At 73.8% G+C, this 51,352-nt stretch carries 51 protein-coding genes; 30 read left to right on the forward strand and 21 right to left on the reverse strand.

The genetic code is table 11. The annotated features are described in order from the left end of the window. Positions 1–138: 138 nt before the first annotated feature. Together ACI79A_RS16260 and ACI79A_RS16265 are read right to left on the reverse strand one after the other, a co-directional pair. Positions 139–1,380: a sugar ABC transporter substrate-binding protein gene (locus tag ACI79A_RS16260; protein WP_457084792.1), complete on the reverse strand. Its 1,242-nt coding sequence runs from the start codon at positions 1,378–1,380 to the stop codon at positions 139–141. Between the two features lie 157 nt (positions 1,381–1,537). Next, positions 1,538–2,560 carry a LacI family DNA-binding transcriptional regulator gene (locus ACI79A_RS16265; RefSeq protein WP_457084793.1) on the reverse strand — a complete coding sequence of 341 codons (1,023 nt, stop codon included), beginning with the start codon at positions 2,558–2,560 and terminating at the stop codon, positions 1,538–1,540. Positions 2,561–2,783: 223 nt separating this feature from the next. Here ACI79A_RS16265 and yicI point away from each other — a divergent pair, with 223 nt between their 5' ends. Continuing rightward, the gene (gene yicI, locus ACI79A_RS16270; protein ID WP_457084794.1) at positions 2,784–5,060 is read left to right on the forward strand and encodes an alpha-xylosidase; all 2,277 of its coding nucleotides are present in this window, start codon (positions 2,784–2,786) and stop codon (positions 5,058–5,060) included. A 192-nt stretch (positions 5,061–5,252) separates the two neighbouring features. Beyond that, positions 5,253–5,906, forward strand: a complete 654-nt coding sequence (msrA, locus tag ACI79A_RS16275) for a peptide-methionine (S)-S-oxide reductase MsrA (RefSeq protein ID WP_457084795.1) — start codon at positions 5,253–5,255, stop codon at positions 5,904–5,906. A gap of 96 nt (positions 5,907–6,002) precedes the next feature. Here msrA and ACI79A_RS16280 read toward each other — a convergent pair whose 3' ends face one another. After that, complete coding sequence (locus tag ACI79A_RS16280) at positions 6,003–7,595, reverse strand: methyl-accepting chemotaxis protein (RefSeq protein WP_457084796.1); 1,593 nt, start codon at positions 7,593–7,595, stop codon at positions 6,003–6,005. Between the two features lie 150 nt (positions 7,596–7,745). Between ACI79A_RS16280 and ACI79A_RS16285 the strand changes: the two genes are divergently transcribed. Next, complete coding sequence (locus ACI79A_RS16285; RefSeq protein WP_457084797.1) at positions 7,746–8,867, forward strand: class I SAM-dependent methyltransferase; 1,122 nt, start codon at positions 7,746–7,748, stop codon at positions 8,865–8,867. On the opposite strand, the gene ACI79A_RS16290 is transcribed toward ACI79A_RS16285, so the two are convergent. Continuing rightward, positions 8,864–9,409 (reverse strand): phosphoribosyltransferase, encoded by a 546-nt coding sequence (locus ACI79A_RS16290; RefSeq protein ID WP_457084798.1) that lies wholly within the window; start codon positions 9,407–9,409, stop codon positions 8,864–8,866. The genes ACI79A_RS16285 and ACI79A_RS16290 overlap by 4 nt on opposite strands. 243 nt (positions 9,410–9,652) lie before the next feature. On the opposite strand from ACI79A_RS16290, the gene ACI79A_RS16295 reads away from it, so the two are divergent. From ACI79A_RS16295 to ACI79A_RS16310, 4 genes are all read left to right on the forward strand, one after another. Further along, entirely contained in the window at positions 9,653–11,236 is a 1,584-nt protein-coding gene (locus ACI79A_RS16295; RefSeq protein WP_457084799.1) for a cache domain-containing protein, read from the forward strand. Positions 11,237–11,547: 311 nt separating this feature from the next. Continuing rightward, complete coding sequence (locus ACI79A_RS16300; protein ID WP_457084800.1) at positions 11,548–12,468, forward strand: anti-sigma factor RsbA family regulatory protein; 921 nt, start codon at positions 11,548–11,550, stop codon at positions 12,466–12,468. Positions 12,469–12,538: 70 nt separating this feature from the next. Next, a complete protein-coding gene (locus tag ACI79A_RS16305; protein WP_457084801.1) occupies positions 12,539–13,402 on the forward strand; it encodes an SDR family oxidoreductase in 864 nt (287 codons plus the stop codon). After that, complete coding sequence (locus ACI79A_RS16310) at positions 13,399–13,965, forward strand: MarR family winged helix-turn-helix transcriptional regulator (protein ID WP_457084802.1); 567 nt, start codon at positions 13,399–13,401, stop codon at positions 13,963–13,965. Before ACI79A_RS16305 ends, ACI79A_RS16310 begins: the two co-directional genes overlap by 4 nt. 62 nt (positions 13,966–14,027) lie before the next feature. On the opposite strand, the gene ACI79A_RS16315 is transcribed toward ACI79A_RS16310, so the two are convergent. Then, complete coding sequence (locus tag ACI79A_RS16315) at positions 14,028–14,510, reverse strand: STAS domain-containing protein (protein WP_457084803.1); 483 nt, start codon at positions 14,508–14,510, stop codon at positions 14,028–14,030. 52 nt (positions 14,511–14,562) lie between these two features. On the opposite strand from ACI79A_RS16315, the gene ACI79A_RS16320 reads away from it, so the two are divergent. After that, positions 14,563–15,063, forward strand: coding sequence for a DnaJ family domain-containing protein (locus ACI79A_RS16320; protein ID WP_457084804.1), 501 nt, complete (start codon positions 14,563–14,565; stop codon positions 15,061–15,063). Between the two features lie 26 nt (positions 15,064–15,089). Further along, positions 15,090–15,296, forward strand: coding sequence for a hypothetical protein (locus tag ACI79A_RS16325; protein ID WP_457084805.1), 207 nt, complete (start codon positions 15,090–15,092; stop codon positions 15,294–15,296). 66 nt (positions 15,297–15,362) lie between these two features. Here ACI79A_RS16325 and ACI79A_RS16330 read toward each other — a convergent pair whose 3' ends face one another. Together ACI79A_RS16330 and ACI79A_RS16335 are read right to left on the reverse strand one after the other, a co-directional pair. Further along, the gene (locus ACI79A_RS16330; protein WP_457084806.1) at positions 15,363–17,249 is read right to left on the reverse strand and encodes a hydantoinase B/oxoprolinase family protein; all 1,887 of its coding nucleotides are present in this window, start codon (positions 17,247–17,249) and stop codon (positions 15,363–15,365) included. Continuing rightward, a complete protein-coding gene (locus ACI79A_RS16335; protein ID WP_457084807.1) occupies positions 17,246–19,309 on the reverse strand; it encodes a hydantoinase/oxoprolinase family protein in 2,064 nt (687 codons plus the stop codon). The genes ACI79A_RS16330 and ACI79A_RS16335 overlap by 4 nt, the downstream gene beginning before the upstream one ends. Positions 19,310–19,427: 118 nt before the next feature. On the opposite strand from ACI79A_RS16335, the gene ACI79A_RS16340 reads away from it, so the two are divergent. Next, positions 19,428–19,802 carry a VOC family protein gene (locus ACI79A_RS16340; protein WP_457084808.1) on the forward strand — a complete coding sequence of 125 codons (375 nt, stop codon included), beginning with the start codon at positions 19,428–19,430 and terminating at the stop codon, positions 19,800–19,802. Between the two features lies 1 nt (position 19,803). On the opposite strand, the gene ACI79A_RS16345 is transcribed toward ACI79A_RS16340, so the two are convergent. Both ACI79A_RS16345 and ACI79A_RS16350 read right to left on the reverse strand, forming a co-directional pair. Next, positions 19,804–20,679: a dienelactone hydrolase family protein gene (locus ACI79A_RS16345; RefSeq protein ID WP_457084809.1), complete on the reverse strand. Its 876-nt coding sequence runs from the start codon at positions 20,677–20,679 to the stop codon at positions 19,804–19,806. A gap of 63 nt (positions 20,680–20,742) precedes the next feature. After that, positions 20,743–21,159, reverse strand: coding sequence for a MarR family winged helix-turn-helix transcriptional regulator (locus tag ACI79A_RS16350; RefSeq protein WP_457084810.1), 417 nt, complete (start codon positions 21,157–21,159; stop codon positions 20,743–20,745). A gap of 70 nt (positions 21,160–21,229) precedes the next feature. Here ACI79A_RS16350 and ACI79A_RS16355 point away from each other — a divergent pair, with 70 nt between their 5' ends. The 5 genes from ACI79A_RS16355 to ACI79A_RS16375 all read left to right on the forward strand — a co-directional run bounded on the left by ACI79A_RS16355 (position 21,230) and on the right by ACI79A_RS16375 (position 27,603). Continuing rightward, positions 21,230–23,071: an ABC transporter ATP-binding protein gene (locus ACI79A_RS16355; protein WP_457084811.1), complete on the forward strand. Its 1,842-nt coding sequence runs from the start codon at positions 21,230–21,232 to the stop codon at positions 23,069–23,071. A gap of 38 nt (positions 23,072–23,109) precedes the next feature. Beyond that, positions 23,110–23,907, forward strand: a complete 798-nt coding sequence (locus ACI79A_RS16360) for a hypothetical protein (RefSeq protein WP_457084812.1) — start codon at positions 23,110–23,112, stop codon at positions 23,905–23,907. 71 nt (positions 23,908–23,978) lie between these two features. Further along, entirely contained in the window at positions 23,979–25,061 is a 1,083-nt protein-coding gene (locus ACI79A_RS16365) for an alkene reductase (protein WP_457084813.1), read from the forward strand. A gap of 67 nt (positions 25,062–25,128) precedes the next feature. After that, positions 25,129–26,619 (forward strand): MFS transporter, encoded by a 1,491-nt coding sequence (locus tag ACI79A_RS16370; RefSeq protein ID WP_457084814.1) that lies wholly within the window; start codon positions 25,129–25,131, stop codon positions 26,617–26,619. A gap of 72 nt (positions 26,620–26,691) precedes the next feature. Next, a complete protein-coding gene (locus ACI79A_RS16375) occupies positions 26,692–27,603 on the forward strand; it encodes an N-acetyltransferase family protein (protein WP_457084815.1) in 912 nt (303 codons plus the stop codon). Here the strand turns inward: ACI79A_RS16375 and ACI79A_RS16380 are convergent. Genes ACI79A_RS16380 through ACI79A_RS16390 form a run of 3 tightly spaced genes read right to left on the reverse strand, consistent with a single transcriptional unit; the run spans position 27,545 to position 29,338 of the window. Then, positions 27,545–28,183 carry a hypothetical protein gene (locus ACI79A_RS16380; RefSeq protein ID WP_457084816.1) on the reverse strand — a complete coding sequence of 213 codons (639 nt, stop codon included), beginning with the start codon at positions 28,181–28,183 and terminating at the stop codon, positions 27,545–27,547. The two genes, ACI79A_RS16375 and ACI79A_RS16380, sit on opposite strands and share 59 nt — an antisense overlap. Further along, a complete protein-coding gene (locus ACI79A_RS16385) occupies positions 28,180–28,626 on the reverse strand; it encodes a MarR family winged helix-turn-helix transcriptional regulator (RefSeq protein ID WP_457084817.1) in 447 nt (148 codons plus the stop codon). The genes ACI79A_RS16380 and ACI79A_RS16385 overlap by 4 nt, the downstream gene beginning before the upstream one ends. A gap of 43 nt (positions 28,627–28,669) precedes the next feature. Continuing rightward, positions 28,670–29,338 carry a DUF2306 domain-containing protein gene (locus ACI79A_RS16390; RefSeq protein WP_457084818.1) on the reverse strand — a complete coding sequence of 223 codons (669 nt, stop codon included), beginning with the start codon at positions 29,336–29,338 and terminating at the stop codon, positions 28,670–28,672. Positions 29,339–29,434: 96 nt separating this feature from the next. Here ACI79A_RS16390 and ACI79A_RS16395 point away from each other — a divergent pair, with 96 nt between their 5' ends. From ACI79A_RS16395 to ACI79A_RS16405, 3 genes are all read left to right on the forward strand, one after another. Next, a complete protein-coding gene (locus ACI79A_RS16395; RefSeq protein ID WP_457084819.1) occupies positions 29,435–30,139 on the forward strand; it encodes a TetR/AcrR family transcriptional regulator in 705 nt (234 codons plus the stop codon). A gap of 56 nt (positions 30,140–30,195) precedes the next feature. Then, on the forward strand, positions 30,196–30,894 hold the full coding sequence (locus tag ACI79A_RS16400) for a hypothetical protein (protein WP_457084820.1): 699 nt from the start codon (positions 30,196–30,198) through the stop codon (positions 30,892–30,894). 291 nt (positions 30,895–31,185) lie between these two features. Continuing rightward, positions 31,186–31,611 (forward strand): VOC family protein, encoded by a 426-nt coding sequence (locus tag ACI79A_RS16405; protein ID WP_457084821.1) that lies wholly within the window; start codon positions 31,186–31,188, stop codon positions 31,609–31,611. A 36-nt stretch (positions 31,612–31,647) separates the two neighbouring features. On the opposite strand, the gene ACI79A_RS16410 is transcribed toward ACI79A_RS16405, so the two are convergent. Next, entirely contained in the window at positions 31,648–31,956 is a 309-nt protein-coding gene (locus ACI79A_RS16410; RefSeq protein ID WP_457084822.1) for a hypothetical protein, read from the reverse strand. Between ACI79A_RS16410 and ACI79A_RS16415 the strand changes: the two genes are divergently transcribed. Next, positions 31,921–32,679 carry an alpha/beta fold hydrolase gene (locus ACI79A_RS16415; RefSeq protein WP_457084823.1) on the forward strand — a complete coding sequence of 253 codons (759 nt, stop codon included), beginning with the start codon at positions 31,921–31,923 and terminating at the stop codon, positions 32,677–32,679. The two genes, ACI79A_RS16410 and ACI79A_RS16415, sit on opposite strands and share 36 nt — an antisense overlap. A 76-nt stretch (positions 32,680–32,755) precedes the next feature. Then, a complete protein-coding gene (locus ACI79A_RS16420; protein WP_457084824.1) occupies positions 32,756–33,211 on the forward strand; it encodes a hypothetical protein in 456 nt (151 codons plus the stop codon). Positions 33,212–33,219: 8 nt separating this feature from the next. Here ACI79A_RS16420 and ACI79A_RS16425 read toward each other — a convergent pair whose 3' ends face one another. From ACI79A_RS16425 to ACI79A_RS16440, 4 genes are all read right to left on the reverse strand, one after another. Next, positions 33,220–33,873 carry an SRPBCC family protein gene (locus ACI79A_RS16425; RefSeq protein WP_457084825.1) on the reverse strand — a complete coding sequence of 218 codons (654 nt, stop codon included), beginning with the start codon at positions 33,871–33,873 and terminating at the stop codon, positions 33,220–33,222. Beyond that, a complete protein-coding gene (cutA, locus tag ACI79A_RS16430) occupies positions 33,870–36,278 on the reverse strand; it encodes an aerobic carbon-monoxide dehydrogenase large subunit (protein ID WP_457084826.1) in 2,409 nt (802 codons plus the stop codon). The genes ACI79A_RS16425 and cutA overlap by 4 nt, the downstream gene beginning before the upstream one ends. 82 nt (positions 36,279–36,360) lie before the next feature. Continuing rightward, on the reverse strand, positions 36,361–36,873 hold the full coding sequence (locus ACI79A_RS16435) for a (2Fe-2S)-binding protein (protein ID WP_457084827.1): 513 nt from the start codon (positions 36,871–36,873) through the stop codon (positions 36,361–36,363). Beyond that, positions 36,873–37,745: an FAD binding domain-containing protein gene (locus tag ACI79A_RS16440; RefSeq protein WP_457084828.1), complete on the reverse strand. Its 873-nt coding sequence runs from the start codon at positions 37,743–37,745 to the stop codon at positions 36,873–36,875. Before ACI79A_RS16440 ends, ACI79A_RS16435 begins: the two co-directional genes overlap by 1 nt. Positions 37,746–37,932: 187 nt before the next feature. Between ACI79A_RS16440 and ACI79A_RS16445 the strand changes: the two genes are divergently transcribed. From ACI79A_RS16445 to ACI79A_RS16480, 8 genes are all read left to right on the forward strand, one after another. Continuing rightward, positions 37,933–39,414: an FdrA family protein gene (locus ACI79A_RS16445; protein ID WP_457084829.1), complete on the forward strand. Its 1,482-nt coding sequence runs from the start codon at positions 37,933–37,935 to the stop codon at positions 39,412–39,414. After that, complete coding sequence (locus ACI79A_RS16450) at positions 39,411–40,811, forward strand: DUF1116 domain-containing protein (protein ID WP_457084830.1); 1,401 nt, start codon at positions 39,411–39,413, stop codon at positions 40,809–40,811. The genes ACI79A_RS16445 and ACI79A_RS16450 overlap by 4 nt, the downstream gene beginning before the upstream one ends. A 133-nt stretch (positions 40,812–40,944) precedes the next feature. Next, entirely contained in the window at positions 40,945–41,211 is a 267-nt protein-coding gene (locus ACI79A_RS16455; protein WP_457084831.1) for a hypothetical protein, read from the forward strand. 2 nt (positions 41,212–41,213) lie between these two features. Continuing rightward, entirely contained in the window at positions 41,214–41,897 is a 684-nt protein-coding gene (locus ACI79A_RS16460; protein ID WP_457084832.1) for a lysophospholipid acyltransferase family protein, read from the forward strand. Next, entirely contained in the window at positions 41,881–42,468 is a 588-nt protein-coding gene (locus ACI79A_RS16465; protein ID WP_457084833.1) for an RNA 2'-phosphotransferase, read from the forward strand. The genes ACI79A_RS16460 and ACI79A_RS16465 overlap by 17 nt, the downstream gene beginning before the upstream one ends. A 14-nt stretch (positions 42,469–42,482) precedes the next feature. Then, positions 42,483–42,905, forward strand: coding sequence for an organic hydroperoxide resistance protein (locus tag ACI79A_RS16470; protein WP_457084834.1), 423 nt, complete (start codon positions 42,483–42,485; stop codon positions 42,903–42,905). A 37-nt stretch (positions 42,906–42,942) separates the two neighbouring features. Beyond that, positions 42,943–43,722: an SDR family NAD(P)-dependent oxidoreductase gene (locus tag ACI79A_RS16475; protein WP_457084835.1), complete on the forward strand. Its 780-nt coding sequence runs from the start codon at positions 42,943–42,945 to the stop codon at positions 43,720–43,722. After that, positions 43,719–44,489: an SDR family NAD(P)-dependent oxidoreductase gene (locus ACI79A_RS16480; protein ID WP_457084836.1), complete on the forward strand. Its 771-nt coding sequence runs from the start codon at positions 43,719–43,721 to the stop codon at positions 44,487–44,489. Before ACI79A_RS16475 ends, ACI79A_RS16480 begins: the two co-directional genes overlap by 4 nt. A 55-nt stretch (positions 44,490–44,544) precedes the next feature. On the opposite strand, the gene bar is transcribed toward ACI79A_RS16480, so the two are convergent. Genes bar through ACI79A_RS16500 form a run of 4 tightly spaced genes read right to left on the reverse strand, consistent with a single transcriptional unit; the run spans position 44,545 to position 48,024 of the window. Beyond that, positions 44,545–45,648: a barbiturase gene (gene bar, locus ACI79A_RS16485; protein WP_457084837.1), complete on the reverse strand. Its 1,104-nt coding sequence runs from the start codon at positions 45,646–45,648 to the stop codon at positions 44,545–44,547. Between the two features lie 19 nt (positions 45,649–45,667). Further along, a complete protein-coding gene (locus tag ACI79A_RS16490; RefSeq protein ID WP_457084838.1) occupies positions 45,668–46,618 on the reverse strand; it encodes a carbamate kinase in 951 nt (316 codons plus the stop codon). Positions 46,619–46,664: 46 nt separating this feature from the next. Beyond that, positions 46,665–47,144, reverse strand: a complete 480-nt coding sequence (locus ACI79A_RS16495; RefSeq protein WP_457084839.1) for a hypothetical protein — start codon at positions 47,142–47,144, stop codon at positions 46,665–46,667. A 52-nt stretch (positions 47,145–47,196) separates the two neighbouring features. After that, positions 47,197–48,024, reverse strand: coding sequence for a PHP domain-containing protein (locus tag ACI79A_RS16500; RefSeq protein WP_457084840.1), 828 nt, complete (start codon positions 48,022–48,024; stop codon positions 47,197–47,199). Positions 48,025–48,112: 88 nt separating this feature from the next. On the opposite strand from ACI79A_RS16500, the gene ACI79A_RS16505 reads away from it, so the two are divergent. Next, on the forward strand, positions 48,113–50,350 hold the full coding sequence (locus tag ACI79A_RS16505) for a RecQ family ATP-dependent DNA helicase (RefSeq protein WP_457084841.1): 2,238 nt from the start codon (positions 48,113–48,115) through the stop codon (positions 50,348–50,350). 53 nt (positions 50,351–50,403) lie between these two features. Continuing rightward, a complete protein-coding gene (locus ACI79A_RS16510) occupies positions 50,404–51,033 on the forward strand; it encodes an alpha-ketoglutarate-dependent dioxygenase AlkB (protein WP_457084842.1) in 630 nt (209 codons plus the stop codon). The last annotated feature ends 319 nt before the right edge of the window (positions 51,034–51,352 follow it).

Consider the following 51,352-nt stretch of genomic DNA (forward strand, 5'->3'; position numbering starts at 1 on the left):
GTCGGGGTCAACAAAAAAACAACACGCACCCCCCGCCCCCCGGGCGGGGGGGGCGCGGGGGGGGGGGGGGCCCGCGGGGCGGGGGGCGCCGCGGGGGGGGGGGGGGGGGGGGCCCCCCCCCCCCCCCGCTGCTGGGTGTCAGCCATTCTGTGCCTGCTCCAGCGCCTCCTCCGGCGAGGCGCCGCCGGTGAGCGCGGTCTGGACCGCGGTGTAGATCGCGGTGGCGGCCGTCGGCCACTCGTCCCCGAGCTTCGCGGTGCGCGAGCGCAGGTCCGGGACGACGTCGACGAAGGCCTGCATGCGCGGGTCCTCGGCCACGACCTGCTCGCCCAGCTCGGCCTTCGTCGGCACCGAGCTGTTGGTCAGGGCGTTGTCGACCATGTTCTCGTCGGAGTTGACGCACTCGATCACCGCGGCGGCCTTGGCCTTGCGGGCGTCGTCGCCGGTCTCGGGGACCGTCCACGTGGCGCCGCCCAGCGGGGCGACGACGGTGCCGCCGGCCTCGGGGGCCGGCAGCGGCGCGACCTGGTAGTTCAGGTCGGGGTTCTCCGCGAGCACCGGGAACTGCCACGGGCCGTTGATCATCATGGCGGCGTTGCCGGCGATGAACTGGTCGTTGACGTCCTCCTGGCCCCAGTTCAGCACCGACTCGGACGCCGACCCGCTGGAGACCAGGTCGACCCAGAGATGCAGGGCCTCGGCCGTCTCGGGGGTGGCGATGTCGGTCTCGTCGCCGCCGTTGGACCACATGAACGGCAGGAACTGCCAGGTGCCCTCGTAGGTCGGCGGGGCGGAGAAGGCGACGCCGTACCGGCTGCCCTCCGTCAGGGCCGCGGCCGCCGTCTCCAGCTCCGCCCACGTGGTCGGCGGCTCGATGCCGGCCTCGTCGAGGACGTCCTCGTTGTAGAACAGCGCCAGGCTCTGCGTGGTGGGCTGCAGGCCGTAGAGCTCGCCGTCGAAGGTGTTCGCGTCGACGACGCCCTGGCTGATGCCCTCGGCGGTGACCCCCAGCTCGCCCAGCGGCGCCAGCGCCCCGGCCGCGGCGAGCTGCCCGACGTCGGGGTTGTCGATGCTCAGGACGTCCGGCAGCGTCTGGGACGATGCCTGCTGCAGGGTCCGGGCGATGATGTCGCCACCGGGCACCGAGTTGCGCTCGATGGTCACGCCGTTCTCCTGCCCGCAGGCGTCCAGGAGCTCGCCGTAGTAGCTCGCACCCGGTTCGGTGACGAAGGTGTCCTGCACGGTCAGGCTGGTCACCTCACCGCCCGAGCTGCCGGCGTCCCCGGAGCCGCCCCCTCCGCAGGCCGCGAGGGCCAGCGGTGCCGTCAGTGCCACTACCGCCGCGCCGACGGTGCGGTTCTTCGCTCCACGTTGAGCCATTGCCGGTCCTTCCGGGAGTGCCGGCAGCGTCGCCGGTCACGCGGGCTGTGGCGACGGCGTCGTCACAGGTGGTGCGGAACGGCATCGATGCGTATCGACGCCGGTCGTGCTCAGGCCCGGACGGGCCTGTGTCGGGCAGCCGGGGAGCCACCGGAGGTCAGGGTGCGGCGAGCGTGGTCTCCCGCCGGGTCAGCCGCGGGGTCACGAGCTCGACCCCGCTGGTGGGACCCTCCCGGTCGCGTGCCAGCGACCGGAACAGCGTCTTCATGGCGCGGGCGGAGACGGTGCGCGGCTCGGTGGACACGTTGGTCACCGGGGGCATGGTGGCCTCGGCGACCGCGTCGGTGCACAGACCGACGACGGTGACGTCCCGACCCGGCACGACACCGCGCTCGGCCAGGGCCTGGAGCACCCACGGCACCGACGAGGACGCCGGCACCAGCAGTGCCGGGCGCGGCCCGCCGATGCGTAGCGCCTCGGCCACGGCGGCCCGGGCGCCCTCGCGGGAGACCTCCACCGGGCTCACCGCGAGGTGCTCGATCCCGGCGGCGGCTGCCGCCTCGACCGCTGCCCGCTCGAAGCGCCCGACGTAGTTGGCGCCCCGGGCGACCTCGTCGGCGGACCAGCCCAGGACGACGACCCGGTCGTGACCGGCCGCCACGACCTCGGCCACCGACAGCCGGGCGGCCTCCGGGTAGTCCAGGTCGACGCAGGGCAGGCCCTGGGGGTCGTCGGGGATGCCGATGAGGATGACCGGGACCCGGGTGGCCGCGGCCACGGGCACCCGGTCGTCGGCGGCGGCGATGTTCATCAGCACGATGGCGTCGCACAGCGACCGCCCGGCCAGCCGGGTCAGCGCCGAGGTGCCCTCGTCGGCGGTGACCAGCAGGACGTCGTGGTCGTTCTCCCGCGCGCAGCTGGCGATGGTCTCGATGAAGGGGAGCAGCGCGGTCGTGTCGCCGGCCGGCCCGAACGGGATTACCAGGCCGACGACCTGGGTGCGCTGGCTGGCCAGGGCGCGGGCGCCGGCGTTGGGCTGGTAAGTCAGCTGGTCGATCGCCGCCTGGACCCGCTTGCGCGTGTCGGCCGAGATGGGCCGGCGACCGCTCATGACGTAGGAGACGGTGCTCTGCGAGACGCCCGCGAGACGGGCGACGTCCCGGCTGGTGAACGCTGCCACCTCACCACCTCCGATCGTCATCGATACGGATCGACTGCTGGTGCCGGACGTTAGCAACGTCACGCTCGCCGGCGCAAGGGTGGCCGACGAGCCCACCCGGCGGACCGGGGAAGTCGAGCCCGGGGGCGGGTTGCCGCCGTATCGGGCGGTGCCCTAGCGTCCCTCCGCAGCAGCCGTCGAAGCGTATCGACGGCACCACTCGACGACGAGGCGGCGTGCGCGCATGAAGTTCACCGACGGCTACTGGCAGGACCGTGCGGGCTTCTCCGTGCTCCGTCCCCGTGACGTCCGCTCGATCACCGCCGCGGACGGCCGGATGACCGTGCTCGCCCCGACGGCGGTGATCCGCGAGCGAGGCAACACGCTCAACCAGCCCACCGTCACGGTCACCTACAGCTCCCCGGCGCCCGACGTCATCCGGGTGCGGATCGAGCACTGGGCCGGTGGCGTCCCGCGGCTTCCGGAGTTCGCGGTGGCCGAGGACCCGTCCCGGCACGTGACGGTCGAGGTCGACGACGAGGCGGGGGTGCTGACGTCCGGCGGCCTGTCGGTGCGGGTGCCGCGGGGGCCGGGTTGGCTGGCGGAGTTCGTCGCCGACGGCCGGGTGCTCACCTCCAGCGGGTCCAAGTCCATCGGAATCGTGACCACCGGATCGGGCGAGCACCACGTGCACGAGCAGCTCACGCTGGCGGTCGATGAGCACGTGTACGGGTTGGGGGAGCGGTTCACCCCGTTCGTGCGCAACGGCCAGGTGGTCGACGTCTGGAACGCCGACGGCGGCACGTCCAGCGAGCAGGCCTACAAGAACGTGCCCTTCTACCTCTCCGACCGTGGCTACGGGGTCTTCGTCGCCCACCCCGAGCACGTCTCGTTCGAGGTCGCCTCCGAGGTGGTCTCCCGCACGCAGTTCAGCGTGCCGGGGCAGGTGCTCGAGTACCACGTCGTCAACGGCCCGACGCCCAAGGACGTGCTCCGGCGGTACACCGCGCTCACCGGCCGCCCGCCGCAGGTGCCGGCCTGGTCGTTCGGGCTGTGGCTGTCCACGTCCTTCACCACCGACTACGACGAGGCCACCGTGACCTCGTTCATCGAGGGCATGGCGGAGCGGGACGTCCCGCTGAGCGTCTTCCACTTCGACTGCTTCTGGATGCGCGAGTTCCGCTGGTGCGACTTCGAGTGGGACCCGGAGGTCTTCCCCGAGCCCGAGGCGATGCTGGCCCGGCTCAAGGCGCGCGGCCTGCGGGTCTGCCTGTGGATCAACCCCTACATCGCCCAGGCCTCCCCGCTGTTCGCCGAGGCGGCCGAGCAGGGCTTCCTGGTGCGGCGTGCCGACGGCAGCGTGTGGCAGTGGGACATGTGGCAGGCCGGCATGGGGCTGGTCGACTTCACCAACCCCGGCGCCGTCGCCTGGTACCAGGGCAAGCTCCGTGCTCTGCTGGACATGGGCGTGGACGCCTTCAAGACCGACTTCGGCGAGCGCGTCCCCACCGACGTCGTCTGGCACGACGGCTCGGACCCGCAGCGGATGCACAACTACTACGCGCAGGCCTACAACGCCGCCGTCTTCGAGCTGCTGCGCGAGGAGCGGGGCGAGGGTGAGGCGGTCGTCTTCGCGCGCGCGGCGACCGCCGGCGGGCAGCAGTTCCCGGTGCACTGGGGCGGCGACTGCTTCTCGACTTTCGAGGCCATGGCCGAGACCCTGCGCGGTGGGCTGAGCCTCGGGCTCTCCGGCTTCGGGTACTGGAGCCATGACATCGGCGGCTTCGAGGGCACTCCCGACCCCGAGGTCTTCAAGCGCTGGGTCGCCTTCGGCCTGCTGTCCTCGCACAGCCGCCTGCACGGGTCGAGCTCCTACCGGGTTCCGTGGGCCTTCGACGAGGAGGCGGTCGACGTGCTGCGTTCCTTCACCCGGCTGAAGATGTCGCTGATGCCCTACCTGGGCGCGACGGCCCGGCAGGCGAGCGAGGACGGGTTGCCGATGGCCCGCGCCATGCTCCTGGAGCACCCCGAAGACCCGACGGCGGCCTTCCTCGACCGGCAGTACCACCTGGGCGAGTCGCTGCTGGTGGCGCCGGTGTTCGCCGCCGACGGCCGGGTCCGGTTCTACGTGCCGGAGGGGGAGTGGACGTCGCTGCTGTCCGGGGCAGTGCTCACCGGCCCCCGCTGGGTCACCGAGCAGCACGACGCGCTGAGCCTGCCGCTGCTGGTGCGCCCGGACACCGTGCTCCCGGTCGGCGCCCGCAGCGACCGGCCGGACTACGACTGGGCCGACGGGGTCGTGCTGCGCCTGTACCGCCTGCGCGACGGGCACCGCTCGCAGGTCGTCGTCCCCGGGGACGGCGTCGGCGGCGCGGACGCCGTCTTCACGGTCGAGCGCACCGGCGACGTCGTGACCGTCACCGCGGCGCACGCGCCGGGGGCGTGGGGCGTGCAGGTCGCCGGGGACGAGTCCACGGCCGTGCTGGCCACGGGGGCGACGTCGGTGCGGCTGCACCTCTGACGGCGCCGGGCGCCAGCCGGAGCCTGCACCGCGGGGTCGAGCCGTCCACCACCGCCGGAAGCCGGCGAGCCGGAAGAGGCCGGCCCACGCGGTCGACCCCGGCGTGCTCAGATCGGCATGTCCCGAGGGTGCGCCTGTGCGCTTGGTCGCACGAGGCGGGTCCGGGGTGCAGGACGGACCTACCATAGGATCATGTTCTTCTCCCGCGCCAAGACCCAGCCGGTCACCGCGGAGGACGCCCTGACCGGCCGTTCCGAGCCGCTCCCCGGCATCCCCGAGGTGCACGCGGTCAACGGCAACCGCATCCAGCCGCCCTTCCCCGAGGGCATGCAGACCGCCGTCTTCGGTGCGGGCTGCTTCTGGGGTGTCGAGAAGGTGTTCTGGGAGACCCCCGGCGTCTACTCCACCGCCGCGGGCTACGCCGGCGGGTACACCCCGAACCCGACCTACGACGAGGTCTGCTCCGCGCGCACCGGGCACACCGAGGTCGTCCTGGTCGTCTTCGACCCGGCGGTCATCTCCTACGACCGCCTGCTGAAGGAGTTCTGGGAGGAGCACGACCCCACCCAGGGCATGCGGCAGGGCAACGACATCGGCACCCAGTACCGCTCGGCGATCTACACCCAGGGCCCGGAGCAGGAGGCGGCCGCCAAGGTCAGCCGCGACGTCTTCCAGGAGCGGCTCACCGCCGCCGGCTACGGCGAGATCACCACCGAGATCGCGCCGCTGGGCGAGTTCTTCTACGCCGAGGCCTACCACCAGCAGTACCTGTACAAGGTGCCGAACGGCTACTGCCCGGTGAACTCCACCGGCGTGAGCTGCCCGGTGGGCCTGCCCGGCGTCTGAGGGAGGCCCCCCGTCCCCCTCACGCCTCGCACGCTCGGGGCGAGCCTCTGGACGGGGCCGAGAGGGCGGGCTCCCGCCCGCGGGAGCCCGCCCTCTTCAGTAGGTGAACCGGCCGACCGTCCCGCGCAGGCCGGTCGCCATCCGGGACAGCTCGGCCACCGCCGTCGTCGTCTGGGTCAGCGCCTGCGTGGTCGAGTCCGCCGCCTGGGAGACGCCGACGATGTTCGCGGCGATCTCCCCGGCCCCGCCGGCTGCCTCGGTGACCGACCGGGCCATCTCGTTGGTGGTGGCGGTCTGCTCCTCCACCGCGCTGGCGATCACCGTCTGGTGGTCGCTGATCTGACCCACCACGCTGCCGATCTCGCCGATGGCGTCGACAGCGCCGGATGCGTCGGTCTGGATCGCCTCGATCCGCCGGGCGACCTCCTCGGTCGCCGTCGCGGTCTGCTGGGCGAGCTCCTTCACCTCGTTGGCCACCACGGCGAAGCCCTTGCCGGACTCCCCGGCGCGGGCGGCCTCGATGGTGGCGTTCAGCGCCAGCAGGTTCGTCTGCTCCGCGATGGCGGTGATGATCTTCACGACGTTCCCGACCTCCCGGCTGGACTCGCCCAGCGCGAGCACCGCCGCGTTGGCGGCCTCGGCCCGGCGGACGGCGTCGGTGGCCACCCGCGCCGCGTCGGTCGCGCTGGTGGCGATCTCGCGGATGGAGGTGCCCATCTCCTCGGCCCCCGCGGCGACGGTGCTGACGTGCCGGGAGACCGAGTCGGCGGTGGTGGTCACCACCTGCGACTGGGTGCTCGCCTCCTCCGCGGCGGCGGCGATCTGCGTGGTCGACGCCGACAGCTCCTCCGCGGCGGCGGCCACCGCGTCGGCGGAGCCGACCACCTCGCCCATGGCCGCACGCATCGACCCGGTCGCCTGGTCGAGCGCAGCGCTCATCCGGCCCAGCTCGTCCTTGCTGGTCAGGCCGGTGGTGCGGGTCAGGTCGCCCTGGGCCAGCCCCTCGGCCACGTACTGCACCGACCGGATGCCGCGGGTGATCACCGAGGCCACCAGCAGGCCGATGGCCACGGCCACCGCCAGCCCGACCCCCAGCACGACCAGGGCGATGGTGCGGTGGTGCTCGTAGGACGCCCGGGCGTTGGCCGCCGCGGACGCCGCCTCCCGGGTGTCGATGGCGCGCAGCTCGGCCAGGTCCTCGATCACCTCGGTCAGCAGCGGCTCGACCTGCTCGGCGCCCGGGGGCACCGCGGTGGTCACGCCCGCCGCGGCGGCGGGCATCAGGACGGTGCTGGTCAGGGTGTCGATCTGCGCGAGGTCGTCGGTCGCCTCGACCACCAGGTCGTGCTTCAGCCCGGTCCGGTGGTTCGCGGCGTAGGCGCTCACCTGCCGCTGGTAGTCGGCGACCAGCGTGTGGACCTCCGACAGCGGCGGGGCGTGCGTGTCCACGGCGGTCGCGGCGCCGATCGCCAGCCGGATCTGCTCGACGTCGTCGATCATCAGGCCGATCTCCTCGATGCTGAGGACGTTGTCGACGTAGATCGCCTCGCTCGTCGCCGCTGAGTCGGCGAGCGCGGTCAGGCCGAGGCCGCCGATCACGGCGGCCACGACGCCGGCGGCGGCCGTGGAGGCGAGGACCTTGATCCGCACGGGGCGGTCGGCGAACCACTGGGCACCGAGCAGGGGCATGAGGATCTCCGGGGGTGCGGTCGCCGCCCGTGGGTCCACGCGCGGCAGAACGCACATCGGCACCTCCGGCCCCTTTCCGGAACGAGATCACCCGATCGGACGTACGGGGCGGTGCCGGCGGCACCGGGCGGGCCCGGCAGAGTGGGCGGCATGGACCCGGCCGAACTCTTCGCCCAGCTGCGCCGGGACCCCGACGTGGACGCCCCCGACCTGGTCGCCGTCGACGCCACCGACCGGCTGCTGCTCGACGAGGCCGCGGCCGATCTCCGCCGGCAGCCCGAGGGCGTCGCGATCATCGACGACGCGTACGGCGCGCTGACCCTCGGCGCCGTCGCCCTCCACGAGGTGCGCGGCCCGCGGGTGCACCAGGACGCGCTGATCGGCGAGCTCGCCCTGGCGCGCAACGCCGAGCGGGTCGGGCTGACCGGCTCCTACGCGGCGCTGCCGTTCGGCCCCGAGCTGGTGCGCGGCGCGCGGGTGGTGCTGGCCCGCGCGCCGAAGAGCCTGCACGCGCTGCGGGAGCTCGCCGAGGTGGTCGCGGCGGACGCCGACCCGGGCGTCACGCTCTACGTCGGCGCCCGGGTCAAGCACATGACGCACGCGATGAACGACGTCCTGGGCCTGGCCTTCACCGAGGTGTCCGCGACGCTGGCCCGGCAGAAGTCCCGGGTGCTGGTGGCCCGCGGGCCGAAGCCGGTCGAGCAGACCTTCCCGCGGTGCCGGGAGGACGACGAGCTGGCCCTCACCGTCTGCGCGCACGGCGCCGCCTTCGCCGGCGCCAAGGTCGACCGCGGCACCCGCGCCCTCGTGCGGGTGCTGCCCGACGCCGTCCCGGAGGCGCGGTCGGCGCTGGACCTGGGCTGCGGCACCGGCGTGCTGGCCGCGCAGCTGGCCCGGTCCCGGCCGGGGCTGACGGTGCTCGCGTCGGACCAGTCGGCCGCCGCCTGCGCGTCGGCCACGGCCACGGCGGCCGCCAACGAGCTCGCCGACCGCATCGACGTGCGCCGGGACGACGCCGCGGGGAGCCTGCCCGACGCGAGCGTGGACCTGGTGGTGTGCAACCCGCCGTTCCACCTGGGCACGACGGTCGCCGAGACCGCCGCCGAGCGGCTGTTCGCCGGCGCCGCCCGGGTGCTGCGACCCGGCGGGGAGCTGTGGTGCGTGTTCAACTCGCACCTGCCGTACCGCCCGGCCCTGCAGCGGCTCGTCGGCCCCACCCGTCAGGTCACCCGCGACCCGACGTTCACCGTCACGGCCAGCACCCGCCGCTAGTGCCCGGCCCCGCTCGGGCCTCGCTGCAGGGGCCCGCCGCGAGTCTGCGAGCGGTGGGGGGCAGCGGGGTCCTTCTGCACCGGCGGCAGGGTCGACCAGGGGAAGTCGATCCAGGCGTCGGTGCGCTTCCAGACGTAGTCGCAGGCCACCAGCGACCGGGGCTTCTCGTACACGACCGCCGTCCGGACGGCGGAGACGTGCCCGGCGCAGAACTCCTGGACCAGCTCGAGGGTCTTGCCGGTGTCGGCGACGTCGTCGGCGATCAGCACCCGGGCGCCGGTCAGGTCGACGACGTCGAGGGTCGGCGGGAGCACCACCGGGAGCTCGAGCCGCTGGTCGACGCCGGTGTAGAACTCCACGTTCATCACGAAGAGGTTCTTCACGTCCAGCGCGTAGCCCAGCGCGCCGCCGAGGAAGAGGCCGCCGCGGGCGATCGACAGGATGATGTCGGGCTCGAAGCCGTCGTCGGCGATCTGCTGGGCGAGCTCGCGCGCCGCCCGGCCGAAGTCCTCGTAGGTCAGCGTCTCGCGCTGGTCGCTCACCCGGCCATGCTCCCAGCCGGGTCGGGGTGCACCGCAAGCCGAGCCCGGGTCCGCTGTCGTGCCGGAACTGCGGCGAGTCGCTGACCCGCGGTCCTGCAGCACACGACCGGGTCGCGTGCCGTAGAGACGAAGATCACAGCTCGGCTTGATTTCCGGCCCGCGCCGGTCGAGACCGTCGGTGAGGCGGGTCCACCGGGCCGGCCGCAGCGAGCGCACGGGTGCGCCGGAGGACGGGAGCAGGACATGGGTGCACGCCTGCGTGCGGTGCGGGTCAGCACACGGCTGTGGGCGCTGGTCGTGGTGACGGTGGTCGGCATGGCCACCATCGCGGTGATCGGTGCGCTGCAGGTGCGGACGACGATCGAGGACGAGCAGCGCAACAAGGCGCAGGCCGCCGTGGAGTCGGTGCTCGGCGTGCTCGCCCACTTCGGGGAGCAGGAGGCCTCGGGTGCGATGACCACCGCCGCCGCCCAGCAGGCGGCCGTCGACACGGTCCGCGGGCTCCGCTACTCCGGCGAGGAGTACTTCTGGGTCCAGGACGGCACGCCGGCGATGGTCATGCACCCGATCAAGCCGGAGCTGGACGGCACCGACCTCTCCGCCTCCGAGGACCCCACCGGCAAGAAGCTCTTCGTCGAGATGGCCGACGTCGTCGAGCGGGACGGCAGCGGGTTCGTCGAGTACCTGTGGCCCAAGCCGGGCGAGGAGAACCCGCAGCCGAAGATCTCCTACGTGGCCGGCTACGAGCGCTGGGGCTGGATCGTCGGGTCGGGCATCTACGTCGCCGACCTCAACGGCGCCTTCCGCGGCGAGCTGCTGCACATGGCCATGTGGGCCGCTCCGGTCCTGCTGGCCATCGCGCTGCTGTCCCTGCTGATCTCGCGCAGCATCACCAGCCCGCTGCGCCGGATGACCGACGTGCTGGCCACCGGCGACCTGGCGCGGCGGCTCGACTGCGGTGACGGGCGCAACGAGCTCGACCAGCTCTCCGAGGCGCTCAACACCACCCTGGGCCGGGTCGCCGCGGTCGTCACCGAGGTGGGCAACGCCTCGACGCGCCTGGAGGAGTCCGCCCGCACGCTGTCGGAGACCGGCGAGGGCATCGCCGGCGCCGCCACCCGGTCGACCGGCCAGGCCGAGAGCGTCACCGTCGCCGCCAGGGAGGTCAGCACGGCGATCGACGCCGTCGCCGCCGGAGCCGAGGAGATGGGCGCCTCGATCCGCGAGATCGCGCACAACGCCGCCGAGGCCGCCCGGGTGGCCGGCGAGGCGGTGCAGGCGGCGGAGAGCGCCAACGGCACGGTGACCAAGCTCGGCGACAGCTCCAAGGAGATCGGCGACGTCGTCAAGGTCATCACCTCGATCGCGGAGCAGACGAACCTGCTGGCGCTCAACGCCACGATCGAGGCGGCCCGGGCCGGGGATGCGGGCAAGGGGTTCGCCGTGGTGGCGAACGAGGTGAAGGAGCTGGCGCAGGAGACGGCGCGGGCGACCGAGGACATCGCGCGGCGGGTGGAGGCCATCCAGGGCGACACCTCCGGCGCGGTGGACGCGATCGGCCGCATCGGCGAGGTCATCGCCGCGATCAACGACTACCAGACGACCATCGCCAGCGCGGTGGAGGAGCAGACCGCGACGACGAACGAGATGACCCGGGCGATCGGGGACGCCGCCCAGGGCGGCCGGTCCATCGCGGCCACCGTCGGCGACGTCGCGCGGGGCGCTCAGGAGACCTCGGCCGGCGTCGGCGGGATGCAGCTGGCCACGGAGGACCTGGTCCGGATGTCTCGGGAGCTGATGCGGTCGATCGACGGCTTCCGGAGCTGAGCCCCCGGCGGGACGGCCCCGGGCGACACGCCGGGTGGTGGCCGCACCGGCCGTGACCGGTTTCGCTCCAGCGCAGGTGAGGGCCGGGTCACCCGATCGTGGGGCTCCGGTCGCCGGGGGCGGTTGCCGAGAACTGGGGTGGGTGTTTGAGAATGCCACCAGTTCTGTGCCCGCAGTCCCTGCTCGTCCGGAGAGGTGTGATGACCACGATCGGCGGCCACCCCGTGCGCGCCCCGCAGCGTGCGCAGGTGGACCGCGGCGGTCCGGGCAGCGGTGCACCCAGGAGGGGCCGCTCCGGGCGGGTGGGGCACATGGCTGTGGTGCTGCGGCCGGAGGACGACCTGCTCGCCACTGCCCTGCCGTGGCTGGAGGCCGGGCTCGTCGCCGGTGACCTGGTCGTGCTGACCTGCCCGGACGAGACCGCCCAGCTGCTCGTCGACGAGCTGGGCGGCGCCGGTGCGGCCGTGGTCCGCGAGCCGCGGGTCTCCCTGCGCGGCGCGCGTGGGCCCGATGCGATCACCACCACCCGACGCCTGCTCGACCGCGCCGCGGGCGCCGGCTCCGGCCGGCTGCGCGTGTTCGGTCACCCCGAGTTCGGCTCCGCCCCGCGCGACTGGCGGGAGGCCCAGCGCTACGAGTCGGCGATCAACGAGCTGCTGGCCGGTACCCCGATGTCGGCGCTGTGCCCCTACGACGAGCGGGTGCTTCCGGCCGCGGCGGTCGACAGCGCCCGGGCCACCCACCCCTTCCTGCTGGTCGACGGCGTCCCGACCGCCAACCCCGACTACCGGCCGCCGGCCAGCTACCTGGCCGAGCTCCCGCTGCCCCGCGAGCCGATGGAGGCCGGGCCCCCGGTCTTCGCCGTCGACGGCGCCCCGACGCTGGCCGGGCTGCGGCACCAGCTGGCCGAGGTGCTGGCCCGGTACGTCCCCGACCGGAACCGCTGCGAGGACATGCACCTGGCGGTCAGCGAGATCGCCGCGAACGCCTTCCGGCACGGCACGCCGCCGGTGTCCGCCCGGGTGTGGGCCAATCCCGGCTGGGTGGTCTGCACCATCGCCGACCGCGGTACGGGCTACGCCGACCCGCTGGCCGGGTTCGTGCCCGCCCACGGCGACGACCTCTCCCAGGGCGGCATGGGGTTGTGGCTGGCCCGCAAGCTGTGGGAGCACGTCGACCTGATCGGCGGACCGCACGGGTTCACGGTGCGGCTGAGCGCGCCCACCCGCTGAACCCACCCTCCGTGGGGTGCGCGCCCGTGGTGAACCGGACGGGACGGTCTCTCAGACCTAAGGTGTCGGTGTGATCGTGGTGACCGCCGCCGGCGGACGGACCGGGACCGCGGTGGTCCGTGCTCTCCGCGAGCGGGGCGAGGCGGTGCGCGCCGTGGTGTCCCGCCCGGGGCCCCGCCCGGAGCTGACCGACCTGGGCGCCGAGGTGGTGAGGGCCGAGCTGACCCAGCCGCTGCCCTGGTCGAAGGTGTTCGCCGGCGCCGACGCCATGTACCTGATCTGGCCGAACTTCGATCCGGACGAGGCCGAGGGGGCGCCCGCGCTGTTCCGCGAGGCGCGCCGCGCGGGCCTGCCCCGGCTCGTCTACCACTCGGTTCTCCGCCCCCAGCTGCGAGTGATGCCCCACCACGCCGCCAAGGACCTCGCCGAGGAGGCACTGGACGCCAGCGGACTCGCCTCCTGGCGGGTGCTGCAGCCCTGCGCCTACGCCGACAACCTCGACGACGAGCTGCCGGAGGCGGTCGCCCGCGGCGAGCTGCGCAGCCTGTGGGGCGTGCGGACGGCGCAGTCGCTGGTCGACGTGCGCGACGTCGCCGAGGCCGCCGCCGTGCTGCTCACCGAGGACGGCCTCGACGGCGGCACCTTCGAGGCGGCGGGGCCCGAGCCGCTCACCGCCCCCCGGATCGCCGAACTGGTCAGCGCCCGGGTGGGCCGGGAGATCGTCGCCGAGGACGTCGTCCCCGGCGGGGAGGTGCCCACCGCCTACGCCGCCCGCTGCCGGCGCACCATGTTCGACCACTACCGGGCGCACGGGTTCACCGGCAGCCCGCGGGTGCTCACCGACCTGCTGGGTCGCCCGCCGCGCAGCTACGCCGAGCACCTCGCCGACCTCGACCTGCCGGTCGAGGTCCTCCCGGACGACGAGCCGGCGTGACCGCGCCGGAGCGAACCACGCCGGACGTCCGCGTGCCCGACGTGCCCGACGGCGACGCGATGGACGTGATCCTCGCCCAGTGGGCCCGCGAGCGGCCCGACCTGGACTGCTCGCCGATGGGCGTCATCGGCCGGGTGACCCAGCTGCAGCGGGAGGTGTTCCTCGCCCAGCGGGCCACGTTCGCCCGGCACGGCCTGGACGCGCCGTCCTTCGACGTGCTGGCCGCTCTGCGCCGGGCCGGGGCGCCCTACCAGCTCACCCCGACCGCGCTCATGCGCACCGCGCTGGTCACCTCCGGGGCGATCACCCAGCGGCTCGACCGGCTGGAGGAGAAGGGCCTGATCACCCGCGGGCGCAGCGAGGCCGACGGGCGGGCCGTCGTCGTCACGCTCACCGAGGCCGGCCGGACGGCGCTGGACGGCGCCCTGCCCGACCACCTGGAGACCGAGCGGGGCATGCTGGCCGGGCTGACGGCCGAGGAGATCGACCAGCTGGCCGGGCTGCTGCGCCGCTGGCTGGTCTCGCTGGGACGCGTACCGGGAGCGACGCCCGACGCCAGTTGACGAAGGCCCCCGTCCCCCTCACGCCTCGCACGCTCGGCGCGAGCCTCTGGACGGGCCGCTGGCTAGCGGTGGTCGGTGCCGGGCGGCATGCCCTCGTGGACCGTCGGCGGGGAACCCTCGCGGCGGTCGATGATCGTGAACCGGCGCCAGAGGCCGGACACCTGCAGCGGCCGGGCCACGGTGCCCGAGTCGACCACCAGGGGCATCTCGATGCCGCGGGGCTCGGCCAGCCGCTCCAGCTGGACCAGGATCGACATGCCGGCGGAGTTCATGAAGGTGACGTCGCAGAGCTCCAGCTCGACGCGGTTCAGCGACGGCGAGTTGAGCATCAGGTCGGTCATCGCGCGCACCAGCGGGCGGCGGCTCTCCTCGGTGAGCTCGCCGGCGACCCGGATCTGCGCCGTCGACTCGTCCGGCTGGGCGGTGGTCACCCGTACCCCCTCGCCGGTCAGCTCGGCGACGCGGGGGCTGTCAGGGCTCGGGGCGGCGGTGCCAGGAGCGGTCTCGTCCATGTCCCGGCTGTGCCCGGCCACCCGCCGCTTCATGCCCGTGACGCCTCGTATCGTCGAGGTGGAGCGGGAGCGGAGGGGGGGCGGAGTGACCGAGCGGAAGCCCGAGGGGATGTCCTTCGACACCTGGGTGGAGCGGCAGATCGACCGCGCGCGGGCCGACGGCGCCTTCGACGACCTCGGCCCGGCCGGCAAGCCGCTGCCCCGCCGCGACCGCGAGGAGACCGCCTACGACTGGGCGCTGGCCTGGGCCCGCCGGGAGGACGGCGACGCCGGGACGCTGGTCGCCGGGATGCTGCCGACCGGGTTCACGCTGCGCAAGGAGCGGGAGCAGCTGCCCGCCCTGGTGGCCCGCCAGACCTCGGAGGCGGCGGCCCGCGCCGTCGTGGAGGCGCACAACGCCCGGGTCGACCAGTACTACCGCCGCCCGGTCGAGGGCGTGTGGGTGCCGGTCGGGATGGCCGACGTCGAGGTCGAGCTGGCCCGCTGGCGCGCGACGCGACCGGAGCAGCCGGCCGTTCCCGAGCCCGAGCCGGTCACGACGGTCCGCCGGCGCTGGTGGCGGGTTCGGCGCAGCGCCGCCGGGTAGGGGCGGGGCCCCGACAGGAGGTCATGATGAGCCAGACACCGGACGACGTCCCGGGCACCGACCGGGACCAGGCGCGCGAGAACGTCCTCCACGAGACCCCGCTCGTGCCCGAGTCGGTGGCGGACACCGGCGACGACCCGCGCAGCACGGACGCCCCGGTCAACCGCGGCGACGCCGGCCAGGACGGCGAGAGCGCCAAGCCCCCGGTCGGGGACACGGACCCGGGCGCCTGAGCGACGGCGGACCTGACCGTCGTGCTCCGTCCACCGCGGGTGGGCAGAGCACGACGGTGCCCCGGCCTACAGCAGGTCGAACTCGTTGAAGGCCGCACCGCCGGAGAGCAGCGCGTAGCCGGGTCCACGGTCGAAGAACGGCTCGGTCTCCGGGCGGTCCGCCCGCATCGCGGCGCGCAGCTGCCCGGTGGCGGTCTCGTCGGCGGTGCCGTCCTCCCGGACGACCACCCCGTAATCGCGGTGGGCGCCCTCGATGCTGACCTTCCGCCACGCGATGTCGCGCAGCACCTCCTCGACCGGGCGGTCCAGCGGGTCGCCCCAGCCGCCACCGCCCGTCGTCCGCACCCGGACGACGGTGCCGGCCTTCAGCGGCTCGGCGTCGGCGAGCGCGTCGACCTCGTGCTCGTCGGGACCGCCCGGGTCGACGGTGATGGAGAACGGCCGCCCGGCCTTGCCGCCGTTGACGCCCCAGCAGGACAGGATCGAGCGGTCGGCGATGGACATGAAGTGCGCGTCGCGCAGCACCCGGATGTCCTTCTCGTAGCCGCAGCCACCGCGGTAGCGACCCGGGCCACCGGAGTCCTTCGCCAGGGCCAGCCGCTCGATCCGCAGCGGGAAGCGCGACTCGGTGAACTCGGTGGGCAGGTTCCGGGAGTCCGGGACGACGTGGATGGTGTCCTCGCCGTCGGCGTAGTACCGCCCGCCCGAGCCGCCGCCGAGCACCTCGCGCATCAGGTACGGCTCGCCGTTGGCGTCGGTGCCGTACACGCCGGTGTACCGGATCGTCTCCTGGTCGGCGGGCATCCGGCCGCCGGTGGCCTTGGCCAGCACCCCGGCGAGCACGCCGAGCAGCCGCAGGATGACGAACGTCCGGGCGTTGGTGGGCGCCGGGAAGATCGGGGTGAGCAGCGTGCCCTTCTCCGGGAAGCGCATCTCGATCAGCGGCACGACGCCCTCGTTGACGTCGAGCTCGGCCATCCGCTCCGGGCTCTCGGCGAGATTGCGCAGGATCGGGGCGAGCCACTTCTTCAGGAAGTTGCCGTCGGCGTAGTCGCCGCAGTGGTTGATCGGACCCTTGGCCTGCGGCCCGGTGCCGGTGAAGTCGATGACCAGCGGGACGTCCTTGCTGGAGTCCATGGTCAGCGTGATCCGCTGCCGGTGCAGCTGCGGCTCCTCGACGCCGTCGTGCTCGGCGTAGTCCTCCCAGACGTAGGAGCCGTCGGGGATCTGGGACAGGATCTCGCGGCGGTAGACCTCGGTGGAGCTGGACAGGATCGCCTCGAAGCAGGCCTCGACCGCGGCGACGCCGTACCGGTCGAAGAGCTCGCCCAGCCGGCGGGCGCCGACCAGGCAGGCGGAGCACTCGGCGTCGAGGTCGGCGGCGAGCGAGTCGGGCATCCGCGAGTTGCGTGTCATGATCGTCAGCGCCGCGTCGTTGCGGACGCCGCGGTCCCACAGCTTGATCGGGGGGACCATCAGGCCCTCCTCGAACACGCTGGTCGCCGCCGACGGCATCGAGCCCGGCACCGCGCCGCCGATGTCGTCGTGGTGGCCGAACGCCTGGATGAACGCGACCACCTCGGGGGTGCCGTCGGCCGCCGCCGCGAACACCGGCACCGTGACGCACAGGTCGGGCAGGTGGCCGATCCCGCCCTCGGAGAGGTAGACGTCGTTGTGGAAGAAGACGTCGCCGGGGTTCATCGTGTCGATCGGGTGGTCGCGGACCACCGGGTGCACCAGCGCCGAGTACGACCGGCCGGTGAGCTTGCGCAGCTGGCGGTCGTGGATGCCGGCCCGGAAGTCGTGTGCGTCGCGGATCATGGGCGAGCGGGAGGTGCGCCCGATGGAGGTCTCGACCTCCTTCTCGATCGCCGCCAGCGTGCCGGCGACGATCTCGACCAGCACCGGGTCGGCGGCGTCAGTGCCGCCAAAATGGCCATTTTGGCGGTTCATCGGGTGGTCTCCTTCGTGAGCAGCAGGTTCCCGAAGCGGTCGACGGTGGCGAGGAACCCGGGGTGCACCGGGACGGTGGAGCCGAACTCCTCGATCACCGCGGGCCCGGCCACGACGTCGCCGGGGGAGAGGTCCGGCCGCCAGTGCAGCGGCGCGTCGACCCACTCGTCGAAGAACACCCGCCGGGTGCCCCGGCGCGAGTCCCGGCCGGTCGGCGCCGGCTCGACGATCTCCGGACGGCGGATCGGGCCGACGCCACTGACCCGCAGGTTCACCCACTCCACGGCCTGGCGCGGGTCGTCGGCGAAGTCGTAGCCGTACAGCTGGCGGTGGGCGGCGTGGAAGGCGGTGGCCACCGCCTCGATCGCCGCCGCGTCGATCTCACCCTCACCGACCGGCACCCGCACCTCGAACGCCTGGCCGACGTAGCGCAGGTCGGCGGTGCGCTGCATGCGCTGCTCGCTGCGCGGGAAGCCCTCGCCGTCCAGGGCGACCCCGGCCTGGCCCTCGAGGTCGGCGAAGGCGGTGGCCAGCGTGGCGGGGGCGACGTCGGCGTGCCGGGCGACCATCGTCTGCACGTAGTCGTTGCGGACGTCGACGGTCAGCAGCCCGAAGGCGCTGACGTTGCCCGGGTTCGGCGGCACCAGGGTGCGCGGCAGGCCGAGGACGTCCATCAGCCGGCAGGCCAGCAGCGAGCCGGAGCCGCCGAAGGTGGTGAGGGTGAAGTCGCGGACGTCGAGGCCGCGGGCGACGGTGACCTGGCGCAGCGCGTTGGCCTGGTTCCACGCCGAGATCTCCAGGATCCCGGTGGCGGCGCGCTCGACCGACAGGCCCAGCTCCCTGCCGAGTCGCTCCAGCCCCGCGCGGGCGGCGTCGACCGACAGCGGGATCTCACCACCCAGCAGGTGCGGGGGGATGCGGCCGAGGACGACGTGGGCGTCGGTGACCGTCGGTTGCTCGCCGCCGTTGTCGTAGCAGATCGGCCCCGGGTCGGCGCCGGCCGACTTCGGCCCCACCTTGAGCGTGCCCTCCGGCGACAGCCAGGCGATCGAGCCGCCGCCGGCGCCGACGGTCACGACGTCGATCATCGGGATCTTGGACGGGTAGTCGCCCACCGAGCCCTCGGTGGTCAGCGTGGGCTCCCCGTCGATCACCACGGTGACGTCGGTGGAGGTGCCGCCGCCGTCGCAGGTGAGCACCCGGTCGAAGCCGGCGGTGCCGGCGATCAGCGCGGCACCCAGGGCACCGGCGGCGGGGCCGGAGAGCATCGTCGTGATCGGCTGGTGCACCACCTCGGACGCGCTGAGCACGCCGCCGTTGCTCTTCATCACGTAGAAGGGCACACCGGGGGCGATCTCGTCGAGCCGGCGGCGGATGTTGGTGACGTAGGCGCCGACCCGGGGCTTCACGGCGGCGTCGACCAGCGTGGTGACCGACCGCTCGTACTCGCGGTACTCCCGCAGCACCTGCGAGCTGATCGAGACGACGGCGTCGGGATGTTCCACGTGGAGCACCTCGAGCATCGCCTGCTCGTGCGCGTCGTTCGCGTAGGAGTGCAGGAAGCAGACGCCGATGGTGGTGATGCCGGCGTCCCGGAAGAAGCGCGCGGCGGCGACGGCGTCGTCCCGGTCGAAGGGCCGCACCTCGGCACCGGTGACGTCGAGCCGGCCGCGCACCGTGCGGACCAGGTCGGCCGGGACGATCCGCGGCGGCTTGACCCAGAAGTAGCTGTTGCCGTAGCCGTCGGGCACCGACTGCCGGGCGATCTCCAGCACCGACTCGTAGCCCTCGGTGGTGATGAACCCGATCCGGTCGAGCTTGCCCTCGAGCAGCTGGTTGGTGGCGACCGTCGTCCCGTGGCTCACCGCGGTGACCGCCGTGCCGTCCAGGCCCAGCTGGCCGAGCACCTTCTGCACGCCGGCGAGGAACCCCTCGGCCGGGTCGGCCGGGGTGGACGGCGTCTTGGTGGTGGCGACCTCACCGGTCGCCTCGTCGACGGCGACGACGTCGGTGAACGTGCCCCCGGTGTCGATCCCGATGCGTACCCGGCGCCCGCTCATGTCGAGAAACCTTAGCGGTGAGATACCGCCGCCGGAAGGCCCTCCCCGTGGACGTCGCGGCAGGCGCTGGACGGGCGTCGGCTGTCGTTCCGTCGGTGGGGCTGGCTAGCGTCGGTACATGGCTGACCGCCCGCGGATGACGTTGACCGCCACGGTGCTCGACACCCCGGACCCGCGCGGGCTGGCCCGGTTCTACGCCACCCTGCTCGACTGGCCGATCGACACCGACGACCCGGAGTGGGTGACGCTGCGCCCGGGTGGCCCGGCGCTCTCCTTCCAGCTGGAGCCCGACCACGTGCCGCCGGTCTGGCCCGCCGGTCCCGGCGACCCGCGGATGCAGGTGCACCTGGACATCGCCGTCGACGACCTGGACGCGGCCAGCGCGTTCGCCCGGTCGCTGGGCGCCACACCGGCCGCGTTCCAGCCGCAGGAGCACGTCCGGGTGCACCTCGACCCGGCCGGCCACCCGTTCTGCCTCTACCTGCCCGAGTAGGTCAGGCGTCCGCCCGCGGCTGCCCTGGTGGGTCCAGCAGCGCGTTCCGCAGGCCGCCACCGGCGTGCACGGGGGTGCCGGCGCCGGTGAGCCGGTCGCGGAGGAACGCGACCACCTCGGCCCGGACGTCGTTGGTGGGGTGGCCGGGTCCCTCGACCTCGGGGTGGGTCAGCACCCGGTGCGCAGCTCTGCTGATGCCGGCGGGGTTGCCGGCGCGGGAGCTGATCACGATCGGCAGCCAGCCGTCGCCGAAGGCGGCGCGCAGGGTGCGGAAGCGGTCGGGCGGGCAGATCTTGTCCTCGCTGAACCGGAGGCCCAGCAGGCGCAGCCCCTCGCCGTGCACCCGCTCGATGACGGCGTCCCGCTCCTCGTCGGACATCCCCAGGTCGCCCCGCCGTCCGGGCGAGACGCCGAAGGGCAGCGACGGGTGGCTCGCCACCGGTGCGAGCACCACCGGCTCGGTGGCGGCCGCGAGCGCGAACCCGCCGCTGATGCCGGCGCCGACCACGCCGACGCCCGGTCCGCCGAGGCGGTCGTGCAGCCGGCGGGCGACGGCTCGGACGTAGCGGGCCACCGGCCGGTCGGTGCGCGTGCCGAACATGCGGAACTCACGCGTGAGGCAGGCCCGCGCCGTCGACCCCAGCGCGTACGCGGGGGAGAGCGGGCGGCCGGGCTCACCCAGCAGCGAGACGACGGTGACGGTGAAGCCGGCCTCGACCAGGTGGTCGGCCAGTCCCAGCACCTGAGGCGTCACGCCGGGGACCTCCGGCAGCAGCACGACCCCGGGTCCGGAGCCGCGCGAGAACAGGGTGTGGGTGATGCCGGCGTCGGTGAAGTCCTCGGACGTCCAGACTGCCAGTGCTGACGACTCTGTCATCGCCTGATCGTGGCGCACGGGGCACCGATCGGTCGAGACCTCGGCGCAGCAGGGGGCGACGGGTCAGTCGGTGAGCTGGCGCAGGATCCGCTCCAGCGTCGCCCGGTCCTCGGCCGACAGCCGGCCGAACAGCTCGGTGGAGTCGGCGGCCCGCGCCTCGTCGACCTCGCGCTGCACCGTGCGGCCGGCGTCGGTGGCCACCAGCACCACGGCGCGCCGGTCGCGCGGGTCGGCGGTGCGCTCGACCAGCCCGCGCTCGGCCAGGCCGTCGGCGACCTCCGTCGCCGAGCGGGGGGCGATGCGCAGCGCCTCGGCGAGCTCGGAGAGCCGGACGCCGTCCCGCGAGCAGACGACGCGCAGCGCGCGGGCCTGGTGCGGCGACAGGTCCCAGGGCGCCAGCGTGGCGGTGAACCGGCGGCGCAGCGTGCGCGCGACCCGCATCAGCAGGTCGCCCAGGGTCGCCGTCCCGCCGTCGCGCATGCCCGGAACAGTACCGACGGATGCGCGGTTACCACACCGTGAGGTAACCTCAGCAAGCTTCGAGAGAGGGGTGGTCGCCATCGACGACACCTTCCAGCCCGGCCGGGGAGGCGGGCGCCCCGCCGGGCGGCCCGACCCGGCCGACCGCGCGCAGCTGGAGCGCTCGCCCGTCCGGTGGTCCCGGGTGGCCGGGCTGTTCCGCCCCTACCGCGCGCAGCTCGCCACAGTGGTCGTGCTCATCGTGGCCAGCTCCGCCATCGCGCTGGCCACGCCGTTCCTCATCCGGCTGGTCATCGACGAGGCCATCCCCGCGCAGGACGTCCCGCTGCTGGTCTGGGCGGTCGTCGGCATGATCGGCGTCGCGGCGGTGACCGCCGTCCTCGGCGTGCTGCAGACCTGGCTGTCCACCACGGTCGGCCAGCACGTCATGCACGGCCTGCGGACGTCGGTCTTCACCCACCTGCAGCGCCAGTCGCTGGGCTTCTTCACCCGCACCAAGGGCGGCGAGGTCCAGTCGCGGCTGACCAACGACATCGGTGGCATGCAGTCGGTGGTCACCTCCACCGCCACGTCCTTCGCCGCCAACGCCACCACGGTGATCGGCACGGTGATCGCGATGGTCGCGCTGAGCTGGCGGCTGTCGCTGCTGTCGCTGATCGTGCTGCCGCCGGCGATCTGGCTCACCCGCAGGGTCGCCCGGATGCGCCGCACCATCACCGCGCAGCGGCAGCGCTCCCTCGCCGACCTGCACTCCCAGGTCGAGGAGGGGCTCAGCGTCAGCGGCGTGCTGCTGGGCAAGACCCTCGGCGCCGGGCCCGCGCAGTCGGCCCGGTTCGCCACCACCTCCGACCACCTGGTCGCCCTGGAGGTCCGCTCCCAGCTGGCCGGCCGCTGGCGGATGGCCACGATGAGCATCGTCTTCGCCGGCATCCCGGCGCTGATCTACCTGGCCGCGGGCCTGCCCGCGACGTCCGGCGGGATGACGATCGGCACGCTGGTCGCCTTCACCACGCTGCAGGGCGCGCTGTTCCGCCCGCTGATGGGCCTGCTCGACATCGGGGTCTCGCTGACCGCCTCGATGGCGCTGTTCAGCCGGGTGTTCGAGTACCTGGACCTGCCGGTCGACATCGACGACCCGGCGCAGCCGGTCCCGCTGGGCGACGTCCGCGGCGAGGTGCGGTTCGAGCACGTCGGCTTCCGCTACGCCGACGGGCACCGCGACGCGCTGACCGACGTCGACCTGACCGTGCCGGCCGGCGCGACGCTGGCGCTGGTGGGGGAGACCGGGTCGGGCAAGAGCACGCTGGCCTCCCTGGTGGCGCGGCTCAACGACCCGACCAGCGGCCGGGTGACCATCGACGGCGTCGACGTGCGGGACGTGACGCTGGCCGACCTGGCCCGCGCCGTCGGCGTCGTCGCCCAGGAGACCTACCTGCTGCACGGCACGATCGCCGAGAACCTCCGGCACGCCAAGCCCGACGCCACCGACGCCGAGCTGGTCGACGCCGCCCGGCGGGCCCAGGTGCACGAGGTCATCGCCGCGCTGCCGGCCGGCTACGACACCGTGGTCGGCGCCCGCGGGCACCGGTTCTCCGGCGGGGAGAAGCAGCGCCTGGCGATCGCCCGCACGCTGCTGCGCGACCCGCGGGTGCTGGTGCTCGACGAGGCGACCAGCGCGCTGGACAACGCCACCGAGCGCGCGGTACAGACGGCGCTGGACGAGGTCAGCCACGGCCGCACGACCATCACCATCGCGCACCGGCTCTCCACCGTGCGGGACGCCGACCTGATCGCGGTGCTCGCGCAGGGCCGGGTGGTCGAGCAGGGCACCCACGAGGAGCTGCTCGCCCGCGGCGGTCGCTACGCCGCCCTCGCCGGCGCCGCGGAGCGGGAGGCCGTGCTGACCGGCTGACCGGCTGACCTCAGAGACTGAAGCACCCAATAGCGGCAGTGTCAGCCGTCGTGTGTGACCCGGAAGCCGACATCAAGAAAGCCGATGTTCGTGCCGATCGCACACATGTGGAGAAGTCACTGACGACGAGCGGCGACCTGTTTCGCACCGGCCAACATGAGACCGAGCGTCAGGCGTGGACCCGAAGAATCACAGGTTTGGCCTCCGCCCTGCCTGCAGGGGTGGCGTACTACCTGACCATTCAGGGCGGGAAGGCGGACATCGCCGCTACCGACGTCGTAGCGGCCTGTGCGGGTGTTGTCTTGGCCCTTGTCACAGGACTCGTGCTCGAGAGTCGAGGTCGCGGATGGGTGGCAGTGGTTGTAGCGATCGCACTGGGAGGCCTGCTGGCGCTCGGGCTCTCCATCCCGAATGCTGGACCGACTGAAACGGGTGTTGTCGTCGCGATTGCCTACCTTGTGGGCGCGGCGATCGTTGCCGTGCACGACTTCAGTAAGTACAGGCGCCCCTCTCGCTCGACTCGGGCGGCCACGTGGACCGTTGGTGCCGGGGAGGTCGTGACCCTTGTCGAGTGCAATTCGTGCGGCAAGGCTGTTTGCGCTCAGCCGACCTCGGCGGACAAGACCGTTTCCACCGAAACCCGCGCCACGGCACCGGTTCTCTCGTCCCCAGCCGGTGATCCGGTGACCCCGGCACCGTCGGGTACGGCCGCTGTCGCCTCGACTCGCCCGTCATCGGTGCAGGCTGGCGGAAAGCGGACGCGGACGCTCGGGCTGGTCGTTGTGGGCGGAACTCTCCTGCTCGTGGGCGCCGGTGTCCAACTGCGCCGACGCTGACGGGGAGTGAGCCTCGCCGCAGTCGGGTCGGTGCCGGAACAGTTCGCCCGCGCAACGACCTTGCTGACGGCATGGACCTGTTCTCCCCCGTGACGCTCGGCGACCTCGAGCTCGCCAACCGCGTCGTGATGGCCCCGCTGACCCGCATGCGCGCCGGTGCCTCCGGCATCCCGAACGACCTGCTGGTCGAGCACTACGCCCAGCGCGCCTCGATCGGCCTGATCATCACCGAGGGCACCTACCCGCGGTTCGAGTCGCAGGCCTTCGTCGGCCAGCCCGGCATCGTCACCGACGAGCAGGCCGCCGGCTGGGCGCGCGTCGCCGAGGCGGTGCACGCCCGCGGCGGGCGGATCGTCCTGCAGCTGATGCACGGCGGCCGGGTCACCCACCCGGACGTCAACGGCGGACGCCGGGTCGAGGCGCCCAGCGCGATCGCCATCGACGGTGCGGGTCACACGGAGAAGGGCAAGCAGCCGTACCCGGTGCCGCACGCCCTCACCACCGAGGAGGCCGCGCAGGTCCGCGACGACTTCGCCGCCGCCGCCCGGCGCGCGGTCGACGCCGGTCTGGACGGTGTGGAGGTGCACGGTGCCAACGGCTACCTGCTGCACGAGTTCCTCTCGCCGGCGTCCAACCAGCGCGACGACGTCTACGGCGGCACACCGGAGAACCGCGCCCGCTTCGTCGTCGAGGTGGTCACCGCGGTCGCCGAGGCCGTCGGTGCCGGCAAGGTCGGGCTGCGCATCTCGCCCGAGCACAACATCCAGGACGCGCTGGAGACCGACCGGGACGACGTCCTGGCCACCTACGGCACCCTGGTCGACCAGCTGGCGCCGCTGGGCCTGGCCTACCTGTCGATCCTGCACGCCGAGCCGGCCGGTGACCTGGTCCAGGAGCTGCGCCGCCGCTTCGGCGGCCCGCTGGTCGCCAACAGCGGGTTCGGCACCGTGACCACCCGCGCGGAGGCGGTCGCCCTGATCGAGGCGGCGCACGCCGAGGCCGTCGCCGTCGGCCGGGCCGCGATCGCCAACCCCGACCTGGTCGAGCGCTGGCAGGGTGAGCACCCGGAGAACCAGCCGAACGCGAGGCTGTTCTACGCCGCCGGCGCGGAGGGATACACCGACTACCCGACCCTGCAGCTCAGCCAGAGCTGACCGGGGGCCCACCCTCCAGGCGGAAACGGGGGCGCGCCTCCGGGGCCGCCCGCGGTTCGCTGGGAGGGTGGGCACCCCCAGGCACGCAGCACCCGCGCGCCGGGCCCACCCCACCGCGACCTTCGCCGTCCTGGCCACCGGTGTGGTCGCCTTCGCGCTGCTGCAGTCGCTGGTCACCCCGGTGCTGCCCGCGCTGCAGCGGGAGCTGGACACCACCCAGGCCGACGTCACCTGGGTGATGACCGCCTACCTGCTCTCGGCGTCGGTCTGCACGCCGATCATGGGCCGGCTGGGCGACATGGCCGGCAAGAAGCGGATGCTCGTCGTCACCTTGGTGGCGCTGGCCGTCGGCTGCCTGCTCGCCGCGCTGGCCGAGGACCTGACGGTGATGATCGTGGCGCGGGTGGTCCAGGGGATCGGCGGCGGCATGCTGCCGCTGTCCTTCGGCATCATCCGCGACGAGCTGCCCGCCCCACGGGTGCCGGGCGCGATCGGGACGATCTCCGCGATGCTCGCCGTCGGCGCGGGCGCCGGTCTCGTGCTGGCCGGCCCGATCGTCGACGCCCTGGACCACACCTGGCTGTTCTGGCTGCCGATGATCGCGCTGGTCTGCGCCGCGCTCGCCGCGCAGATGGTCGTCCCGGAGTCGCGGGAGCGCACGCGCGGATCGATCAACTGGGGCGCCGCGCTGCTGCTCTCCGGCTGGCTGGTCGCCTTGCTGCTGCCGGTCAGCCGGGCGCCGGCGTGGGGCTGGAGCTCCCCCCGCGTGCTGGGACTGCTGGCCCTCGCCGCCGTGCTCGCCGTCGCCTGGGGGGTCGTCGAGTACCGCGCCGCCCAGCCACTGGTGGACATGCGGATGATGCGGGTCCGGGCCGTGTGGACCAACAACCTGGTGGCGCTGCTGGTCGGCTTCGGGATGTACGCCGCGTTCGCCTTCGTGCCGCAGTTCCTGCAGACGCCGACCTCCGCCGGCTACGGGTTCGGGGCCTCGATCACCGAGTCCGGGCTGATGAACCTGCCGCAGACGGTGGCCTCGTTCGTGCTGGGCCTGGCCGCCGGCCGGCTGGCGCTGCGGTTCGGGTCGAAGAACCTGCTCGTCCTCGGCACGCTGCTGACCGCCGCCGGCTACGCCCTCTTCGCCCTGGTGCACGGCGAGCGCTGGGAGGTCTACGCGATCTCCACCGTGATCGGCGCCGGGTTCGGGCTGGCGTTCGCCGCGATGTCGAACTTGGTGGTGGCGGCCGTGCCGCCGCACCAGACCGGCGTCGCCAGCGGGATGAACGCCAACATCCGCACCGTGGGCGGCTCGATCGGTGCCGCGGTGATGGCCGCGGTGGTCACCGCGCACGCCGGGCCGACCGGGCTGCCGGCCGAGAGCGGCTACACCGCCGGGTTTCTGATGCTGGCCGGAGCGCTGGTGCTCGGCGCGCTGGCGGCGCTGCTGATCCCCTCCGTGCGCCGGGACCCGGGGACGCACGGCGAGCCCGACGTCGAGCTGCGCCACCCCGAGGCCGGGCTGGTCGCCGGCGGCACCCTGGTGGGCAAGGACGGCGAGTGACCGCCCGCACCTGCTCCCCGGGCCGGCGGAAACCGCTGGACACGGTCAGGACCGTCCGACACCGTCCCGGCGGTGTCCGTCGTCCTGCGCGCGTACGAGCCCGGTGACTGGGACGCCGTCGCGCGGGTGCACGACGCCGCCCGGGTGCAGGAGCTGGCCGCCTCGGTCGGGGTGGCCGCGTTCCTGACCCTGGCGGAGACCGCCGAGGACGAGGGGCTGTTCGACGACCGGGTCTGGGTCGCCGAGGCCGACGGCGCGGTGGTCGGCTTCCCCGCCTTCGCCGACGCCGAGGTCACCTGGATGTACGTCCACCCCGACCACCAGGGGCGGGGGATCGGGCGGGAGCTGCTCCGGCACGCGGTGGCCCACGCCGCCGCGGCCGGCCTTGACCGGGTGGAGCTCACGGTGCTCGACGGCAACCCGGCCCGCCGGCTGTACGGGCGGGAGGGCTTCGCCCTGGTGGAGACCCGGAGCGGGCGGCTGGCCGGGAACGAGGCCTTCGGCGGGGCTGTCGTGGCTGATCCTCGCCGGGCTGGCCGATCCAGCCGTCTCCTGGGACGGCGCCGTCCAGGCGGCGCTGACCGCGGTGGGCGCCGGGGCGGCGTTCGCGCTGGTCGGCCTGGGCGTCGGCGCGGCGACGGCGAACGCCCCGGCGGCGCTGACCGGCCTCTACCTGGCGATCCTGGGCCTGATGCAGGTCATCCGCGCCTGGGACATGCAGGTCGCCGACGCCGTCGACCCCGCACAGGCGGTGCTGCGGTTCGGCCGCGGCGATGCGGAGGTGGCCTCGCTGCTGACGATGGGCGGCTGGGTGGTCGTCGCGCTGGTCGCGGGTTGGCTGCTCAGCCGGCGGCGTCCCGTGCAGTGCCCCCCCACCGGCTGCGGCCGGGACCCGGTTCGCCGGCTCCCGGCCGTCGGCGCGGGGTCAGACGTGCTGCCGGACCTCGGCGAGGAATGCGGCCGGGTCGTCGGCGAAGAGGCTGATCCGGTGCACCGTCGTGGTGCCCTCGGGGAGCCGGACGGTGATCGGCTGGTCGAGCTCGACGTCGATGTTGGTCCGGTCCTGCATCCAGAGGTGCAGGGTGACCGTGCCGGCCGCGTCCCGGGTGAGCCGCGGTGCCTTCTCCACCCGGGCATCGAGCCGCCGGGTCACCGCAGTGATCGCGGACCACGGCAGGGCGACGTCCACCTCGGTGGACCAGCGGGCGTGGATGCCGTCGGGCCCGACGGAGTGCGGCCGGGTGACCTGGGCCGCGAGGAAGCCGAGCATCCAGGTGACGCCCCAGATGCCGAGGGCCAGCAGCGGCACCCGCACGACCGGCCAGCGGTGGACGAGCAGGTCGACGACGACCAGCTCGAGCACCGACAGCACGATGAAGGTGACGATCAGGGGCAGCACCGCGCGGTGGTAGGTGAACGCGACCGCGCCGGCCGGCACTCGTGGACGGCGGAACAGGAACCGGTACAGGCTCTGCCAGATGCCGATCTCGATGGTGACGGCGCGGCGGGCGAGGTGGGCGACGAGCTGCCACCCCGTCCGACGAAGCCCGACGACGGCGGTCATGGCGCGCTCCCGTCGTCCATCAGCTCGTGCAGCCGCCCGGTCACGGCGTCCAGGTCGGCGGTGAACCGCTCGAGCCGAGCGGCGTCGAAGTCGGAGACCAGGTGGGCGGCGATCTGCCGCCGGCCCTCCGCCATCTCGGTCATCGCCCGGGTGCCCTGCTCGGTCAGCGTCACCAGCGTGGCGCGCCGGTCGGTGGGGTGCGGTGCGCGGCGGGCGAACCCGCCCTTCTCCACAGCGTCGACCAGACCGGTCACGTTCCGCGGGCTGACCTGCAGGGCGGCAGCCAGGGCCTGCTGCGTGGACGGCCCCCGGTGGTGCACCTCCCAGAGCAGGTGCGTCCGGGCCGCGGTGAGGCCGGCCGGCCCCAGTTTCCTGGACATGTCCTGCTGGATGAGCAGGGCGATCTCCAGCAGGCGGTCGAAGACGTGCACGCCGACGGACATGTGGTGACGCTACTTCACCATGAAGCAGGTTCTCCAGTTGCCGTCAGGCGGTGGCAGGCGCGTGCAGCGCCCGGGACGGCGCGGCATGCTGGCGCCGCAGCGCCCACTCGACCAGGGCCAGGTTGACCACCCAGCCGGCCAGCATCGCCGCAACCCGGCCGCCACCGGCGGGTTCGCCGCCCAGCAGCGCCCAGGGCAGATGGGTGAGCACCTGCGTGCCGGCGCCGAGGCCGATCGCGTAGCCGCGGGCCATCCAGGCGCGGTGGGTCATGACGTCGCGCCGCCGGATGGCCACGACCCCGAGCACGATGCAGCCGGCCATGGCGCCGCCGAAGAACAACCGGATCGGGGTCAGCAGCACGTCGTCGGCCGGCGGTCGCGCGTAGAACAGCGTCATCCACACGCCGGAGAGCGCTGCGACGAGCCCGGCGGGGACCAGCACCCGACCGGCGAGCCGGTGCCAGCCGGGCCGGTTCCGGCGGATGCGCGGGACGAACTGGAAGGCCCCCAGCAGGGAGTACACCGTCGCGCTGACGATGTGCGCGACCACGGGTGCCGGCGCGGCGACGAACCGGGCGTTGGCCGCGGTCACCTCCGGGTCGCCGGCGAGCTCGCCGATCCGGACCGCACCGGCGAGCACCGGCACGAGGCTGAGCAGGAGGAGACCTGCCAGGACCCACCACTGGCGCCTGCTCGCGCTGCTGGAACCCACGACGAACTCCTCTCGCCTCACGGGTGTACGGCGTACACCAGCTGCCGCAGACGCTAGGTGTACGCCGTACACCTGTCAACGAGGTAGGTTGCCCGGGTGGCTCCTCCGGGGCGGCGCACGCCGCTGAGCACCGACCGGGTGCTGCGCGCCGCGGTCGACCTCGCCGACGCGGTGGGCATCCAGGCGGTGAGCATGCGACGGTTGGCCGCCGAGCTCGGTGTCGTGCCGATGGCGCTCTACAAGCACGTGGCGAGCAAGGACCAGCTCCTCGACGGGATGGTCGACGTGGTCGTCGGGGAGTTCGAGCCCGCCGACCCGGCGCTGGGCTGGCAGGCCGCGGTGCGGGCGCGGGTGCTCTCGGCCCGGCGCGCGGTGCTGCGGCACCCGTGGGCGCGTGAGGCGATCGAGTCGCGCACCCGCCGGACGCCGGCGGTGCTCGGGTACATGGACTCGCTGGCCGGCACGTTCCGCCGCGGGGGGTTCTCCGCCGACCTGACCCACCACGTGATGCACGCGCTGGGCAACCGGATCTGGGGGTTCAGCCCCGAGCTGTTCGACGAGCCGCCGGCTCCGGATGCCGCACCGCCGCCGGTCGAGGAGCAGCAGGCGCTGGCGGCGGAGTTCGCCGAGAAGTACCCCCACATCCTGGAGATCGCGGTGGCGGCGACCTCCGGGGACCTGTCCGGCGTGGGCGGGGGGTGTGACGAGCAGTTCGAGTTCGAGTTCGCCCTGGACCTGCTGCTCGACGGCTTCGACCGGCTCCGAGCCGCGGGGTGGAGCTCCACCGCGGCGTCCGGGTGAGCGCGGGCCGGGCCGGGAGCTCGACGGGAGACGGCGGGCGCGGGCAGGGTGAGGGGATGCGATCGAGCGAGCCCGTCCGCTGGGCGCCGGGTCTGTCGGTGCTGACCGACGTCGGCCCGGCGGCGTGGGTGGCCGAGGCGCTGACGCGCACGGCCCGCTCCGCCACGGTGGCGGCGATGGTGCCGCCGGTCTTCCCCGCCTACGTCCGGGTGCTGCCGCCTACCTACGACCCCGAGGAGGGCAAGCCCAGGCACCGGTGGTCGGAGATCGCCGCGCACACCGGGGTGCGGCTGACCGCCGCGACCCGGTTCGACGACCTCGTGGCCGGTAGCGAGGGGTGGGGTCGGCCGTCCGACGGCGGTCTGGACGCGCGGGAGACCGAGGTGCTCGCCCGCGTCCTCCGCGACGTCACCGGGACGCCGGAGACGGCCTACTACTGCCTCTGGGAGGGCTTCGGACTGAAGGAGACGGAGGCCTGGAAAGACCGCTCGATGCGGGTTCGGACCCCGGACCGGGCGTACCACCTGCTCACCGGGCCGGTGGTGGCCGCCCCGGTGCTGCCGACGCCGGTGGAGTGGCGGTGCGCGAGCCTCTGGTGGCCTGCCGACCGGGCCTGGCTGGTGGCCACCGAGATCGACGGCTACCTGACCTACGTCGGTGGCAGCCGAGCGGCGATCGACGTCGTACTCGCCGCCCCCGATCTCGACGCCGTCCCGGTGGAGCCCTCGACCCCGCTCGACCCGAGCTACGGCTGATCGCCGGGGGCGCAGGCGCCTGCTGGTCTGCGACTCGACCTCGAGGCGTCCCCTCGAGCTGGCATCACCCACCACCGCCGGCCGGCTGCCCGGCCACCGGTCAGGTGGGGTGCCCGGCTGTCGTCACCCTCGTCGGCGGCATCGCCTGCGTCACCGAGCCGGCGGCGTACGCCGGCGAGGTGTGGCCCCTGTGTGTTCCGCCTGACTCAGCGGACAGGAACTGGCACCAATGCTCCCTAGCGTCGTGAGTGCCGGGAGACGGACTCCCGCACGACAGGCGAGGAGCCGACCATGAGCGTGACCACGACGACCCACCTGAACTTCCGCGGCGACGCCCGCGCGGCGCTGGAGCACTACCGGTCGGTGTTCGGCGGTGACCTCGCCGTCGTCACCTACGCCGACGCCGGTGCCGTGCAGGACCCGGCCGAGGCCGACCGGGTGATGTGGGGCCAGGTCGCCGCCGGCAACGGCTTCCGGGTGATGGCCTACGACGTCCCCGGGGCCCTGACGTACGCGCCGGGGGAACGGCCGTTCTTCGTCTCGGTGCGCGGCGACGACGCGGCGGAGATCACCGGCTACTGGGAGGCGCTGTCGTCGGGCGCCACCGTCGTGCAGCCGCTGGCCCCATCCGGGTGGGCGCCGCTCTACGGCATGCTCACCGACCGGTTCGGCGTCACCTGGGTGCTCGACGTCGCCGTGGCGTACGCCGACTTCTGACCGGCCTGAGCCTGGCCGGCGCCGCGCCGGCCAGGCTCAGGCAGGGGGTGATGTCTCGTCGTCGGGGGCCGGGCGGTGCCAGCCCTGGTCGACCGAGGCGCGGGCGCGGTCGGGATCGTCCCCGCAGGCGGTGAACAGCGCGCCGAGCAGGAACGGGCCGGAGTCGAGGGTCTCGCGCGGCAGGGGGCCGGTGGCCACCAGCGAGACCAGCCCGTGGCCGATGGTCCAGCTCTGGATCGCCAGCTCCAGCGGGACGACGTCGGCGCGGAAGCGTCCGGCGTCCCGGCTCCGGCGGGCGGCTTGGACCAGGTGCTCCAGCTGATCCCGCGGCTGGCCGACCGGCACCGGGTGATCGCGCCGGACATGCTCGGCTTCGGGCTGTCCGATGCGCCGCCGGTCACGGAGTTCGACTACACGTTCGACGCACTGGCCGACCTGACCGCCGGTCTGCTGCGCGAGCTGGGCGTGACGCGGTACGCGGTCTACGTCCAGGACTACGGCGCCCCGGTCGGCTGGCGGCTGGCGCTGCGCGACCCGGAGGCGATCACCGCGATCGTCACCCAGAACGGCAACGGCTACGACGCCGGCTTCGTCGACAGCTTCTGGGCGCCGGTCTGGGACTACGCCCGGGACCCGAACCCGGCCACCGAGGCGGCGATCCGGACCGCGCTGAGCCTCGACGCGATCCGCTGGCAGTACCTGCACGGGGTCGCCGACGAGACCGTGGTCAGCCCGGACACCTGGCACCACGACTCCGCGCTGGTGTCGCGCCCCGGCAACGACCTCGTCCAGCTGGCGCTGTTCCGTGATTACCGCACGAACCTGCCGCTGTACCCGGCGCTCCACCGGTACCTGCGGGACAGCGGGGTGCCCGTGCTCGCGGTGTGGGGGAGGAACGACGAGATCTTCGGCCCGGACGGGGCGCGCTGCTTCGCCCAGGACGCCGTCGATGCGGAGGTCCACCTGCTCGACGGCGGCCACTTCCTGCTGGAGAGCGCGGGGGGCCAGGTCGCTGCGCTGATCCGCGACTTCCTCGGCCGACGGGTCGCGGGAGCTGCCGCGACCTGATGTCCGGCCGGCGGGCGGCCAGTTCTGCAGCGTGGACGGAGGGCCGGCGGGCGCCCGCCTCCGTTACCGTCCGCCCATGTCACCGGCATCGAGTACGACAGCTGCTCCCGTCGCCGCGGCCGTGCTCGCCATCGCCGGGTGCAGCAGCTCTGCCGCACCCGAGCTGGCCGCGTTCGACCGTCCCGCGACGACGGAGGACGCCGTTCCCGAAGCCGTCGACCTCGCTCAGGACCTCGGCGAGACCCGCTACATCGGTGAGGTGGACGGCGCCCGCGTCTACGCCGCGCAGGGACCGGCCGAGCGCCCGTGGTGCATCGTCGCCCTGACCGGGACCGTCGGGGACGGGGACTGGGTGGCCGGCTCGTCGTGCGCGAACGACGCGGACTTCGGTCGGCGGGGGGTCTGGGTCGGGGTCGGCGGAGCCGAGGTCGAGGGCGGCACCGCACTGCTGCTCCCGGACGACTTCGCCGGAGAGCTGCAGGACGGTTGGCAGGTCGCCGGGCCGAACCTCGGCGAACCCGCCGAGTCGTAGGCGTCGGCTCAGCCGCGACGGCCGAGGAGGTAGCCGACCCAGACACCGAGCAGGGTGAGCAGGCCGCCGCCGGCGGCGCCGACCAGCAGGGGCTTCGCCTCGGCCGGCACCCAGCCACCCGCCGCAGCCGGGGCCTTCGCCGCGTAGGTCACCGGCGCAGCCTCGGCCGACGGTTCCGCTGCGTCGCGCACCACCGGCAGCGGCGTCACCTCGGCGACCACGTTCGGCTCGGTCAGCTCCTTGTCGATGGCGGCGAAGAACTGCCCGGCCATCCGCTTCGCGACGCCGGTGATCATCCGCTGCCCCACGCCGGCCACGGCCCCGCCGACCACGGCGTCCGCCGAGTAGGTCAGCTCGGTGCCGTCACCGGACGGTGTCAGGTTGATCTGCACCGTCGCCCGCACCGACCCCGGCCCACCGGACCCGCTCGCGTGCATCACGTAGGACTTCGGGAACGACAGGTCGCTCAACCGCACCTCGCCCGCGTACTTGCCGCGGATCGCGCCCACGCCGGCCGAGACGACCATCGTGTAGCTGTCCTCGCCGACCTGCTGCAGCGACTCGCACCCGGGGATCGTGCGCGCCAGCACCGCCGGGTCGGTGATCACCGACCACACCTGCTCCGGCGCCGCCGAGAGCACCGCACTGCCGTCGAGGTTCACGCCATCGCTCCAGTCGGGTTGTTGATCACACGCTCGGTGTCCGAGCGAACCAGGTCGTACAGCTCGGTGGGGGAGATCGGCATCGCCGCGATCCGCCGTCCCACCGCGTCCTCGATCGCCGACGCGATCGCCGCCGACCCCGGGATCACCCCGGCCTCGCCGGCGCCCTTGATGCCCAGCTTGTTCAGCGGCGACGGCGTCTCCTGGTGGTCGATCACCACCGGTGGCACCTCGCTGGCGTACGGCATGAGGAAGTCCATGAACGAGGCGTTGGTCAGCTGGCCGTCGCGGTCGTAGGCCATCCGCTCGTACAGCGCCCCGCCCACGCCCTGCGCCACGCCGCCGTGCACCTGGCCCTCGACGATCATCGGGTTCACCACGTTGCCGCAGTCGTGCACGACCGAGTACTTGACGATCTCGATCTCCCACGTCGCCGGGTCGATCTCCACCTCCGCGGCGTGCGCGCCGGAGGCGAACGTCGAGCGCAGCGGCGAGTAGTAGTCGGTGTGCTCCAGCCCCGGTGCGTCGCCCTCGGCCACCGGTGGCTTGGAGTCGTCGCCCGGCCCGGAGAACTGGGTGGCCTGCCGCGCCGCCTCGTCGAAGGCGTACCGCAGCGGGTTGGACAGCACCGCCACCGTGCGCAGCGGGATCGTCGCGCCCGGCGTCCCCTTGACCCCGATCAGGCCCTCGTCGATCTCCAGGTCGGCGGGGTCGGCCTCCAGCACCTCGGCGGCGATCCGCAGCGCCTTCTCCCGGACCCCGCGCGCCGCCTGGGCCACCGCGTTGCCGCTGACCACCGCGGCGCGGGAGGCGAACGTGCCCACCGCGTAGCCGAATCGGCGGGTGTCACCGGTGGTCACCTGGACGTCCTCGATCGGCACCCCGAGCTCGGCGGCCGCCAGCTGGGCGAACACCGTCTCGTGCCCCTGGCCCTGCGACGTCAGCCCGGTGGAGACCAGCACCTTGCCGCTGCCCAGCACCTGCACGTGGGCGCCCTCGTACGGCCCCGGCCCGGTGCCCTCCACGTACGGCGCCAGCCCGATCCCGCGCAGCTTCCCGCGCTCCTCGGACTCCGCGCGCCGCTCGGCGAACCCGTCCCAGTCGGCCAGCGCCCGCAGCTTGTCCATCATCCCGGGGTAGTCGCCGGAGTCGTAGACCAGCGGCCGGCCGTCCTGGAACGTCAGGCCCCAGTCGTAGGGGAACTGGTCGACCTGGATGAGGTTGCGCATCCGCACCTCGAGCCGGTCCAGGCCGCGCTCCTGCGCGATCCGGTCCATCGCCCGCTCCATCGCGAAGGTGCCCTGCGGCCGGCCGGCCCCGCGGTACGGCGTGACGATGACGGTGTTGGTGTAGACGCTGTTGACCCGGGCCCGGTAGACCGGGATGTCGTACGGCCCGCACAGCTGGGTGGCCGTGTTGATCGCCACGATGATCCCGTAGGGCGTGTACGCGCCGTTGTCGTGCCAGACCAGGACGTCGAGGGCCGTGATGCGCCCGTCGTCGTCGTACCCGACGGTGATCTCCTGGCGCTGCTGCCGCTCGTGCGCGCTGGAGATGAAGTGCTCGCGCCGGTCCTCGGTCCACTTCACCTCGTGGCCCAGCAGGCGCGCGGCCATCGGCACCAGCAGCTCCTCCGGCCACGGGTGCACGATCTTCACGCCGAACCCGCCGCCGACGTCGGGCGCGATGACCTCGACCTTCTCCAGCGACAGCTCCAGCTTGGCCGCGATCGCCGCGCGCACCGACGTCGAGGCCTGGGTGGAGGAGTAGACCCGCAGCGAGGAGTCGGCGTCGTCCCAGCGGGCGTGCACGCCCTTGCCCTCCATCGGCATGGACGCGCTGCGCTCGAAGTACTGGGTGAAGGAGATCGTGTGCTTGGAGGTGGCCAGCGCCGCCTCGACGTCGCCGGTCTCCTGGTGGTGCCGCGCCGCGACGTTGTCCGGGACGTCGGGGTGGACGACGGCCTCGGCCCGCTCGGCGGCGTCGACCCCGACGACCACCGGGAGCTCCTCCCAGGTGATCGCGATCTTGTCCGCGGCGTCCTCGGCGACGTACCGGTCGGTGGCCACCACCATCACCACCGGCTCGCCCACGTGCCGGGCGACGTCGCGCACCAGCGGGTAGCCGGTGCGCGGGGCGGTGAGCTGCGGGTGCGGGATTAGCACCGGCAGCGGCTCGGCCATCGGGCCGGTGAGGTCCTCGTAGGTGTAGATCGCGAGCAGGCCCTCGACGTCGAGGGCGTCGGCGACATCGATGTCCACCACCCGCGCGTGCGCGTAGGGGCTGCGGACGAAGGCGGCGGCGTAGGCGTCGGCGCCGATGTCGTCGAGGTAGCGGCCCTTGCCGACGATCAGCCGGGCGTCCTCCCGACGGCGCACCGGCTCGCCGAAGAACTTCGTCGTCATCGTCGTCCCCCCGCGTTCACTTTCCGCGCCGAAAGCGAGGGCCGCAGACTCGCTTTCCGCGCGGAAAGCGAGGAGTGGGCAGTCACTGGGCGGCCTCGCGCATCGTCTCGGCCGCCCGGTGGCAGGCCTTCTTGATGTTGGCGTAGCCGGTGCAGCGGCACAGGTTGCCGCCGACCAGCTCGTCGACCTCCTCCTCGGAGATCGGCACCGCCGGGTCGCGGGCGTCCAGGCCCGCGGCGATCGTGGTGAGGAAGCCCGGCGTGCAGAAGCCGCACTGCAGGGCGTGGCACTCGCGGAACGCTTCCTGGATCGGGTGCAGCACCTCCCCGCCCTGGTGGTCCGGCCGGGAGAGACCCTCGACGGTGGTCACCTCGTGCCCGTCGACCTGCACCGCGAGCACCAGGCAGGAGCGGGTCGGCTCGCCGTCGACGAGCACCGTGCAGGCCCCGCACACCCCGTGCTCGCAGCCGACGTGGGTGCCGGTCAGCCCGAACTCGTGCCGCAGCGCGTCGGACAGCAGCCAGCGCACGGGGACCGATGCTTCACGTGCAACACCGTTCACGACGACGGAGATCCGCCGGCTCTGCTCGGTCATCACTGCTCCGTTCGGGAGGCGGCCTCGGCCGCGGCGTCGGCCAGGGTGCGGGCGGTCAGCGTGGCCACCAGCAGCCTGCGGTAGTCGGCGCTGGCGTGCAGGTCGCCGTCCGGCTCCACCAGGCCGCGGGCCAGCTCGCCGGCCGCGGCCCAGTCGGCGGTGTCGACCGGCTGCCCACCCACGGCGTCGGTCAGGTCGTGCACCTCCGGCACCAGCCCCACCGACAGGTAGGCCGCCCGCGCCGCGGCGACCCGGCGGTCGGCGTCCAGCGTGACGACGACGGCGGCGCCGGCCACCGCGTAGTCGCCCTTGCGCCGGGCGATCTCGGCGAACGCCGTCCCCGAGCGGTCCGGCAGCGCCGGGAAGAACGCCTCGGTGACGACGGCCGGCCCGTGCACCGAGGTCTCCAGCGGCCCGACGAAGAAGTCGCGCCAGCCGATCGCCTCCGGCCCGCCCGGGGTGGCGACCGTGACGGATCCGTCCGTCAGGGCCAGCACCGCGGTCATCTCCCCCGACGGGTCCGCGTGGGCGATGGAGCCGACCGTCGTCCCGCGGTTGCGGATCGCCGGGTGCGCGACGTTCGCCGTCGCCCGGCCCAGCAGCGGCTGGACGGCGGCGGCCTCGGCCGACGCGAGCAGCGCGGCGTGCCGCACCAGCGCGCCCACCCGGACGCCGTCGTCGCCGGCCTCGATCCGGTCCAGCCCCGGCACCCGGTTGATGTCGACCAGCGTGGTCGGCGCCGCCAGGCGCATGGACAGCAGCGGCAGCAGCGACTGGCCACCGGCGAGCACCTTCGCGCCCTCGGAGTCGAGCAGGCGCAGGGCCTCGTCGACGGACGTCGGGTCGGTATAGCCGAACGGAGCGGGCTTCACCGGCTGCGGGTCACCTCCGGGCTCGGGTGCGGGCGGGTGGGTGTTGAGGCGCGGGTTGGGGAAGGCGTCACTCTGTCATCGCCGTCCCGCCGGGCGGAAGTACCTCAGTGCTAAATCTTCGTTGCGCCGACCCGGGCCCGCAGAAGTACTTCACCGCTGAGACATCTCTCCGGTAGCGTCCGCGAGGGTGAGCGAACCCCAGGGCGTCCGGCACGTCTCCCTTCGCAGCGGCGTCTACGCCGACTCGGTCCGGTTGATGCAGGTCAGCCGCGAGATCGGGGCCCGGGACGGGGTCAGCGCGGTGCTCGTCGCGATGGCCACGCCGCTCAACCTCGAGCTCGCCGCGGGCATGGGCCTGGCCCCCGACGGCGAGGCGCAGCCCGACCAGCTGCTCATCGCGCTGCGCGCCGCCGACGACGCCGAGCTGACCGCCGCGGTCGCCGCCGTGGAGGCCGCGCTCACCGCCCGCGAGGACCGCGGCTCGGCGCAGGCCATCCCCGCCCGCACCGTGGGCGCCGCGCTCGCCGACGCGGGTGACCCGGCGCTGGCCATCGTCAGCGTCCCCGGCCCCTACGCCGTCGCCGAGGCCGCCGACGCGATCGCCGCCGGCCGCAGCGTGCTGGTGTTCAGCGACGGCGTCCCGGTCGAGCACGAGGTGGCGCTCAAGCGCGCCGCCTCCGACGCCGGCGTCCTGGTCATGGGCCCGGACTGCGGCACCGCGATCGTCTCCGGCGTCGCGCTGGGCTTCGCCAACGTCGTCCGCCGCGGCCCGGTCGGCCTGGTCGCCGCCAGCGGCACCGGCGCCCAGCAGGTCAGCTGCCTGCTCGACGCCGCCGGCGTCGGCGTCTCGCACGTGCTCGGCGTCGGCGGCCGCGACCTGTCGACAGCGGTCGGCGGGCTGGCCACCCTCGATGCGCTGGCCGCCCTGGACGAGGACCCGGCCACCGAGCGGGTGCTGCTGGTCTCCAAGCCGCCGGCACCCGAGGTCGCCGAGCGGGTGCAGCAGGCCGCCGGGCAGCTGGCCACGCCGGTGCGGTCGGCCGCGCTGTCCGCGGAGTCCCCCGACCTCACGGCCGCGGTCGAGGCGTTGCTCGGTGACCTGGGCGTCGCCGTCCCCGACTGGCCCGCGCGCCTCGGCGCTGCCGACGCCGTCCCGACCGGCGCCGTCCTCAAGGGCTTCTACTCCGGCGGCACGCTCGCCGACGAGGCGATGCTGCTGGCCGCCCCCGTGCTCGGCGACGTCCGCTCCAACACCCCGCTGCGGCCCGAGCTCGACCTCGACACAGGCCAGGGCACCGACCTGCGGGCCACCGGCCACGTGGTCGTCGACTTCGGCGACGACGCGCTCACCGTGGGCCGCGCGCACCCGATGATCGACCCGACGCTGCGGCTGGAGGCGATCGCCGCCCTGGCGCAGAGCGGTGAACCCGCCGTCCTGCTGCTGGACGTCGTCCTCGGGTACGGCGCCGACCCCGACCCCGCCGCCGTCCTCGCCCCCGCGCTGCAGGCCGCCGGGCTGCCGGTGGTCGTGGCGCTGGTGGGCACCGAGGCCGATCCGCAGGGCTGGTCGCGGCAGGCCGACGCGCTCGCCGAGGCCGGTGCCGCGGTGTTCGCCAGCAACGCCCAGGCCACCCGGTACGCCCTCGACCTGATCGGAGACCAGGCGTGAACCCCCTGCTGTCAGCAGCGCCCGCGATCGTCGCCGCGGGGGTCGAGGTCTTCTCCTCCGCCGTCCGGGCCCAGGGCGCGTCGGTCACCGACGTCGACTGGCGCCCGCCCGGCTTCGGCGCCGCCGGCGACCTCGCCCAGCTCGCGCTCGACCCGCGCCGCGCCTCGGCCAACCGGACGGCGGTCGAGCGGCTGCTCGCCGCCGGCTCCCACCTGGTCGACGTCCGGCCCGCGCGTGAGGTGCTCGACGTCGGCGACCGCACGCTGCTGCACTCCGGCCCGCCGCTGACCTGGGAGGCGGCGTCCGGCCCGATGCGCGGTGCGCTCATCGGCGCCTGCCTGTTCGAGGGCTGGGCCTCCACCGTCGAGGAGGCCGAGCGGATCCTCGCCGCCGGGGAGGTCACCCTCGACCCCTGCCACCACCACCGCACCGTCGGCCCGATGGCCGGGGTGACCAGCCCGTCGATGTGGATGTGGTGCCTCACCGACCCGGTGCACGGCGGGCAGGCGTTCTGCAACCTCAACGAGGGCCTGGGCAAGGTGCTGCGGATGGGCGCCTTCAACGACGAGGTGCTCACCCGGCTGGCCTGGATGCGCGACGTGCTCGGCCCGCTGCTGTCCAAGGCCGTGCGGTCGCGCACCGAGCCGCTGGACGTCAAGGCCGTGCTCGCCCAGATGCTGCAGATGGGCGACGAGGGGCACAACCGCAACCGCGCCGGCTCACTGATGACCCTGCGCGAGCTGTCCCCGGCGATCGTCGGCGTCGATGCGCCGTCGGCCGACATCGCCGCCGCGCTGGCCTTCATCGGCGGCAACGAGCACTTCTTCCTCAACCTCGGCATGCCGTCGGCGAAGCTCGCGCTGGACGCCGCCCGCGACGTCCCCGGCTCGACGATGGTCACCGTGATGTCCCGCAACGGCACCGAGTTCGGCATCCAGACCGCCGGCACCGGCGACCGCTGGTTCACCGGCCCGGCCAACACCCCGGTCGGCCTGTTCCTCGGCGACTACGGCCCGGACGACGCCAACCCCGACATCGGTGACTCGGCGATCATGGAGACCTACGGCATCGGCGGGTTCGCCATGGCCGCCGCGCCGGCGATCGTCCGGTTCGTCGGCGGCACCGTGCCCGACGCGCTGGCGACGACGGAGCGGATGTACCAGCTCACCCTGGCCGAGAACCCGGCGATGCAGATCCCCATCCTCGGCTTCCGCGGCTCACCCACCGGGATCGACGTCCTGCAGGTCGCGCGCACCGGCTGGCTGCCGCAGATCAACACCGGCATGGCCGGGCGGGTCGCCGGCACCGGCCAGGTGGGCGCCGGCCTGGTGCAGCCCCCGCAGCAGTGCTTCGAGCAGGCGCTGGCCGCCCTCGCCGAGGAGTCCCGCGCCGCCTGAGCCTGCGCCGCGCACGAGATCTGCGATGTCGGGGCAACTGCCCTCGGTAAGCCTCGACATCGCAGATCTCGCATGTGACGCGACGACCCGGGTAGGGCGCTCGGCGACGCCCCGCCGACGAGAGGAACGCCCCATGGCCAGCTGCGAGGTCTGCGGCAACGACTACCGGCTCAGCTTCGAGGTGCACGCCGCCGGCTCGGTGCACACCTTCGACAGCTTCGAGTGCGCCATCCACGCGCTGGCGCCGGTCTGCGAGCACTGCGGCGTCAAGGTGGTCGGCCACGGAGTCGAGGCCGACGGCGTCTTCTTCTGCTGCGCCTCCTGCGCGCGCATGCACGGGCAGCCCGGCAGCGCCGCGGAGCTGGTCGACCACGCCGGCCGCGCGCCGGACGAGCGCTGAGCGTGGACGCCTACCCGGTCGTCCGGGCGCTCGCCCGGCCGTTGATCCTGGGGATGTTCCGCCCCCGGGTCGAGGGGCTCGAGCACCTCCCGGCCAGCGGGCCGGTGATCCTCGCCGGCAACCACCCCTCGACCCTCGACCAGTTCTTCCCACCGCTGCTGACCCGCAGGCGCGTGACGTACCTGGCCAAGAGCGAGTTCTTCACCCGGCCCGGCCTGCTCGGCCGCGCCCTGCGCCTGCTGATGGAGAGCATCGGCATGGTCCCGCTGGACCGGGGCGGGGCCTCGGCCGCCGGCGCCGCCCTGCAGCGCGGCCAGGAGGTCCTGGCCGCCGGTGGGCTGCTGGGCATCTACCCCGAGGGCACCCGGTCGCCCGACGGCCGGCTGCACCGCGGCAAGACGGGCGTGGCGCGGCTGGCGCTGGCCACCGGCGCACCCGTGGTCCCGGTCGCCGTCATCGGCAGCTACGCGCTGTTCCCCGCGGGCGCGCGCCTGCCCCGGCCCGGGCGGGTCGTCGTCCGGTTCGGTGCGCCGCTGGACTTCTCCGGTGAGCAGGGTGCGGACGCCGGCACCCTCCGGGACATCACCGACCGGGTGATGTCGGAGCTGCAGCGGCTCTCCGGCGCCGAGTACGTCGACCGGTACGCCGCCGACGTCAAGGCGGAGGCCGGTGGCCGGGCGGCCTGACCGCCGCGGGCCGGACGTCGTCCGGGTGAGCAAGCGGCTGTCCTACGTGCTGCGGCACCGACCGGACGCCGTCGGGCTCACCCTGGACGACGCCGGCTGGGCCGACGTCGACGAGCTGCTCGCCGCCCTGCACCTCACCCGGGCCCAGCTGGACGACGTCGTCGCCCGCAACGACAAGCAGCGGTTCGCCCTCGACCCCACCGGCACCCGGATCCGGGCGAGCCAGGGGCACAGCGTGCCGGTCGACCTGGGGTACGTCGCCGCGAACCCGCCCGACGAGCTGTTCCACGGCACGGTCGAGCGGTTCCTCCCCGCGATCCTCGCCGAGGGGCTGCGGCCGGGGAACCGGCACGCGGTGCACCTGAGCGCCGACGTGGTGACGGCCCGGAAGGTCGGCGCACGGCGGGGGACACCCGTCGTGCTGCGGGTGGACGCAGCGGCGATGGTCCGGGACGGCGCCACCTTCACCCGGTCCGCGAACGGGGTCTGGCTCGTCCCTGCCGTCGCGCCACGCCACCTGCAGCGGTTGGACGGAGCAACGACCGGGCAGGAGTGCGTGGTCCGCACCTGAGCCAGGAGGTCCCCATGCCCGCCGTCTACACCGCCGTCGCCACCTCGACCGGGGATGGCCGCAACGGCCACACCCGCTCCGACGACGGGTTCGTCGACCTCGACCTGGCGGTGCCCAAGGAGATGGGTGGCCCGGGCGGGGCGACCAACCCCGAGCAGCTGTTCGCCGCCGGTTACGCGGCCTGCTTCCACTCGGCGCTGAAGGCGGTCGCCGGTCAGCGGAAGGCGCCGATCTCCGACTCCGCGGTCACCGCGGAGGTCGGCATCGGCCGCAACGACGACGGCGGGTTCGGGCTGGAGGTCGCCCTGCACGTCGAGCTGGGCGGCGTCGACCAGGCGACCGCGGAGGCCCTGGTCGAGGCCGCGCACCAGATGTGCCCGTACTCGAACGCCACCCGCGGCAACGTGCCGGTGACCCTCGAGACGACCACCGCCTGAGGGAACACCGGACGCGCTCAGGGCACTTGCTGGGGACATGCAGATCGACCTCAGCGGGAAGCGTGCACTGGTCACCGGCTCGTCGCAGGGCATCGGCCTGGCCATCGCCCGGGGCCTGGCGGCGGCCGGGGCGTCCGTCGTCCTCACCGGGCGGGACGCCGCGAAGCTCGATGCCGCCGCGGGTCAGGTCGACGGCGAGGTGACCACCGTCGCCGGTGACGTCACCACCGACGAGGGGACGGCGGTGCTCCTCGAGCAGGTGCCCGACGTCGACGTCCTGGTCAACAACCTGGGCGTCTTCGGGGCCAGGCCGGCGCTGGAGATCACCGACGACGAGTGGCGCCGCTACTTCGAGGTCAACGTGCTCACCGGCGTGCGCCTCACCCGCGCCTACCTGCCCGGGATGAAGGCGCGCGGCTGGGGCCGCGTGCAGTACATCGCCAGCGACTCCGCGGTGACCATCCCGGCCGAGATGGTCCACTACGGGATGTCGAAGACCGCGCTGCTCGCCGTGTCCCGCGGTTTCGCCAAGGACGCCGCCGGCACCGGGGTCACGGTCAACTCGGTGATCGCCGGTCCCACGCACACCGGCGGCGTCGAGGAGTTCGTGTACTCGCTGGTCGGCCGTGACCTGCCGTGGGACGAGGCGCAGCGGGAGTTCATGCTGCGGCACCGGCCGCAGTCGCTGCTGCAGCGGCTGATCGAGCCCGAGGAGATCGCGGACATGTGCGTCTACCTCGCCTCCCCGCTGGCCTCGGCGACCACCGGCGGAGCGCTCCGCGTCGACGGCGGCTACGTCGACGCGATCCTGCCGTGAGCCGCGTCCTGATCACCGGCTCCACCGACGGGCTCGGCCTGATGGCCGGGCAGCTGCTGGCCGCCCAGGGCCACGCCGTCACCCTGCACGCGCGCAACGACTCCCGCGCCGACGACGCCCGGGCGGCGCTGCCCGCCGCGGAGGCGGTGCTGGTCGGCGACCTGTCCACCCTCGCCGGGATGCGGTCGGTGGCATCCCAGGCCGAGGCGCTCGGCCGCTTCGACGCGGTGGTGCACAACGCCGCCGTCGGCTACCGGGAACCCCGGCGGATCGAGACCGAGGACGGCCTGGCGCACGTCTTCGCGGTCAACGTGCTGGCCCCGTACCTGCTCACCGCGCTGATGTCGCGGCCGGATCGGCTGGTCTACCTGGGGTCCGGGATGGCCCGCGGCGGCAACTCCGCACTGGACGACCTCCAGTGGACCCGGCGGCGCTGGAACGGCTCGCAGGCCTACGCCGACAGCAAGCTGTGGGACGTCGTCCTCGCCTTCGCCGTCGCCCGGCGCTGGCCCGATGTGGCGTCCCACGCCGTCGAGCCGGGGTGGGTGCCGACGAGGATGGGCGGGGCCGGCGCTCCCGACGACCTGTCGCAGGGGCCGGTCACGCAGGCCTGGCTGGCAGTCGGCGACGACGCGGAGGCCCGTTCCAGCGGCGGCTACTGGTACCACCAGGGTCGCCGGGAGGCCCCTGCGGTGGCCTCCGACGTCGCCGTCCAGGAGGGGCTGCTCGCCGCCTGCGCCGACCTCACCGGGGTCGCGCTGCCTTGAGGACGACGGAGGCGCCGGCCCGGGAGCTCCCCGGACCGGCGCCGCGCGTCGTCCGTCAGGCCTTGATGATCGCGGCGACCGGGCCGCCGCCGCTCGGGCCCTGGTGCACCGCGGCCACCGACACGAACACCGCCGGGTCGCCGGTCACGGACGCGGCCACGCCGCCGACGGTGGCCTTGATCTGCCGGTGCCAGAAGACGTCGGAGTCGTCGAGCATGGCGTTGCGCCGGCCGCGCACGTAGCCGGTCGGGTCGGCCTCGCACTTGAGGAAGACGTTGACCAGCCGGTCGCCGAGGTCGCTGACGTGCGGCCGCTCGGGCAGGTCGAGCCCGGCCTGGCGGATGGCGTCCCAGATGCCGTCCTGGTCCAGCGCGTCCGTCATCACCGAGTGGCCGATCCGGTAGTTGCCGCCGTGCCCGCGGGCGTTGCCGACGACGACGATCTGCGCCCGGTCCAGCTCCACGCCCGACGAGCAGGACGCGACCGCGCTGTACAGCGACAGGTCGCGCATGACCTGCTCCTGCGTCGGCATCTCGATCTCGCCCAGCGCCACCGCGATGCCGAGCGCCGTCGTCCCGTTGGAGAGGTCCATCGAGCCGTGCGGCTCGTCGTAGTAGGTGTCCTTGCCGCGGGACTTCGCCTCGCGGATCGTCTCGATCGTCAGCAGCGGCGTCTTGGTCTGCACGTAGTGGACGTCGGCCGGGTCGGTGATCCCGGCTGCCTCCATCGCCCGGCGCACGCCCTCGGCGACCTTCTCCACCATGGCGATCCGCCCGATGTCCTCGGGCAGCAGCACGTCGCTCATCGCGTAGCCGACGGTCAGCCGCGGCTCGTCGGTCTTCTCCACCGACTCCTCGGGCAGCGTGGCGAAGATCGTGGCGTGCGGGCTGATCACGCCGTCGGTGCCGCCGGACCAGACGATCGGGATCTCGCCGACCTCCTCCTTGCTCCGCGAGCCCTTCTCCAGCAGCACCTCGCGGAAGGCCCGGTCGGCGATGATCCGGGTGTAGTCGTTGACGCCGCCGTTGCCCTCGGTCTTGCCGATGACGGCGACGACCCGGTCGGCCTCCATGACGCCGTCGTCGATGAGCTTGGCGAGCTCGGAGGCGTCACTGACGTTGTGCAGCGGGACCTTGCGGACCTCGATCGGTGCGGGCACGGCGGTTCTCCTCGTTGGCTCAGACGGACAGGACGGTGCCGACGTCGTCGGTGACGGCGTCGGAGATGTGCTCGAGCGAGGTGATGACGGCGCGGGCGCCGGACCGGCGGTCGACGAAGCGGAGCGCGGCCTCGACCTTGGGGCCCATGCTGCCGCGGGCGAACTGCCCGGCCGCGGCGTGCGCCCGGACCTCGGCGACGGTGACCCGGCCCAGCGGCCGGGCGACCGGCGTGCCGAAGTCGACCATCACGTGGGGGACGTCGGTGGCGATGACCAGGGTGTCGGCGTCGAGGTCGGCGGCGAGCAGGGCCGCGGTGAGGTCCTTGTCGATGACCGCCTCGACGCCACGCAGGGCGCCGCCGTCGTGGTCGTCGACCACCGGCACGCCGCCGCCCCCGGCGCAGACGACGACGAAGCCGGCTCCGGCCAGCGCCCGGATCGCCGGGACGTCGACGACCGACCGGGGCTCGGGGGAGGCGACCACGCGCCGCCAGCCGCGTTCCCCGCGGTCCTCCCAGACCTGGCCCAGCTCGATGAAGTGCTGCGCACGGTCCCGCGGCAGGTGGCGGCCGACCGGCTTGGTCGGCGACCGGAACCCGGGGTCGGCCGGGTCGACCAGCGTGCGGGTGACCAGGGCCGAGGTGCGCTGCGGCAGCCCGCGGGCGGCGAGCGCGGCGTCCAGCTCGTCGGCGAGGGTGAAGCCGATCGTCGCCTGGGTCTGGGCGACGTTCCAGTCCAGCGGGACCGGGGGCACCTCGTGCGCGGCCAGCTCGTTCTTGACCAGGAGGTTCCCCACCTGCGGACCGTTGCCGTGGGTGACCACCACCTCGACCCCGGTGGCGACCACGGCCGCCAGGTGCCCTGCGGCGACGGCGATCGCGGCACGCTGCGCACCGGGCGTGGCCGACCCGTCGGGGCCGGTCATCGCGTTGCCGCCCAGGGCGACGACCACACGGCGGGGAGAGGTCACCCGCCGGACCCTAGCGGCAAAATGCCTTAGCGGTGAAGTACCCGCGTCAGGCGGCGATCGTGTGGTGCGCGTCCTCGACGGGGAGGGCGAACTCGACGGGGAGGGCGAACTCGTCGGTGACGGCCGTGGCCAGGCGGGCGGCGTCCCGGTGCACCGGGAGCGGTGGCAGGGCCGGGAGCTCGGAGGGCAGCAGCACCCGGATCTCCTCGGGCTCCGCGTCCGCGTCCGCGTCCTCGTCCTCGTCCTCGTCCTCGTCCTCGTACTCGTCCGCGTGCACGGCGACGTCGCCGGCCGGCTCCTCGGCCTGCGCCCCGGCCTCCTCGCCGGCTGCGGCGTCGTCCACCGTGCCGTCGGGGGCGGGGACGTCGTCCGGCTCGGCCAGGGCCGGCTCGGCCTCGTCCCAGTGCTCGGCGAAGTCGGCGATCAGCTGCATGGCCTCGTCGTGCAGGCGCTCGACTCGCTCGCGCCCGGCAGCGGCCATCTCCGCGAACGAGACGACGTCCTGGGTGGTCTGCAGATCGGTCACATCGGTGTTCTCGGCAGCCCCGGAGCGGACCGTTACCTCCGGGTTCCGTCACTCAACGACGCCAGAAATCGAAGCGGTCCCGGCCGGGGCGGAAACCGGCCTGCTCGACGACGTCGACCGCGAGGTCGAAGCGCTGCCCGACCAGGTGCGGCTGGTGGGCGTCGCTGCCGAAGCTCACCGCGTCCCCGCCCTCCTCGCGGTACCAGCGCAGCAGCTCCACCGACCACAGCGGGCTGGTCGTGTTGACCTCGAGTGCGCGGCCGCTGCCGGCCAGCGCCCGGAAGACCGCCCGGTACTCCTCCTCGAACTCCGCCTCCGGGTAGGCATCGCGACCGCCGGGCCAGTAGCGCCGCGGGTAGTCGCAGTGCGCCAGCACCTGGAAGACGTCACTGGTCTCGATCATCCCGACCATTTCGGCGAGGTAGCGGCGCATCGTGGCGACGACGTCGGTGCCCGGTGCGTGCAGCAGCCGGTTGACGCCCATGAGCCGGCCGTCGACCGGGAGGGAGTGCAGCGACCCCAGGATGCGGTCGACCGGCGAGGCGCCGAGGTGCGCGGCGACGCTCGCCCCGAACAGGTGCGGCTCGCCGGCCTCCACGCCCGACCACACCCGCAGCTGCGGGAAGCGCTGCCGGGCCTCCCAGATCGTCTCGGCGTAGAGGTCGACGTCGATCGGCAGCTGGTTGGCCGGGTGGCGGTCGGTCAGGCCCTGCGCGGTGGCGCGGTCCGCGGCGTCCCAGAACGTGAAGTCCAGGTGCTCGGTGAAGGCGATCGCGGGCAGGCCGATCTCCACGGCGCGCGCGCAGGCCCGCAGGAGCGAGGCCCGTGGCCCGGTGTCCCAGGAGAACTCGCTGTGCACGTGGTTGTCCGGCGGCAGCATCAGTCGCCATCCAACCGTTCGTCCACAGTCTCCGCACACCGGGTCCCGGTTGTCGGTGCCGACGCCTACGGTCGGGGGCGTGACAACGGTGGCACCTCCCTCGACCGAACTGGCCGACGAGGCCCTCGGCGTCCTGCGCGAGCTCACCGGACGCCCCGATGCGGTCTTCCGTGAGGGCCAGGACGCGGCGGTGGCCGCGCTGGTCGAGCGGCAGCAGCGGGCACTGGTCGTGCAGCGCACGGGGTGGGGCAAGTCCGCCGTCTACTTCGTGTCGACCGCGCTGCTGCGGCGGCGCGGCGCGGGACCGACGCTGCTGGTGAGCCCGCTGCTCGCGCTCATGCGTGATCAGGTGGCGGCCGCCGCCCGGGCCGGCATCAAGGCCGTGGAGATCTCCAGCTCCAACGTCACCGAGTGGGACGACGTCAACGCCCGGCTCGCCGCCGACGACGTCGACGTCCTGCTGGTCTCCCCGGAGCGGCTGACCAACCCGCGCTTCCGCGACGAGCAGCTGCCCGGCCTGGTCGACCGGTGCGGGCTGCTGGTGGTCGACGAGGCGCACTGCGTCTCCGACTGGGGGCACGACTTCCGCCCCGACTACCGGCGCATCCGCGACCTGCTCGGTCAGCTGCCCGCGGGCACCCCGGTGCTCGCCACCACGGCGACGGCGAACGAGCGGGTGGTCGACGACGTCGCCGAGCAGCTCGGCGCCGGCGGGGTGGAGGTCACGACCGTCCGCGGCCCCCTGGCGCGGGACTCGCTGCGCCTGGGCGTGCTCCGGCTGGACACCGACCGGGCGCGGCTGGCCTGGCTCGCCGCCCACCTCGGTGACCTGCCGGGCAGCGGCATCGTCTACACGCTGACCGTCGCCGCGGCCGAGGAGACGGCGGCGCTGCTCCGTGACGCCGGGCACGAGGTGCGCGCCTACACCGGCCGGCTCGACGACGCCGACCGCAAGGACGCCGAGGAGGCGCTGCGGGAGAACCGGGTGAAGGCGCTGGTCGCCACCTCGGCGCTGGGCATGGGCTTCGACAAGCCCGACCTGGGGTTCGTCGTCCACCTGGGGGCGCCGTCGTCGCCGGTCAGCTACTACCAGCAGGTCGGCCGCGCGGGTCGCGCGGTGGACCACGCTGACGTGCTGCTCCTCCCCGGGCCCGAGGACATCGCGATCTGGCAGTGGTTCGCCACCTCGTCGATGCCGCGGGAGGACCACGCGGCGGCGGTGCTGACCGCCATGGCCGACGGCAAGGCCTGGTCGGTGGCCCGCCTGGAGACCGTGGCCGACGTCCGCCGCTCCCGGCTCGAACTGCTGCTGAAGGTGCTGGCCGTCGACGGCGCGGTCGAGCGGGTGCAGGGCGGGTGGCGTTCCACCGGCGTCCCGTGGACCTACGACGCCGACCGGTACGCCCGGGTCACCGCCACCCGGGAGGCGGAGCAGCGGTCGATGCTCACGTACGCCAAGCCGGTCGACTCCGCCGCGTGCCGGATGGCCTTCCTGCAGGAGGCGCTCGACGACCCGACCGCCGCCCCCTGCGGCCGCTGCGACGTGTGCGCCGGCCCCTGGTACGCCACCGATGTGCCGGCCGGCGCGGCCGAGGCGGCCTCCGCCCGGCTGGACCGGCCCGGTGTAGAGCTTGCGCCGCGCGCCCAGTGGCCCACGGGCGCCGACCGGCTCGGGGTCGAGGTGAAGGGCAAGATCGCGCCGGGTGAGCAGATCGCCCCTGGGCGCGCCGTCGCCCGGCTCACCGACCTCGGCTGGGGGCAGCGGCTGCGCACGCTGCTCGGTGACGACGGGGTCGGCGGGGTGGCGACGCTGGCCGACGACCTCGAGGCCCCGCCTCTGGAGGAGGACCCGGACGCCGCCTACGACGTCAGCCACCGAGTGATCCGTCCGGGGTTGCCCACCGACGCACCGCCGGACGAGGAGCTGCTGAAGGCCTGCGGCCGGGTGCTCGGCGCCTGGGACTGGGCGCAGCGCCCGGGAGCGGTCGTGGCCATGCCCTCGCGACGGCGACCGGCGCTGGTCACGGGAGTGGCCGAGGGGCTGGCCAGCATGGGCCGGCTGCCCTACCTCGGCACCCTCGACCTCGCGCACGGTGGACCCACCGGCGGACCGGGGGGCAACAGCGCCTTCCGGCTGGCGGGGGTGTGGCAGCGGATCGTCGTCGGTCCCGAGCTGCGCGAGCAGCTCGCCCGGCTGGGCGACGCCCCGGTCCTCCTCGTCGACGACCTGGCCGACTCGCGCTGGACGATGACCGTCGCGGGTCGGGAGCTGCGGCTCGCCGGGGCCGGGTCGGTGCTGCCCTTCGCGCTGGCGCTCTCCGCCTGAGCTTGTCCACAGGTTTTCGAACAACTGTGCGAAACCGGGGGTAGTCTCCGGTCATGTCGCTCGCGCACCAGCCGTCCATGTGGGACGTCGCCGAGGAGCCGGCACTGACGCCGCTCACCGGTCGGGTCACCCGCCACCAGCTGAGTCGCGGCGCCTGGGTCGACCACCTGCCCGGTTGGGTGGAGGGCTCCGACGCCGTGCTCGATGTGCTGCTGGGCGACATCGGCTGGCGTGCCGACCGCCGGCAAATGTACGACCGCGAGGTCGCCGTGCCCCGCCTGCTGCGCTGGTACGGGGGTGGCGAGCAGCTGCCGCACCCACTCCTCACCGCGGCCCGCCACAGCCTCGACGCGTACTACGGCCCCGAACTCGGGGAGCCGTTCGTCAGCGCGGGCATGTGCCTCTACCGCGACGGTCGCGACAGCGTCGCGTGGCACGGCGACCGCATCGGGCGCAGCCGCTCGGCGGACACCGTGGTCGCGATCGTCTCCTTCGGCTCGCCCCGCCCACTCCTGCTGCGCCCGGTCGGTGGCGGCGGGAGCCTTCGCTTCCCGCTCGGCCACGGCGACCTGGTCGTCATGGGCGGCTCCTGCCAGCGAACCTGGGAGCACTGCATCCCGAAGACGACGAAGGCGGTCGGGCCCAGGGTCAGCGTCCAGTACCGCCCCCGCGGGGTGGCCTGAGGGCCGTTCTCCCAGGTCAGCGGAGCTTCGGGGCCTTCGGAAGCCCCCCCGGGACCCCCCGGTTTGCAGGGCCATCTGAGGGCGTGTAATGTTCCTTCTGCACCGAGCGAGAACGGACCGGGCCGCAAGGCCTGGGAAACCGCCGGCCGAACCCCCTGAGGGTGAGCCGCTGCGGAACTCGGTGTACAGTGGGGAACAAGCCGCCGCGAACGATGGCCGGAGAGATTCGGTCGGGTTTCGTGCGCGTCCGCTCCTTGAGAACTCAACAGCGTGCCGAAAGTCAGTGCCATATAGTTAAACCCCCATTCGGCCTGGTCGT

The organism is Modestobacter sp. SYSU DS0657, assembly GCF_054050925.1.

What these genes read in the sequence shown, in the direction of transcription:
- ACI79A_RS16260 (WP_457084792.1), bottom strand. Translation starts at nt 1,380, where the DNA reads ATGGCTCAACGTGGAGCGAAGAACCGCACCGTCGGCGCGGCGGTAGTG.
- ACI79A_RS16365 (WP_457084813.1), top strand. Translation starts at nt 23,979, where the DNA reads ATGGACCTGTTCTCCCCCGTGACGCTCGGCGACCTCGAGCTCGCCAAC.
- ACI79A_RS16380 (WP_457084816.1), bottom strand. Translation starts at nt 28,183, where the DNA reads ATGACCGCCGTCGTCGGGCTTCGTCGGACGGGGTGGCAGCTCGTCGCC.
- ACI79A_RS16325 (WP_457084805.1), top strand. Translation starts at nt 15,090, where the DNA reads ATGAGCCAGACACCGGACGACGTCCCGGGCACCGACCGGGACCAGGCG.
- ACI79A_RS16335 (WP_457084807.1), bottom strand. Translation starts at nt 19,309, where the DNA reads ATGAGCGGGCGCCGGGTACGCATCGGGATCGACACCGGGGGCACGTTC.
- ACI79A_RS16350 (WP_457084810.1), bottom strand. Translation starts at nt 21,159, where the DNA reads ATGCGCGACGGCGGGACGGCGACCCTGGGCGACCTGCTGATGCGGGTC.
- ACI79A_RS16455 (WP_457084831.1), top strand. Translation starts at nt 40,945, where the DNA reads ATGGCCAGCTGCGAGGTCTGCGGCAACGACTACCGGCTCAGCTTCGAG.
- ACI79A_RS16385 (WP_457084817.1), bottom strand. Translation starts at nt 28,626, where the DNA reads ATGTCCGTCGGCGTGCACGTCTTCGACCGCCTGCTGGAGATCGCCCTG.
- ACI79A_RS16510 (WP_457084842.1), top strand. Translation starts at nt 50,404, where the DNA reads ATGTCGCTCGCGCACCAGCCGTCCATGTGGGACGTCGCCGAGGAGCCG.
- yicI (WP_457084794.1), top strand. Translation starts at nt 2,784, where the DNA reads ATGAAGTTCACCGACGGCTACTGGCAGGACCGTGCGGGCTTCTCCGTG.
- ACI79A_RS16340 (WP_457084808.1), top strand. Translation starts at nt 19,428, where the DNA reads ATGGCTGACCGCCCGCGGATGACGTTGACCGCCACGGTGCTCGACACC.
- ACI79A_RS16500 (WP_457084840.1), bottom strand. Translation starts at nt 48,024, where the DNA reads ATGCTGCCGCCGGACAACCACGTGCACAGCGAGTTCTCCTGGGACACC.
- ACI79A_RS16330 (WP_457084806.1), bottom strand. Translation starts at nt 17,249, where the DNA reads ATGAACCGCCAAAATGGCCATTTTGGCGGCACTGACGCCGCCGACCCG.
- ACI79A_RS16405 (WP_457084821.1), top strand. Translation starts at nt 31,186, where the DNA reads ATGAGCGTGACCACGACGACCCACCTGAACTTCCGCGGCGACGCCCGC.
- ACI79A_RS16300 (WP_457084800.1), top strand. Translation starts at nt 11,548, where the DNA reads ATGGCTGTGGTGCTGCGGCCGGAGGACGACCTGCTCGCCACTGCCCTG.
- ACI79A_RS16295 (WP_457084799.1), top strand. Translation starts at nt 9,653, where the DNA reads ATGGGTGCACGCCTGCGTGCGGTGCGGGTCAGCACACGGCTGTGGGCG.
- ACI79A_RS16280 (WP_457084796.1), bottom strand. Translation starts at nt 7,595, where the DNA reads ATGCCCCTGCTCGGTGCCCAGTGGTTCGCCGACCGCCCCGTGCGGATC.
- msrA (WP_457084795.1), top strand. Translation starts at nt 5,253, where the DNA reads ATGTTCTTCTCCCGCGCCAAGACCCAGCCGGTCACCGCGGAGGACGCC.
- cutA (WP_457084826.1), bottom strand. Translation starts at nt 36,278, where the DNA reads ATGACGACGAAGTTCTTCGGCGAGCCGGTGCGCCGTCGGGAGGACGCC.
- ACI79A_RS16285 (WP_457084797.1), top strand. Translation starts at nt 7,746, where the DNA reads ATGGACCCGGCCGAACTCTTCGCCCAGCTGCGCCGGGACCCCGACGTG.
- ACI79A_RS16400 (WP_457084820.1), top strand. Translation starts at nt 30,196, where the DNA reads ATGCGATCGAGCGAGCCCGTCCGCTGGGCGCCGGGTCTGTCGGTGCTG.
- ACI79A_RS16470 (WP_457084834.1), top strand. Translation starts at nt 42,483, where the DNA reads ATGCCCGCCGTCTACACCGCCGTCGCCACCTCGACCGGGGATGGCCGC.
- ACI79A_RS16315 (WP_457084803.1), bottom strand. Translation starts at nt 14,510, where the DNA reads ATGAAGCGGCGGGTGGCCGGGCACAGCCGGGACATGGACGAGACCGCT.
- ACI79A_RS16475 (WP_457084835.1), top strand. Translation starts at nt 42,943, where the DNA reads ATGCAGATCGACCTCAGCGGGAAGCGTGCACTGGTCACCGGCTCGTCG.
- ACI79A_RS16345 (WP_457084809.1), bottom strand. Translation starts at nt 20,679, where the DNA reads ATGACAGAGTCGTCAGCACTGGCAGTCTGGACGTCCGAGGACTTCACC.
- ACI79A_RS16435 (WP_457084827.1), bottom strand. Translation starts at nt 36,873, where the DNA reads ATGACCGAGCAGAGCCGGCGGATCTCCGTCGTCGTGAACGGTGTTGCA.
- ACI79A_RS16420 (WP_457084824.1), top strand. Translation starts at nt 32,756, where the DNA reads ATGTCACCGGCATCGAGTACGACAGCTGCTCCCGTCGCCGCGGCCGTG.